Source organism: Bacillus sp. BP-3 (assembly GCF_028401955.1).
In the GTDB taxonomy this organism is placed as follows: Bacteria; Bacillota; Bacilli; order Bacillales; family Bacillaceae_G; genus Bacillus_A.
In genome coordinates this window covers 1-56,603 of the sequence record NZ_JAQOTJ010000022.1, presented here as the reverse complement: position 1 = coordinate 56,603, position 56,603 = coordinate 1, and the positions used below count along the sequence as shown (strand labels likewise).

Annotated in this window: 62 protein-coding genes, 2 pseudogenes and 1 riboswitch; of the genes and pseudogenes, 40 read left to right on the top strand and 24 right to left on the bottom strand. The window is 36.2% G+C overall.

The window, feature by feature from the left end; all coding sequences use genetic code 11:
* Positions 1-150: 150 nt before the first annotated feature.
* The gene (locus tag PLX19_RS22985) at positions 151-702 is read right to left on the bottom strand and encodes a GNAT family N-acetyltransferase (protein WP_272191178.1); all 552 of its coding nucleotides are present in this window, start codon (positions 700-702) and stop codon (positions 151-153) included.
* A gap of 124 nt (positions 703-826) precedes the next feature.
* Here PLX19_RS22985 and spoIIM point away from each other — a divergent pair, with 124 nt between their 5' ends.
* The 9 genes from spoIIM (at position 827) to corA (ending at position 9,145) form a co-directional block, all read left to right on the top strand.
* The gene (spoIIM, locus tag PLX19_RS22980) at positions 827-1,477 is read left to right on the top strand and encodes a stage II sporulation protein M (RefSeq protein WP_272191176.1); all 651 of its coding nucleotides are present in this window, start codon (positions 827-829) and stop codon (positions 1,475-1,477) included.
* A 107-nt stretch (positions 1,478-1,584) separates the two neighbouring features.
* Positions 1,585-2,040, top strand: coding sequence for a ferric iron uptake transcriptional regulator (gene fur, locus PLX19_RS22975; protein WP_272191175.1), 456 nt, complete (start codon positions 1,585-1,587; stop codon positions 2,038-2,040).
* 319 nt (positions 2,041-2,359) lie between these two features.
* Entirely contained in the window at positions 2,360-2,590 is a 231-nt protein-coding gene (locus PLX19_RS22970; RefSeq protein WP_272191173.1) for a YqzK family protein, read from the top strand.
* A 6-nt stretch (positions 2,591-2,596) separates the two neighbouring features.
* Positions 2,597-3,487: a site-specific tyrosine recombinase XerD gene (gene xerD, locus PLX19_RS22965; protein ID WP_272191172.1), complete on the top strand. Its 891-nt coding sequence runs from the start codon at positions 2,597-2,599 to the stop codon at positions 3,485-3,487.
* A 137-nt stretch (positions 3,488-3,624) separates the two neighbouring features.
* A complete protein-coding gene (locus tag PLX19_RS22960; protein WP_272191184.1) occupies positions 3,625-4,371 on the top strand; it encodes a FixH family protein in 747 nt (248 codons plus the stop codon).
* Positions 4,372-4,774: 403 nt separating this feature from the next.
* Positions 4,775-5,959 carry a phosphopentomutase gene (gene deoB / locus PLX19_RS22955; protein ID WP_272191171.1) on the top strand — a complete coding sequence of 395 codons (1,185 nt, stop codon included), beginning with the start codon at positions 4,775-4,777 and terminating at the stop codon, positions 5,957-5,959.
* A gap of 12 nt (positions 5,960-5,971) precedes the next feature.
* Complete coding sequence (locus PLX19_RS22950) at positions 5,972-6,793, top strand: purine-nucleoside phosphorylase (RefSeq protein ID WP_272191170.1); 822 nt, start codon at positions 5,972-5,974, stop codon at positions 6,791-6,793.
* Positions 6,794-6,800: 7 nt separating this feature from the next.
* Positions 6,801-8,105, top strand: coding sequence for a pyrimidine-nucleoside phosphorylase (locus tag PLX19_RS22945; protein WP_272191169.1), 1,305 nt, complete (start codon positions 6,801-6,803; stop codon positions 8,103-8,105).
* Positions 8,106-8,182: 77 nt separating this feature from the next.
* Positions 8,183-9,145: a magnesium/cobalt transporter CorA gene (corA, locus tag PLX19_RS22940; RefSeq protein WP_272191167.1), complete on the top strand. Its 963-nt coding sequence runs from the start codon at positions 8,183-8,185 to the stop codon at positions 9,143-9,145.
* 31 nt (positions 9,146-9,176) lie between these two features.
* On the opposite strand, the gene PLX19_RS22935 is transcribed toward corA, so the two are convergent.
* Complete coding sequence (locus PLX19_RS22935; RefSeq protein ID WP_272191165.1) at positions 9,177-10,466, bottom strand: NCS2 family permease; 1,290 nt, start codon at positions 10,464-10,466, stop codon at positions 9,177-9,179.
* A 134-nt stretch (positions 10,467-10,600) separates the two neighbouring features.
* Positions 10,601-11,260 carry an SIMPL domain-containing protein gene (locus PLX19_RS22930; protein WP_272191164.1) on the bottom strand — a complete coding sequence of 220 codons (660 nt, stop codon included), beginning with the start codon at positions 11,258-11,260 and terminating at the stop codon, positions 10,601-10,603.
* A 161-nt stretch (positions 11,261-11,421) separates the two neighbouring features.
* Between PLX19_RS22930 and PLX19_RS22925 the strand changes: the two genes are divergently transcribed.
* Together PLX19_RS22925 and PLX19_RS22920 are read left to right on the top strand one after the other, a co-directional pair.
* Complete coding sequence (locus PLX19_RS22925) at positions 11,422-11,841, top strand: MarR family winged helix-turn-helix transcriptional regulator (RefSeq protein WP_272191162.1); 420 nt, start codon at positions 11,422-11,424, stop codon at positions 11,839-11,841.
* Positions 11,842-12,057: 216 nt separating this feature from the next.
* Positions 12,058-12,603 (top strand): hypothetical protein, encoded by a 546-nt coding sequence (locus PLX19_RS22920; RefSeq protein ID WP_272191159.1) that lies wholly within the window; start codon positions 12,058-12,060, stop codon positions 12,601-12,603.
* 27 nt (positions 12,604-12,630) lie between these two features.
* Here the strand turns inward: PLX19_RS22920 and PLX19_RS22915 are convergent, their stop codons facing one another.
* The 8 genes from PLX19_RS22915 to PLX19_RS22880 all read right to left on the bottom strand — a co-directional run bounded on the left by PLX19_RS22915 (position 12,631) and on the right by PLX19_RS22880 (position 20,371).
* Entirely contained in the window at positions 12,631-14,241 is a 1,611-nt protein-coding gene (locus PLX19_RS22915) for an adenine deaminase C-terminal domain-containing protein (protein WP_272191158.1), read from the bottom strand.
* On the bottom strand, positions 14,202-14,405 hold the full coding sequence (locus PLX19_RS22910) for a hypothetical protein (protein ID WP_272191186.1): 204 nt from the start codon (positions 14,403-14,405) through the stop codon (positions 14,202-14,204). The genes PLX19_RS22915 and PLX19_RS22910 overlap by 40 nt, the downstream gene beginning before the upstream one ends.
* A 325-nt stretch (positions 14,406-14,730) precedes the next feature.
* Positions 14,731-15,798: an ABC transporter permease gene (locus PLX19_RS22905; RefSeq protein ID WP_272191157.1), complete on the bottom strand. Its 1,068-nt coding sequence runs from the start codon at positions 15,796-15,798 to the stop codon at positions 14,731-14,733.
* A 50-nt stretch (positions 15,799-15,848) separates the two neighbouring features.
* Entirely contained in the window at positions 15,849-16,919 is a 1,071-nt protein-coding gene (locus tag PLX19_RS22900; protein ID WP_272191155.1) for an ABC transporter permease, read from the bottom strand.
* Positions 16,920-16,931: 12 nt separating this feature from the next.
* Complete coding sequence (locus tag PLX19_RS22895) at positions 16,932-17,990, bottom strand: ABC transporter permease subunit (RefSeq protein WP_272191153.1); 1,059 nt, start codon at positions 17,988-17,990, stop codon at positions 16,932-16,934.
* A 42-nt stretch (positions 17,991-18,032) separates the two neighbouring features.
* Positions 18,033-19,115 carry an ABC transporter permease subunit gene (locus PLX19_RS22890; protein WP_272191152.1) on the bottom strand — a complete coding sequence of 361 codons (1,083 nt, stop codon included), beginning with the start codon at positions 19,113-19,115 and terminating at the stop codon, positions 18,033-18,035.
* A complete protein-coding gene (locus PLX19_RS22885) occupies positions 19,105-19,986 on the bottom strand; it encodes an ABC transporter ATP-binding protein (protein WP_272191151.1) in 882 nt (293 codons plus the stop codon). Before PLX19_RS22885 ends, PLX19_RS22890 begins: the two co-directional genes overlap by 11 nt.
* Positions 19,952-20,371, bottom strand: coding sequence for a GntR family transcriptional regulator (locus PLX19_RS22880; protein WP_272191150.1), 420 nt, complete (start codon positions 20,369-20,371; stop codon positions 19,952-19,954). Before PLX19_RS22880 ends, PLX19_RS22885 begins: the two co-directional genes overlap by 35 nt.
* A gap of 166 nt (positions 20,372-20,537) precedes the next feature.
* Here PLX19_RS22880 and PLX19_RS22875 point away from each other — a divergent pair, with 166 nt between their 5' ends.
* The 12 genes from PLX19_RS22875 to PLX19_RS22820 all read left to right on the top strand — a co-directional run bounded on the left by PLX19_RS22875 (position 20,538) and on the right by PLX19_RS22820 (position 29,559).
* On the top strand, positions 20,538-21,722 hold the full coding sequence (locus tag PLX19_RS22875) for a D-alanyl-D-alanine carboxypeptidase family protein (protein ID WP_272191149.1): 1,185 nt from the start codon (positions 20,538-20,540) through the stop codon (positions 21,720-21,722).
* A gap of 195 nt (positions 21,723-21,917) precedes the next feature.
* Positions 21,918-22,268 (top strand): anti-sigma F factor antagonist, encoded by a 351-nt coding sequence (gene spoIIAA, locus PLX19_RS22870; protein ID WP_098914605.1) that lies wholly within the window; start codon positions 21,918-21,920, stop codon positions 22,266-22,268.
* A complete protein-coding gene (gene spoIIAB, locus PLX19_RS22865; protein ID WP_272191148.1) occupies positions 22,269-22,709 on the top strand; it encodes an anti-sigma F factor in 441 nt (146 codons plus the stop codon).
* A gap of 12 nt (positions 22,710-22,721) precedes the next feature.
* Positions 22,722-23,486 (top strand): RNA polymerase sporulation sigma factor SigF, encoded by a 765-nt coding sequence (gene sigF / locus PLX19_RS22860; protein WP_272191147.1) that lies wholly within the window; start codon positions 22,722-22,724, stop codon positions 23,484-23,486.
* 90 nt (positions 23,487-23,576) lie between these two features.
* Complete coding sequence (locus PLX19_RS22855) at positions 23,577-24,197, top strand: stage V sporulation protein AA (protein WP_272191146.1); 621 nt, start codon at positions 23,577-23,579, stop codon at positions 24,195-24,197.
* Positions 24,190-24,606, top strand: a complete 417-nt coding sequence (locus PLX19_RS22850) for a stage V sporulation protein AB (RefSeq protein WP_272191145.1) — start codon at positions 24,190-24,192, stop codon at positions 24,604-24,606. Before PLX19_RS22855 ends, PLX19_RS22850 begins: the two co-directional genes overlap by 8 nt.
* 11 nt (positions 24,607-24,617) lie before the next feature.
* Complete coding sequence (spoVAC, locus tag PLX19_RS22845) at positions 24,618-25,073, top strand: stage V sporulation protein AC (protein WP_272191144.1); 456 nt, start codon at positions 24,618-24,620, stop codon at positions 25,071-25,073.
* A 37-nt stretch (positions 25,074-25,110) separates the two neighbouring features.
* The gene (gene spoVAD / locus PLX19_RS22840; protein WP_272191143.1) at positions 25,111-26,118 is read left to right on the top strand and encodes a stage V sporulation protein AD; all 1,008 of its coding nucleotides are present in this window, start codon (positions 25,111-25,113) and stop codon (positions 26,116-26,118) included.
* Positions 26,119-26,276: 158 nt separating this feature from the next.
* Complete coding sequence (gene spoVAE / locus PLX19_RS22835; RefSeq protein WP_272191142.1) at positions 26,277-26,627, top strand: stage V sporulation protein AE; 351 nt, start codon at positions 26,277-26,279, stop codon at positions 26,625-26,627.
* Positions 26,628-26,632: 5 nt separating this feature from the next.
* Positions 26,633-27,211 carry a stage V sporulation protein AE gene (locus PLX19_RS22830; RefSeq protein ID WP_272191141.1) on the top strand — a complete coding sequence of 193 codons (579 nt, stop codon included), beginning with the start codon at positions 26,633-26,635 and terminating at the stop codon, positions 27,209-27,211.
* Entirely contained in the window at positions 27,189-28,661 is a 1,473-nt protein-coding gene (locus PLX19_RS22825; RefSeq protein WP_272191140.1) for a spore germination protein, read from the top strand. The genes PLX19_RS22830 and PLX19_RS22825 overlap by 23 nt, the downstream gene beginning before the upstream one ends.
* Before the next feature lie 91 nt (positions 28,662-28,752).
* Positions 28,753-29,559 (top strand): Cof-type HAD-IIB family hydrolase, encoded by an 807-nt coding sequence (locus PLX19_RS22820; RefSeq protein ID WP_429754681.1) that lies wholly within the window; start codon positions 28,753-28,755, stop codon positions 29,557-29,559.
* 80 nt (positions 29,560-29,639) lie between these two features.
* Here PLX19_RS22820 and PLX19_RS22815 read toward each other — a convergent pair whose 3' ends face one another.
* Positions 29,640-30,506, bottom strand: coding sequence for a DUF1002 domain-containing protein (locus tag PLX19_RS22815; protein WP_272191138.1), 867 nt, complete (start codon positions 30,504-30,506; stop codon positions 29,640-29,642).
* A gap of 339 nt (positions 30,507-30,845) precedes the next feature.
* On the opposite strand from PLX19_RS22815, the gene PLX19_RS22810 reads away from it, so the two are divergent.
* Entirely contained in the window at positions 30,846-31,283 is a 438-nt protein-coding gene (locus PLX19_RS22810; protein WP_272191137.1) for a peptidylprolyl isomerase, read from the top strand.
* 442 nt (positions 31,284-31,725) lie between these two features.
* The gene (locus PLX19_RS22805; protein WP_272191136.1) at positions 31,726-32,091 is read left to right on the top strand and encodes a GNAT family N-acetyltransferase; all 366 of its coding nucleotides are present in this window, start codon (positions 31,726-31,728) and stop codon (positions 32,089-32,091) included.
* 17 nt (positions 32,092-32,108) lie between these two features.
* Here PLX19_RS22805 and PLX19_RS22800 read toward each other — a convergent pair whose 3' ends face one another.
* Together PLX19_RS22800 and PLX19_RS22795 are read right to left on the bottom strand one after the other, a co-directional pair.
* Positions 32,109-32,627, bottom strand: a complete 519-nt coding sequence (locus tag PLX19_RS22800; protein WP_272191135.1) for a DUF309 domain-containing protein — start codon at positions 32,625-32,627, stop codon at positions 32,109-32,111.
* A 126-nt stretch (positions 32,628-32,753) separates the two neighbouring features.
* Positions 32,754-32,849 carry a YjcZ family sporulation protein gene (locus PLX19_RS22795; protein ID WP_098914571.1) on the bottom strand — a complete coding sequence of 32 codons (96 nt, stop codon included), beginning with the start codon at positions 32,847-32,849 and terminating at the stop codon, positions 32,754-32,756.
* A 169-nt stretch (positions 32,850-33,018) separates the two neighbouring features.
* Here PLX19_RS22795 and PLX19_RS22790 point away from each other — a divergent pair, with 169 nt between their 5' ends.
* The 6 genes from PLX19_RS22790 (at position 33,019) to phnF (ending at position 38,409) form a co-directional block, all read left to right on the top strand.
* Positions 33,019-33,750: a segregation/condensation protein A gene (locus tag PLX19_RS22790; RefSeq protein ID WP_272191134.1), complete on the top strand. Its 732-nt coding sequence runs from the start codon at positions 33,019-33,021 to the stop codon at positions 33,748-33,750.
* An 88-nt stretch (positions 33,751-33,838) separates the two neighbouring features.
* On the top strand, positions 33,839-34,411 hold the full coding sequence (gene scpB, locus PLX19_RS22785; RefSeq protein WP_272191182.1) for an SMC-Scp complex subunit ScpB: 573 nt from the start codon (positions 33,839-33,841) through the stop codon (positions 34,409-34,411).
* Positions 34,412-34,490: 79 nt separating this feature from the next.
* Positions 34,491-35,393, top strand: a complete 903-nt coding sequence (locus PLX19_RS22780; protein WP_272191133.1) for a ComEC/Rec2 family competence protein — start codon at positions 34,491-34,493, stop codon at positions 35,391-35,393.
* A 423-nt stretch (positions 35,394-35,816) separates the two neighbouring features.
* Entirely contained in the window at positions 35,817-36,959 is a 1,143-nt protein-coding gene (nagA, locus tag PLX19_RS22775; RefSeq protein WP_272191180.1) for an N-acetylglucosamine-6-phosphate deacetylase, read from the top strand.
* Positions 36,960-37,748: a glucosamine-6-phosphate deaminase gene (locus PLX19_RS22770; protein WP_272191132.1), complete on the top strand. Its 789-nt coding sequence runs from the start codon at positions 36,960-36,962 to the stop codon at positions 37,746-37,748.
* On the top strand, positions 37,678-38,409 hold the full coding sequence (phnF, locus tag PLX19_RS22765) for a phosphonate metabolism transcriptional regulator PhnF (protein WP_334313781.1): 732 nt from the start codon (positions 37,678-37,680) through the stop codon (positions 38,407-38,409). The genes PLX19_RS22770 and phnF overlap by 71 nt, the downstream gene beginning before the upstream one ends.
* A 29-nt stretch (positions 38,410-38,438) precedes the next feature.
* Here the strand turns inward: phnF and PLX19_RS22760 are convergent, their stop codons facing one another.
* A complete protein-coding gene (locus PLX19_RS22760) occupies positions 38,439-39,254 on the bottom strand; it encodes an HAD family hydrolase (RefSeq protein ID WP_272191130.1) in 816 nt (271 codons plus the stop codon).
* Positions 39,255-39,417: 163 nt separating this feature from the next.
* On the opposite strand from PLX19_RS22760, the gene glcT reads away from it, so the two are divergent.
* The 4 genes from glcT (at position 39,418) to ptsP (ending at position 44,767) form a co-directional block, all read left to right on the top strand.
* Positions 39,418-40,266: a glucose PTS transporter transcription antiterminator GlcT gene (gene glcT, locus PLX19_RS22755; RefSeq protein ID WP_272191129.1), complete on the top strand. Its 849-nt coding sequence runs from the start codon at positions 39,418-39,420 to the stop codon at positions 40,264-40,266.
* Positions 40,267-40,592: 326 nt separating this feature from the next.
* On the top strand, positions 40,593-42,653 hold the full coding sequence (gene ptsG / locus PLX19_RS22750) for a glucose-specific PTS transporter subunit IIBC (protein ID WP_272191128.1): 2,061 nt from the start codon (positions 40,593-40,595) through the stop codon (positions 42,651-42,653).
* Positions 42,654-42,791: 138 nt separating this feature from the next.
* A complete protein-coding gene (gene ptsH / locus PLX19_RS22745; RefSeq protein ID WP_020059386.1) occupies positions 42,792-43,055 on the top strand; it encodes a phosphocarrier protein HPr in 264 nt (87 codons plus the stop codon).
* The gene (gene ptsP / locus PLX19_RS22740; RefSeq protein WP_272191127.1) at positions 43,055-44,767 is read left to right on the top strand and encodes a phosphoenolpyruvate--protein phosphotransferase; all 1,713 of its coding nucleotides are present in this window, start codon (positions 43,055-43,057) and stop codon (positions 44,765-44,767) included. Before ptsH ends, ptsP begins: the two co-directional genes overlap by 1 nt.
* A gap of 301 nt (positions 44,768-45,068) precedes the next feature.
* On the opposite strand, the gene PLX19_RS22735 is transcribed toward ptsP, so the two are convergent.
* The 3 genes from PLX19_RS22735 to PLX19_RS22725 form a co-directional block, all read right to left on the bottom strand.
* Positions 45,069-45,338 carry a DUF3915 family protein gene (locus PLX19_RS22735; protein WP_272191126.1) on the bottom strand — a complete coding sequence of 90 codons (270 nt, stop codon included), beginning with the start codon at positions 45,336-45,338 and terminating at the stop codon, positions 45,069-45,071.
* Between the two features lie 226 nt (positions 45,339-45,564).
* Positions 45,565-45,783 carry a hypothetical protein gene (locus PLX19_RS22730; protein WP_272191125.1) on the bottom strand — a complete coding sequence of 73 codons (219 nt, stop codon included), beginning with the start codon at positions 45,781-45,783 and terminating at the stop codon, positions 45,565-45,567.
* 332 nt (positions 45,784-46,115) lie between these two features.
* Positions 46,116-46,733, bottom strand: a complete 618-nt coding sequence (locus PLX19_RS22725) for a nitroreductase family protein (protein ID WP_272191124.1) — start codon at positions 46,731-46,733, stop codon at positions 46,116-46,118.
* 325 nt (positions 46,734-47,058) lie between these two features.
* Between PLX19_RS22725 and PLX19_RS22720 the strand changes: the two genes are divergently transcribed.
* From PLX19_RS22720 to PLX19_RS22705, 4 genes and pseudogenes are all read left to right on the top strand, one after another.
* Positions 47,059-48,354, top strand: a complete 1,296-nt coding sequence (locus PLX19_RS22720) for a sensor domain-containing diguanylate cyclase (protein WP_272191179.1) — start codon at positions 47,059-47,061, stop codon at positions 48,352-48,354.
* A gap of 98 nt (positions 48,355-48,452) precedes the next feature.
* Positions 48,453-49,586: a serine hydrolase domain-containing protein gene (locus PLX19_RS22715; RefSeq protein WP_272191123.1), complete on the top strand. Its 1,134-nt coding sequence runs from the start codon at positions 48,453-48,455 to the stop codon at positions 49,584-49,586.
* A pseudogene (locus tag PLX19_RS22710) lies at positions 49,583-50,393 on the top strand (NAD(P)-dependent oxidoreductase). Before PLX19_RS22715 ends, PLX19_RS22710 begins: the two are co-directional and overlap by 4 nt.
* Positions 50,394-50,397: 4 nt before the next feature.
* Entirely contained in the window at positions 50,398-50,730 is a 333-nt protein-coding gene (locus tag PLX19_RS22705) for a DUF3909 family protein (protein WP_272191122.1), read from the top strand.
* A gap of 28 nt (positions 50,731-50,758) precedes the next feature.
* On the opposite strand, the gene PLX19_RS22700 is transcribed toward PLX19_RS22705, so the two are convergent.
* From PLX19_RS22700 to PLX19_RS22675, 6 genes are all read right to left on the bottom strand, one after another.
* Positions 50,759-51,037 carry a hypothetical protein gene (locus PLX19_RS22700; protein ID WP_272191121.1) on the bottom strand — a complete coding sequence of 93 codons (279 nt, stop codon included), beginning with the start codon at positions 51,035-51,037 and terminating at the stop codon, positions 50,759-50,761.
* A 274-nt stretch (positions 51,038-51,311) separates the two neighbouring features.
* Positions 51,312-51,842, bottom strand: coding sequence for a 1,2-dihydroxy-3-keto-5-methylthiopentene dioxygenase (locus PLX19_RS22695; protein WP_272191120.1), 531 nt, complete (start codon positions 51,840-51,842; stop codon positions 51,312-51,314).
* Entirely contained in the window at positions 51,820-52,458 is a 639-nt protein-coding gene (locus tag PLX19_RS22690; protein WP_272191119.1) for a methylthioribulose 1-phosphate dehydratase, read from the bottom strand. The genes PLX19_RS22695 and PLX19_RS22690 overlap by 23 nt, the downstream gene beginning before the upstream one ends.
* Positions 52,455-53,114 (bottom strand): 2-hydroxy-3-keto-5-methylthiopentenyl-1-phosphate phosphatase, encoded by a 660-nt coding sequence (locus PLX19_RS22685; RefSeq protein WP_272191118.1) that lies wholly within the window; start codon positions 53,112-53,114, stop codon positions 52,455-52,457. The genes PLX19_RS22690 and PLX19_RS22685 overlap by 4 nt, the downstream gene beginning before the upstream one ends.
* Complete coding sequence (mtnW, locus tag PLX19_RS22680) at positions 53,111-54,355, bottom strand: 2,3-diketo-5-methylthiopentyl-1-phosphate enolase (protein WP_272191117.1); 1,245 nt, start codon at positions 54,353-54,355, stop codon at positions 53,111-53,113. The genes PLX19_RS22685 and mtnW overlap by 4 nt, the downstream gene beginning before the upstream one ends.
* Positions 54,356-54,420: 65 nt before the next feature.
* A riboswitch (SAM riboswitch) is annotated at positions 54,421-54,527 on the bottom strand.
* 51 nt (positions 54,528-54,578) lie between these two features.
* Complete coding sequence (locus PLX19_RS22675; protein ID WP_272191115.1) at positions 54,579-55,769, bottom strand: pyridoxal phosphate-dependent aminotransferase; 1,191 nt, start codon at positions 55,767-55,769, stop codon at positions 54,579-54,581.
* 14 nt (positions 55,770-55,783) lie between these two features.
* On the opposite strand from PLX19_RS22675, the pseudogene PLX19_RS22670 reads away from it, so the two are divergent.
* Positions 55,784-56,544 (top strand): annotated as a pseudogene (locus PLX19_RS22670) (carbon-nitrogen family hydrolase).
* Positions 56,545-56,603 lie beyond the last annotated feature (59 nt).

Genomic DNA, 56,603 nt, shown 5'->3' with positions numbered 1-56,603 from the left:
TTTTTTATCAGTGTTGACAGATAAAAAGAGGTTCAGACACAAAAACAGGCTGCGGAGAATACTTTCTCCACAGCCTGGAAAAAATAAACACTCGCTTTATGCGAGTGTTTATTTTTGTGAAATGTGAAGATGACTAGCTGTAACGTCTTTTTATTGTATTTTTGCATATACACACGTATCACGTAAACTGCCATCAGGAGCAAGGAAATCATTTTCGAGCGTACCTTCTAGAATAAACTCTAGGCGCTCTGCAACTAATCGTGCGTTTGTATTATTCGCATCACAACGAATTTCAAGGCGTTTTGCTCCAAGTTTATCGAAAGCGAATTGAACAGCTCCTTTTAATGCTTCTGTCATATATCCCTGTTTTGTATAAGAGCTATGAAGCCAAAAACTGATGGAAAACTTTGGGATTTCCCAATTTTCTGGATGAAGAGTGAGTGCACCGATGAAAGTACCCGATGTTTTCTCGTATAGATGGAATGGTAATGTCTCACGAAGTAAAAACTTTCCATGTGCTTCTCTAACTGCTGATTCTGCTGTTTCTTCAGTTTCGTGTGTAATAGCCATCCATGGCTGCAAGTCTTCTAAAGAAGCTTGAATAGCTTCGTAAACATCCGCTCCATCACCTGGGAACGGTTTCCGCACTTGTAAGCGCTCAGTCTGAAATAATGTTGGAAAATCCAATAATAGTTGTTTCAAACGAAATCCCTCCTATTCTCTTCTTTTAAGTTTAGCAAAGTGGCGTGGAATTTCAATGTTAATTCGTCATACTTTTTTCTTTCTTTCATACATTCTAGTAAGAGAAAGAACGGAGGGACAGAATATGCTAAGGAAATCATCTTGGCAAGATAGGGTAACATATCATGTACAAGAACACGCCTCACTATATGTATTTGTAGCAGTTCTTTTATTAATGGGAGTTATTTTTGGAGCAATTCTTGTGAATAGTTTACAAGTAAGTCAAAAGCAAGACTTGTACTTTTATTTGAGTCGTTTTTTTGGACAAGTTTCCAAAGGACAATTTGCAAATGCAGGTGAGATGTTTCGAGAAAGTTACTTATCGCAACTGAAATACATCGGCTTTATTTGGATTTTAGGTATTTCCATCATCGGTTTACCACTTATTTTTATTTTATTATTTTTAAAAGGAGTTGTTGTAGGGTTTACAGTAGGGTTTTTAGTGAGTCAACTCGGATGGAACGGACTATTATTAGCGTTTGTGGCTGTACTTCCACAGAATGTAATTATCATACCGACGTTTCTTATTATGACGACGATTGCAGCTAGCTTTTCATTGCGGATGATTCGTCATCAATTTATTCGGAAAGTAAATGAACCATTACTACCACTTTTTATGCGCTACACTTGCTTTTTTCTTACTATCGGTGTGGTGTTAGCAGTTGCTTCAGGAGTAGAAGCGTATGTATCACCAACTTTTATGAAACAAGTCATGGATACTATTAATAAAAAATAATTATACTTTGAGAATTATTATCAAGTAATCTTGATTATTTTTCTTTTGACAGTTGCCCTTCTTCTGATATAATGGGGTAAGAGTGGCGAGGGAGGGAGTAGTACCGAATGGAAGAAAGAATTGATCGAATTAAGAAGCAATTACATGCAGCGAGTTATAAATTAACACCACAACGTGAAGCAACAGTTCGCGTGCTGCTAGAAAATGAAGAAGACCATTTAAGCGCGGAAGATGTTTACCTCCTTGTAAAAGAAAAGTCGCCAGAGATCGGACTTGCAACCGTTTATCGGACTTTGGAGTTATTATCCGAGTTGAAAATTGTCGACAAGATTAATTTCGGTGACGGTGTTTCGCGCTATGACTTACGCCAAGAAGGAGCATCACGTTTTCATCATCATTTAATTTGTACGGAATGCGGTGCAGTAGAAGAAATTCAAGAGGATTTACTTGGCGAAGTAGAAAAAAGGATAGAACAAGAATGGCGCTTTAAAGTAAAAGACCATCGTTTAACGTTCCACGGTGTTTGTGAAAATTGTCAAGAAAAATTAACAGAAGAAAAATAACCTTTTCCTATTTAATTAGGAAGAGGTTTTTTATTTGTAATCAGGTATAAATGATGAAAAGCTTGGCATATGTTGTAATAACATATATTTTGGAGGTTCATCACTGTCACAAGGGTTTGACTTTTTGAAAACGAATCATTTTTAATACACGGAACGGAGAGTGGTGACTCCTGCGGGAATAGCGAGGGAAGTGAGACCCCGCAGGCTTGCCGAGAAGGCTCGCTCTCGCCCGCGGAAAGTGTCCACTCGGAGTGGAGTGTACATCTATCTATATGTCACCCCCGTCTTTTGGTGATGAACTATTTTGGAGGAATTTACAATGCGCCGAGCAATGAAAGTTATTTTTGATGGTATGAAAGTATTTTTATTGTTTACCAGTTGTACCATTTTGTTTTATTTCGCTATACTATGGATAAATGAAGAATATGAAAGCTATCATCGTTATGAAAAACCGAAAGAAGAAATGGTAGAAAAAGTATCTGGAACAGAAGAACCTGCGAAAGATGCTTTCGTAAACAGAATGATTTTTTTCTATGAAAATGGGGAGTAGAGAAGATTGAAAGATCAATTACAAGATTTTATTCATTATATGGTTGTTGAAAAAGGGTTAGCTAAAAATACAGTTGTATCATATGAACGTGATTTAAAAAGTTATATGAAGTATTTACAAAAAGTAGAGGGAATTATATCTTTTCATGATGTGACGCGAATGCATATTGTAAGCTTTTTGCATCATCTAAAAGAGAATGATAAATCTTCGAAAACGATGGCGCGTCACATTGCATCTATACGATCGTTTCATCAATTTTTATTACGTGAACGCGTTGTGGAACATGACCCATCTGTACATATTGAAACGCCTCAAGCTGAGCGTAAATTACCGAAAGTGTTATCTATTGATGAAGTAGAAGCATTATTACAAACGCCGAAAGCAACGAGTGCCTTCGGAATCCGTGATAGGGCTATGCTAGAGTTATTATATGCAACAGGATTACGTGTTTCTGAGTTAATTGAATTAAACATTGCTGATGTACATTTAACAATGGGTTTTGTTCGTTGCATAGGAAAGGGAAATAAAGAGAGAATTATCCCTCTTGGCAGCTTAGCGGCAGAGGCGATTCAGCATTATATTGAAAAAGGAAGACCGGAACTATTTGGAAAGCAGACGGCCGAAGCACTCTTTTTAAATCATCATGGAAATCGTTTATCACGCCAAGGATTTTGGAAAATTTTAAAGCGACTTGCAAAAGAAGCAAACATTCAAAAAGAACTTACACCGCATACGTTGCGTCATTCTTTTGCAACGCATTTATTAGAGAATGGGGCAGATTTAAGGGCGGTACAAGAAATGCTTGGTCATGCCGATATTTCAACAACACAAATTTATACACACGTTTCAAAAACTAGATTAAAAGATGTATATAAACAGTTCCATCCAAGGGCATGAGTTTTCATGTCCTTTTGCTATTATGGTGAAAAAAACTTCACAAAAACTTCACAAACATTTCGTACATTGTTTTCAGCAGAAGGCTAGAATATGAACGTATATTTCCTCTATACTAATATAGTACGAAGGAGGAAGTTATAATGAAGAAACTTTTAATTACATTATTTATCGCCATGCTAGCATTAGCTGGTTGCAATACGAAATCGGACGAAAAAGCGAAAAATGATAAGCCGCTTGAAGAAGTAAAAGTAGCAGTAAAAACAAACCCTGAAACAATAAAGCCAAATGAAAAAGTAGAAGTGCAAGCAAGTGTTACACAAGGGAAAGAAAAAGTAACAGATGCAGATGATGTGAAATTTGAAATTTGGAAAGATGGCGAAGAGAAAAAAGAAATGGCAAATGCGAAGCATAAAGGGAACGGTGTTTATACAATCGATAAAACATTCCCATCTGACGGTGTTTACCATATTATTGCACATACAAATGCACGTGATATGCATGTGATGCCAGAAGTAAAAGTAGCTGTTGGAAATGCAAAAGTAACAGAAGAAAAGAAAGCTCATGATAGTCATGAAGCGGGTCATGGTGATCATAAAAGTGAGACAATGATTCATCTTATGGCAGATGGTGTAAAAGCAAATACAGAATCTACAATGAAAGTACACTTAAAACAAAAAGAAGAAGCGTTAACTGGTGCGGAAGTTCAACTTGAAATTTGGAAAGATGGTGCAGAAAAGCACGAGTTTGTTCCAGCAAAAGAAGGTAACAAAGGTGAATATACAAGCACTCATACATTTAAAGAAGCAGGTACGTATAAAGTGAAGGTTCATGTACGAAAAGGTGATCTTCATGACCATAAAGAAGAAACAGTTGAAGTGAAGTAAGGAACAGCTCTTTGAAAGAGCTGTTTTTATTTATTATTGATATACATTCCAATAACAAAAGCTTTTCTTTTAGGCAGTAGAGAGCATCTAGCCACATGCAAGAATTAAAACAAAGAGACAAAACGAGTGCAGATCGCGTTTTGTCCTGCATAGATAGCAGCGACTGATATGTTAGAAAAAACAAAATAGATTTATATATTGGTTTTATTAGCGCTTCTCGGCAGAATAGATTACAATGAAAATGTGTAGAAAATATGAAATATGATAAAAATTTCTTAAAAAGAAAGCGCGAACATGTTATGATAGCTGTGAGAGATGTCTGACATCTGACTTAGAAGAAGAAGGAAGTTTTTAAAGCGATTTGAACATACTACATTAGTAGCATATATAGGAGGTTACAGTTGTGAGCAAATATAAACGTATTTTCCTTATCGTAATGGACTCCGTAGGAATTGGAGAGGCACCAGATGCCGAGAAATATGGCGATAAAGGTTCTGACACATTAGGTCATATTGCAGAGCATATGAATGGATTACAGATGCCAAACATGATGAATTTAGGTCTTGGTAACATCCGTGAAATGAAAGGGATTTCAAAAGTAGAGAAGCCGCTTGCATATTATACAAAAATGCAAGAAAAATCTACGGGTAAGGATACCATGACAGGACATTGGGAGATTATGGGTCTATACATTGATACGCCGTTCCAAGTGTTCCCAGAAGGATTCCCAAAAGAATTGCTGGATGAGTTAGAAGCGAGAACAGGGCGTAAAATCATTGGGAATAAACCAGCTTCTGGAACAGGGATTCTCGATGAACTTGGACAAGAGCATATGGAAACAGGCGCATTAATCGTGTATACATCTGCTGATAGCGTACTGCAAATTGCTGCTCATGAAGAAGTTGTACCACTTGAAGAATTATATAACATTTGTAAAATTGCACGTGAGTTAACACTTGATGAAAAATATATGGTTGGTCGTGTGATTGCCCGTCCATTCGTTGGAGAGCCAGGAAACTTTACACGTACACCGAATCGTCATGATTACGCTTTAAAACCATTCGGTCGCACAGTTATGAACGAATTAAAAGATGCTGACTATGATGTAATTGCAATTGGCAAAATTTCTGACATTTATGATGGAGAAGGTGTAACAGAGTCTCTTCGTACAAAATCAAACATGGATGGTATGGATAAACTTGTAGATACATTAAACATGGACTTTACTGGTTTAAGCTTTTTAAATCTAGTTGACTTTGATGCACTATTCGGTCATCGTCGTGATCCTCAAGGATATGGAGAAGCATTACAGGAATATGATGCACGCCTTCCTGAAGTGTTTGAAAAGTTACAAGAAGACGACTTATTACTTATTACAGCTGACCATGGTAATGACCCAATTCACTACGGTACAGACCATACGCGTGAATATGTACCATTATTAGCGTATAGCCCAAGTATGAAAAATGGTGGACAAGAATTATCACTTCGTCAAACATTTGCTGATATCGGTGCAACAGTTGCAGAAAACTTCAATGTAACAATGCCAAAATACGGAAAAAGTTTCTTAAACGAGCTAGGTAAATAGGAGGAATATAAAATGAATCGTGAATTAATTTCAAAATCTGCATCATATTTAAAAGGTAAATTTTCAGAAAGACCGACAGTAGGACTAATCCTTGGTTCAGGTTTAGGTGTATTAGCGGATGAAATCGAAAATGCAGTAGCTGTACCATATAATGAAATTCCTGAGTTTCCTGTATCAACAGTTGAAGGTCATGCTGGCCAACTAGTATTCGGTACACTTCAAGGAGTTACAGTTGTAGCAATGCAAGGTCGCTTCCATTACTATGAAGGATACGATATGCAAAAAGTAACATTCCCAGTTCGTGTTATGAAAGAATTAGGTGTAGAAACAGTTGTTGTTACAAACGCAGCTGGTGGTGTAAATACATCATATGAGCCAGGCGATTTAATGTTAATCTCAGATCATATTAACTTTATGGGATACAATCCATTAATCGGACCAAATGATTCTGAAATGGGTGTACGTTTCCCTGATATGTCTGAATCTTATAGTAAAGATCTTCGTGCAATGGCGAAACAAGTTGCAGCTGATTTAAATATTAAAGTACAAGAAGGTGTATATGCGGCGATGACAGGTCCTGTATACGAAACACCTGCAGAAATTCGTATGATCCGTACAGTTGGCGGAGATGCTGTCGGAATGTCAACTGTACCAGAAGTTATCGTAGCACGTCATGCTGGTATGAAAGTACTTGGTATTTCTTGTATTTCAAATATGGCAGCTGGTATTTTAGATCAGCCGCTTAATCATGAGGAAGTAATTGAAACAACAGAACGTGTAAAAGCAAACTTCTTAGCACTTGTAAAAGAAATTGTAAAACAAATGAAGGGATGAGTTTACAATGAGAATGGTGGACCTAATTGCGAAAAAGCGTGATGGCAAAGCATTAACGACAGAAGAAATTAATTTTATCATTGAAGGGTATACAAATGGTAATATTCCAGATTACCAAATGAGTTCACTGGCAATGGCAATTTTCTTCCAAGATATGAACGAGCAGGAACGTGCTGATTTAACGATGGCGATGGTAAATAGTGGAGATACAATTGATTTATCAGCGATTGAAGGCGTAAAAGTAGATAAGCATTCAACAGGTGGTGTTGGTGATACAACTACACTTGTATTAGGTCCATTAGTAGCTGCTCTAGGTGTACCAGTTGCGAAAATGTCTGGTCGTGGTCTTGGGCATACAGGTGGTACGATTGATAAACTAGAAGCAGTCCCAGGATTCCATGTAGAAATTGAAAACGAGGAATTTATTCGTCTTGTAAATGAAAACAAAATTGCTGTTATTGGGCAAAGTGGTAATCTAACACCTGCTGACAAAAAGTTATATGCACTTCGTGATGTGACGGCAACGGTAAACTCTATCCCGTTAATTGCCAGCTCTATTATGAGTAAAAAAATTGCAGCTGGTGCGGATGCAATCGTTCTTGATGTAAAAACAGGTGCGGGTGCATTTATGAAAACGGATGAGGATGCGAAGCGATTAGCAGAGGCGATGGTTCGTATTGGTAACAATGTTGGACGTAAAACAATGGCTGTTATCTCTGATATGAGTCAGCCGCTTGGTGAGGCAATCGGTAACGCTTTAGAAGTGAAGGAAGCGATTGATACATTGCAAGGAAAAGGACCAAAAGACCTAGAAGAGTTATGTTTAACACTTGGAAGTCAAATGGTATACTTAGCTGGACAAGCTTCTTCTTTAGAAGATGCACGTGAAAAGCTACTTGAAGTGATGAACAATGGCAAGGCATTAGAAGCGTTTAAAACCTTCCTAGCAGCACAAGGCGGCGATGCTTCTGTTGTTGATGATCCAATGAAACTTCCGCAAGCGCAATATAAGATTGAAGTGGAAGCAAAAGAAGATGGCTATATATCTGAAATTGTCGCAGATGAAATTGGTACAGCAGCGATGCTTCTTGGTGCAGGACGCGCAACGAAAGAATCTGAAATTGATTTAGCAGTTGGTCTTATGCTTCGTAAAAAAGTTGGCGATAGCGTAAAGAAAGGCGAATCACTTGTAACAATTTACGCAAATCGTGAAAATGTAGAAGATGTAAAACAAAAAATTTACGAAAACATGAAGGTATCTGCGGAACACGTCAATGTACCGAAGTTAGTACACGGTATCGTCGAGAAATAAAGTGACAATTTGTCCACGAATCATGAGATAAAAAAGCTAAGGAGTTTTCTCCTTGGCTTTTTTTGCATATAATAATAATGGGTGAAATTATGATAAGAATTTGTGCAGTAACAAAAGAAAATGAAGTATTATATGACGTGTCATTAGAAGAAACGAAGCGAGAAGATATCGTATGGTTTTGGCTGGATTTATGTAAACCGACGAAAGAAGAGTATACATATATTTTACAAGATTATTTTAAATTCCATCCCCTTGCGATTGAGGATTGTTTGGAGTACGTGCAGAGACCGAAAGTGGATTTTTATGAAGGATATAATTTTTTAGTACTTCATGCTTTTAGTGAAGAGGGACTCGAGCCTCATGAAATTGATATATTCGTTAGCGATCAGTTTGTTGTATCTTTTCACTTTTCGCATAATAAGGCGATTGAACGAGCTTGGAATAAACTTGGAGAAAAACAGCGTGTAAAGAGAAGTACTCTTCATGTGACTCATATGATTATTGACCAAATTGTCGATGATTATTTTGCTCCGGTATATTATATTGAAGATCATTTAAATGCTATTGATGACAATTTAACAGGAGATACAGCTGGTGCTGTATTAGAAGAGGTATTTGATATTCGTTCTGATTTATCAAAATTACGACGAACAATTGTACCGATGCGCGATTTATTATATCGTATTTTAAATTCAACGCGCTTTTATGGTGCAAGTGACCATGAAATTTATTTTAAAGATATTCACGATCATCTTTTAAAGCTTGCTGAAATGATTGAAGCAAGCCGAGAGTTGACAGCTGATATTCGCGATAGCTACTTCTCGCTTAACTCTCATCATATGAATAATATTATGAAGACATTAACGGTTTTTTCAACGATTTTCATGCCGTTAACATTTATAGTTGGTGTATATGGAATGAACTTTGATCATATGCCAGAGTTAAAGTGGGAGTATGGCTATTATATTTGTTTAGCCGTAATGGCGTTTATAGGTGGCGGAATGATGGTCTGGTTTTATAAGAAGGGCTGGTTTAAATAATAAAACGCCGGGAATTCCCGGCGTTTTTGCTTTAGCCAATGGCATGCAGTACAAACATGGCTAAGAAGAGACATGTGATAACATAAAGCGGTTTTGCAACTTCTTTATGTTTACCAAGTGCTACTTTTAAGATTGGATATGCAATGAATCCAAAAGCAATACCATCAGCAATGCTATATGTGAGCGGAATCATAACGATGATTAAAAATGCTGGAAATCCTTCTGAAAAATCGTTCAGAGGAATTTGTTGAATGTTTGTAATCATTAAACCGCCAATAATAATTAAGATCGGAGCGATTGCGCTATCTGGAATTAATTTTACAAATGGCAAAGCAAATAATGAGGCAAAGAATAATCCGCCAGTGACGATAGACGTCAGACCTGTTTTGCCGCCCGCTGTAATACCAGCAGCACTTTCTATTGTAGAAACAGTTGGACTTGTGCCAAATAGACCGCATGTCATCGCTGAAATTGCATTTGCTTGATACGCACGAGGGAATTTACGCTGATCTTCTAATAAACCGTGCAAAAGTCCCATGTTTTCAAAAATGAGTACCATACTTAATGAGAACGTTGCGATTAAAAACGGTAAAGAAGTTAGTTTCCCAAACGACATTGCGCCAAAAACATTCCCATAGTTTGCAAATGAAAATGAGCTATTACCAACTTGACTTGTATCAACAATACCAAACAACCAAGAGATTCCTGTTCCAATTGCAATCGTCCATAAAAAGTTTCCACGTACGTTACGAATAAATAAAACTAAAGCAACGATAAGAGTAAGCAGTGTTGCTAGAACAACTGGACTACTTAATTTCCCTAATGCAACAGCAGTATTCGAATTCGCAACAACAAGGCCGCCTTTTTGCAAGCCGATAAACGCTAAAAAGAGTCCGATACCAACAGTTATCGCTTCTTTTAACGATTGTGGAATTGCGGCTGAAAGTGTGCGAGCAATTGGTGTAAATGCGGCAACCATAAAAATAATACCAGCGACAAATACCGCTGCTAATGCTTCTTGCCAAGTTAAACCAAGCGTATGCACAGCTGTGTACGTAAAAAACGCATTTACTCCCATACCTGGTACAAGAATCGCCGGTGCATTTGCCCAAAATGCCATCAATAGACATCCGACAAATGAGCTGAATACTGTTGCTAAAATTCCTGCTTCAAGAGGAATGCCGGCATCTGATAAAATGGATGCATTCACAATCATAATATAAACAATCGTGAAAAATGATGTTACACCAGCAAGTATTTCTTGTTTTGGTGTTGTGTGATGTAAGTCTAATTTAAATGTTCTTTCGAGAATTCCTTTCATGTTAAACCTTCTTTTTCATATCCCTCTCCCACCCGTGATATCCCTATGTAAGGTTCACCGTCTATTATTATATCAAAACAAAAGTTTTTTACAACAATTAAATGAGAACGTTTTCTTTTTTGCTAGACATACAATTACATATAAGTAAAAACAGCACGTACAGTTGAAATAACTTCTATTTCACCTGATTGAATAGGGGGAGCACCGCTATGAACAGCAGAGTAAGCAACAAATTCCCGAGGCATATGAGAAGACTCTTCAACGAGAGAAAGAGGAATAGGATTTATATTTAGATTATATGTACTAGCAATTGTCCTTGCTTTTTCTTGAGCGTTTTGCACAGCGAGTACTAATGCTTGTTTGTAGTAAGCATTAGGTCCAGAAACGCGAAATACAAGTCCCCTGGCGACGTTAGCTCCGTTTGTTACAGCTGTTTCATATACTTCGCCTGCTTTTTGTACATTAAGCACAATAACTTCATATAAATGCTCAACTTGATAACCTCTCAATACAGGCTTTTCGTTTATGTATTCATATTGAGGTGTAATGGTGTAAGAAAGTGTCTTAATATTTTGCTCTGTAATTCCAAGTTGCTTTAAAGCAGCAAGTAAATTAGCAGAAAGAGCAGCATTTTCTGCTTGTGCTTGTTTTATATTTTGATCTTCAGTACGAACACCGATTGTTAAGACGACAACATCCGGTTTTGCTTTTACGACACCTTCACCTTGTACAGTAATCGTTGCTTCTTTGCCATTACGTAACTCATGTGGATAAGAGGGCATGCCCATTTGCATGATTGTTCACCTTCCTTTCTTTATTTATATGAGAGAAGGGTGTCCAATTTTTCCTTAAATTTAGAAATATAATAGAAAATCTAAGTAGAAAGAAAATATATACAATTTAGGTATTCATGCATTATAATATGTGTAAATATTATAAAAAAGGATCGAGAACAGTGAACGAAAAACGAGAAGCGCTTATTTTAAACTTATCTACTTCCTTTCGGAGAATGCTTCGTTTATTACAAAGTGATATTAATGAACTTTTTTCTGAACATATGCCATGGAATGAGTTTTCTGTACTGCGTGCGTTATATTGGAAAAGCCCGCAAATGGCATCGCAAATTGCAAGTGAAGTGGATGTTACATCCAGTCATATTACAGCGGTTACAGATCGTCTTGCTCGTAAGGGGCTCGTAATGAGAAAGCGATCTAATTCAGACAGACGCATTGTGTATTTAGAAATTACCGATAGCGGGCGAGAAGTTGCTGAAAAACTTGAAAATGTCCGAAAAGAATATTATAGAGAGAAGTTTCAGGGCTGGAGCGACCAGGAAATTGAAATGGCGTTAGATCTCTTCGATAGAGTCCTATGAAAATAGAAAAGCAAAGATTGCTTTTCTATTTTTTTATGTGTAAATACATATAAGTTGAAAAATAACATAACCCCTTTTTTTAGGGTGGACGAGAGCATCTGGTCGCGCATAGAAGTGACTTATATGTCAAAAAAATTAAATATTACAGAATAGACAATCTGCATAAAAATATCCTCCTATTCCTATACTTTACGTATATGGAATAGGAGGCAGACAATGAAGCGTATTGTTTTGTTTGGAATTATCAGTATATGTTTATTATGTTACGGCACTGAAATAAGTGCAGCGTCTCCCAATCAAATTGTCCAAAAAGAACTGGAATATATCTCAAGTCATAACCCTGTTTTATATTCAAAGTTATGGATGAGTTCGATGCAAACAACTGTATTATTTCATCATAATGATCGTATTCATCATCAAGATACTTTACATAATATAAAGCACTCATCTCTCGTCGGTATAAAACAAATGTCGCTAACGAAAGCTTCAATTTATATGCCGCGAGTTTCTCAATATGTATCAAAATTCGGAAAAGAAAATGTACAAGTATACTACTTAGCTGTGCAGTATGATGTAAAAAAAGAAAACACCTATCAAATGAATGGGACGAACTACTTCATACAAGTATTTGTACGAGAGTATGGAGATTGGAAAATTGCTGAAAGTATTGTCGCACCGACAGATCAAATTGTGACAAATGGTAATGGATTCGGGACAGATGAGGAGAAGAACTATAGTGAAAGAAGAAAGAATGTAAAATAGCCTCCTAAGAGGCTATTTTCACATTGTTTATCTTACAAAATAGTCACTCTTCACTCTCTTAACCGGAGAAACAACCACATTCTCTTTAATAGAATATACTCCTTCAGCTGTTAAGCGTACCGCTGGTAAATGGGTCGATGTCAAAAAGAACATCGTATATAATGGATCGATATGCTGATGTCCTCTCTCCTTCAGAAGTTGTACAAGTCTTATCGTTTTTGAAATCAGTTCATGCATGGATAACTTGCTCATTTTCCCTCCAAGCGGTAATTCCAAATTAAATAAGGTTTCTTCTCCCTCCATTAATATGGTACCACCGCCTTGAGCGAGTAGTTGATTTACAGCTTGTATCATAATCTCTTTCTTTTGCCCTATAACAACAATATCTTGAGAGGCTGTGTAGGTTGTCGCTAGAGCATCTAGGTGATCGGCAAACCCTTTTAATATGCCGTTAGTAACCCATTTCCCCTTTTGATCAATAAGACTGACATAACAATATCCTTCTCTCGCTTCCAAGTCAATAATACCTTTCTTTAATGGCAATGATTCTAGACTTGGTTTCGTAATGACTGCATTAAGCATTTCTATTACAGGGACTTCTGGATGCTCAGTGGTCATATCAAGCCATTCTGGTTGAACGCGCCATTCCATATGTATGGGCTCAAATTGCAATTGCTTCCAATCACATACAGGAAATGAGTTTAGGAGCTGTCTGTTTGTCACAACCAGCTGCCCGTTTGCGATTACCTTGATCGGAGAAGGCTTGCTAATATCCTCGAGAAATAGAATATCCGCGATTCGTCCTGGAGCGATTCCGCCGATTTGTTGATCCAATCCATAATACGTTGCAGGGTTTAAAGTGGCCATCCGATAAGCGACATGGAAAGGGACGCCATTATCAAGAGAAATCTTAATAAGATAGTCCATTAGCCCATGCTGAAGAAATGGGGGCATAGAGCCATCCGTTGTTAACATAAGTCTTGAAGCGGAAGAAAAATCAAAGTCGCGCTCTTGTAAATCTTTAATTAAGCCTGGCAAATCAGGACGTATGGAGGAGTGGCGCAAAGTTGCATACATGCCTAAACGAAGTCTTCTCATTACTTCTTCTCCATTGATAGCTTCATGACAGGCCGTAACACCGAGTGCTGCCAAAGCATTTAAGGTTTCACTAGAAGCTCCTGGGTTATGCCCTTCAATTCTTTTGCCGAGCCTCCGTGCTTCTGCTATTCCTTCTAGTATTGTTTCATCACCAGCCAGGGCAGCAGGCCAAGCTGTCAATTCACCAGCTTGTATAATCTGTTTGTGGCGAAGTAAATTGACCAAGCGCTCAGTCGTGAATTTCGCTAACATATCCGGGTGGTTGCTTTGCGGATCCATCCTTGCCCACCAATAATTTTTGACAGGCAAATGACTGCTATAGTCTAATAAATATTCAAAGCCTTTCTGATCTGCATTTAAATAAAATATTAGATTATCATTCACTAAAGTCGTTGTACCTAAGCTTAAAGCGAATTCTCCAAATGACGTAGGATTATAATACTGATACGGATGTGCGTGAGGTTCGATGTATCCTGGAACTAACGTAAAGTTGGATGCATCTATAATTTGTGTTTTCTCATCAACTTGCGGTTTCTGCATTCCAACATAAGCAATACGTTCTCCATACAAAACGATATCTTTTTTTCTAGCTCTCCTGTGTATACATTAAACACAATTCCTCCTGTAATCCAAACTGTTGCCGGATGTTTCCCCCTTGATACCTCTATCAGTTTCCACAATGTATTCCTTTCAATGTATCTCATGTAAGTTTCCCCCTGATCTGCTTTTTTCACGCTCAGAATTACTTTAGTTCAAACTGAAGTATCTAAAAATTCAGTCTTATCTATTTTTATATTTTACTATAAAGGGTGATCACATTGTAGACCGTCTTTTCTTCTTCTGTTTTTTGGTAGGTTAAATCTATGCCAGGCCCGCGCCGAAAACGAAGTGTAGCTCAATTTTTTAGATTCTGTTTTACATAGTGCATATGAAAACTCCTCTTTCAATTGTAAAGAGGAGGGAAGAGAGGGAAGTGTATAGAGACAAGTTTGTTCTTCGACATTCTGAAAATAGCCTCCTGACGGGGGGCTATTTTGCATATAAAGAAAGTTTATGTTTTAACATCCGTTGTAAAATGGCATATGTCAAAATGCCAAATCCTATAAAATACATATAGTGAAGTGGGATTGATTTACTGCCATCAGTGAAAACTTCGCTGCCAAGAAGTCCGAAACAAATGGAAGTACATATTGAAAAATAGATTTGAAGTTGTTGATATAGTAATATCTTTCCGTTATGCTCATTCGGTGAACGTATATATAAATAAGCTCCTAATGGAAGACAAATGAGTATATAAATTGTAGGGCTCAGTAGTGTCCAAGCAGACGGGATATGATGATAAGCAGGCCCCGCATGTACACCTCCGTATTCATCTTGTATAGCTTCTCTTTGCGGTTGATAGTCATAGTTAATGCTAAAATAGGTAAGAGGAGCTAATGTACTTGTATTTTCTATATACATGGAACCTTTACGATGGGCATTGTCATATTCTTTTTCTGATAAATCAACATGTAATACAAAGAAAGGGAACGCAAGCTGAAAAATGTAAATAGGTAAAACCATTAAAATATAACTTAGCGCACCTTGTGAAACAATATTTCCTGTAATGGTTCCGATAAAAAGAGCTAGTGTATAAACTGCAATTAATGTCAAGATTGTATAGACAAAGTATAGATGAAACGGTGTAAATGATTGATAATCGGCGTGTATCGTTGTGTTGTAGACAATATACATAAGAATCCAATTTACGCTTAGTGTACTGATAATATGAACGGTACCAAACACCCATTTTGATAAAAATATGTGTGACCGTTTAAATGGCATAGACCATAAAAAATCATTTGTTTGATTATGACGCTCCCAACCTATTAATATGACTGCTAATCCAATTAAAAGCAAGGTAGGGAAAAATGTAGGACTATCTCCGTTCAAATGATAGGAATAATAAGTATTCGTTGTTTCGCGTAAGTACTGAGCTCTGTGCAGTGCGTCTCTAAAATATCCATATGGTAAGAGATATAAGGTACTGAGCCAGAATAACGCAATGACATATTTCCCTTGCTTCCAGTTTCGCATCCATAATGCTTTATGGAACATATAATTCACCTCAATTAATAAGTATATTTGTATTGGTTAGAATAGTATCGCTATCTTCCTACGAAAGAAAATTTCCATTTTAACAGACGAGATAGAATGAGGTAAGTGATAACTCCTGTGCCTAAAAAACCGATGTAATAGCTTACCAACGAATTGATTCCTCCTAGTAAACGAGCACCAAGTAAGGCAAAGCACGTTACCGTACAAACGATAAAGAGCTTTTGTAGCTTTGGAAAAAGTAGTATTTTTCCGTTTTGTTCGTTAGGTGACCGAACATATAAATACGTACTTAATGGTAATAAGATCAGTGTATATACAATAGGGCTTATTAATGTCCAGAGAGACGGAATAGAACTAAAGTTAGGCTCAGTGATTCGTTTTCCTGTTGTATCAGTATAGGCAGACTGTGGATCGTAATTAAAATAAATTTGAAAATGTATCATAGGTGAAAAGACAGTAAGTTTTTCAGCTTTATTCATATATGCATTTTCTTGTTCATAAGTGTTAGTATACGAATTATTGGTATGAACAGAAATGAATCCAGTAATTAAAATAGGCAATACGAATGGTAAAAGAAGAGCAATTGCAGTTAAAAAGCCTTGTGATACGATATTTCCAGCAATTGTTCCGAGACATAGTGTGAACGTATAGATTGCAATGAGTACAATGGCTGCGTATAGAAAATAATAGTGAAATGGTGAAAATATTTGATACTTATTATGAAAAGTTGTTTTTTTCAAAATAGCGAAAATTCCCCAGTTCAATGCTAGAACACTAATAATATTACATACACCAAACAGCCATTTTGTAAGAAAGATATGTGTTCGCTTGAATGGCATCGACCAAAGGAGGTCGATTGATTGATTGTGACGATCCCAGCCAATGAGTACACAACCTAAAACAATAACAAGTGCACCCTGTATTACTATAGTTTCTTCAGGAAAAATATAGTGGTAATGAAAACGATAATTCCATTTCATATTATCGTGGAAATAGTTTAGTTGTTCTAAAGCTGCCAAATAATATCTGCACGATAGTAGATAGAAGTTAACGAGCCAAAATAACCATACGATATATTTACTTTGCTTATATGTTTGAAGCCACAATGCTTTTTGAAACATAGGATCGCTCCTTTAAAAAATTTTATATTTAGTAACACGAGATAGTATGAAATAAGTGATGCTTCCAAATAAAAAGAAGCCGGCGTAGTAATTCAATAATAAGCCAAAAGGATTATATAACCGTCCGCCTATTAAAGCAAAGTAAAGTGTAATTCCCCATATCCATAGCAAGCGGTGCTTTTGAAAAAGAAAGATTTTCATATTATTTTCATTTCGTGTCCGTGTAAAAAGGAATGTGCCAAGTAGAAAGCAACAAATTGTATAAAAGACAGGAACCAGCATTGCTTTGGCAGAATAATATTGATGAAATGCAGGACCTTTTAGCGTATTTTCAGTATCATCGGTACGACGATTTCTTGGATCATAATTGTAATCAATAGTAAATTTGTTTATAGGAGCGGAAATACTTGCTTTTTGATTGAATTCATAAATGACATCAAATCTTTTCTGGGAATTGCTATGATCTATTACATTCCAATGAGTAGTTAGAAAAGAGAATCCTAGTGAAAATACGCCACACCCCATAACTAGAAAAGTAGTGCTAAAAATACCTTGTGAAATAACGTTCCTTGTAGATGATCCAATACATAAGGTAGCTGTATAGATTGCAACATAAGAAACAACTGCATATGAAAAGTATCGATGAAATGGATAAAATGATTGATATTGAAAGTGAATGGTTGATTTATAAATGAGATACATAAGTATCCAACTTATGAAAAAAGAACCTACAATATGAATCACTCCAAAGAGCCATTTTGATAAGAAAATATCACGTCGCTTAAACGGCATTGCCATAAGCATATCTTCAGATTGATTTCTACGTTCCCATCCGATTAAAAGACATCCTAAAATAATTACAATAAAGGCTATCCAAAAACTATTAGAGGAATAAAAAGTATATTCATAATAAAAATTTCCTTCTGTGTGACGTTTATGATAAGAATTAAGTTGTTGCTCTGCTGCTTGATAATATTTATATGGGAAAAAGTAGAGACAACTAAGAAAGAATAGCAATATAATATATTTTCCTTGTTTCCAGTTTCGCATCCATAGTGCTTTATGGAACATGGCATTCACCTCGATTTATACGTATATTCTTAATAAATAGTATTATCTTCCGCCGAAAGAGAATTTCCATTTTAGCAAGCGTGTTAAAATTATATAACTAATAATTCCTGCTCCCAAAAAGGTTATATAGTAAATCCATAAAGCACTTATTCCAAATGTTCGCCCCGCGAGTAATGCAAAGCAAAGGACTGTACAGCCAATAAACCATTTCTGTAGCCGTGGAAACAATAGAATTTTTCCGTTTTGTTCATTAGGAGAGCGTGTATATAAAATGATCGCTAATGGTAAAAATAGAATGATATAAACGAATGGGTTCAGCAATTTCCAAACAGGTGGAATCGATATTTTCTCCATAGGGTCTACGGTAGGTGATTCCGAGATTTTATGACCGTCACGATCAAATGTCATTTCAGGATGGTAGCTGTAACTAATATGAAATTCATGGAACGGTGCAATGATGCTTACTTGTTCTAAGTAATATCTAGTTTTACTCTCAATTTTATATCGATCCTCGGTTGCCCCTCCAGTATGAACAAAAATAAATCCAGATACCAATAAAATTAAACCATAAGGAAGATATAAAATGACCGCAGTTAAAGTGCCTTGTGAAAAAATATTTCCAGTAATTGTTCCAATGAATAAGGAAAATGTATAGATAGCAATTAGCACAATTGTTAGGTAGATAAAATAAGTATGAAACGGACTAAAATCTTGATAAGCATTATGAAAAGATGCTTTTTTAATTCCCCACATACTAATCCAGCAAATAAAATTTACGGTTATAATATTGACAATGCCAAACAACCATTTTGTTAGAAAAATATCTTTTCGCTTAAAAGGCATAGAGAAAAGAAAATCCACTGATTGATTGTTGCGTTCCCATCCAATTAAAACACAAGCAAGTGCGATGAGCGCAATGCCTTGTATCAGGACAGGTTCATCTAATTGGAAATGATAGGAATAATAATATACATGATCATCCCATTTCATTTTTGATTGTCTAAACTCTGATTGTGCAGCACTATAATATTCATAAGGAAGTTTATACAAACTACTTAACCAAAAGAGTAGAAGTATATATTTCCCCTGTTTAAATGTCCGCATCCACAACCCTTTATGAAACATGTGACCCCTCCTCAAAAGCCGTAACAAATACATCCTCAAGTGACATTGGCAATTCTTCTAATAAGAGCGGCTGCTCTTTATGAAATTTTTCTAACGTAGTTGCTACATTGCCCTCGATTAAAACGGTGTATACTTTTCCGGTTTGTTGTAATACTTTCACATTACTTAAGTTTTCTAGTTTTTGTGGTAGTGAACGTTCATAAGCGACTTGAATTTTTGCATATCGCGATTTTGTATCGTCTAAAGCTGTAATTGATGCAATGGTATGATCTTTTAAAATGATGACTGTGTCTGCGATTTTTTCAATTTCATCTAAGTGATGTGTCGAAATGAGAATGGTAATTTCACGTTCTGCTACTTCTTCAATTAAAAATTGCAAGATTTGTCTTTTTACAATTGGATCAAGTCCGTTTGTTGGCTCATCTAAAATTATGTATTCTACGCCAGTAGAAAAGGCTAAGATCATTGCCAATAGTGCTTTCATTCCGCGGGAGTAGCTACGAATGCGTTTGTCTGGTAAGTTAAAACGCTCAAGTAACTCATAGAAATAGTCTGCATTGAAATTATGATAGACTGCTTTGTAAAATTTTACGATTTCTTTTACTGTGTATCCGCTTAATACATTTGTAGAGTCTGGAACGTATACAACTGTTTGTTTTACTTCAGGATGCTTGTGCACGTCAACGTCGTTATATGTAACGGTTCCTTCATCTGGAGTTAAAATCCCAACGAGTGTACGTAATAGTGTTGTTTTTCCGGCTCCATTTCTTCCGAGTAATCCGGCAATGCTCCCCTTTTTTAAAGTAAATGAAATATCTTCTAATATCGTTTGATTATCAATTGTTTTCTTTACGTTCGTCACTTTTAACATGCGTATTTCCTCCTAATTCTTTATAGTATGAATCAATCCAATCATGAATTTTTTCTTTTGAAATACCAAGATACGAAGCTTCTAGTAACAATTGATGGAATTGTTTTTCTACCATAGCAATTTTCCTTTCATCTTGTGCGGGAGTAATGGATTGCGAGACGAATGTCCCTTTACCACGCAGCGTTTCAATAATTCCTTGTCGCTCTAATTCTTGATAAGCCTTACTCACTGTGTTTGGATTAATTACAAGTGAAGAGGCAAGTTCACGAACGGAAGGGAGTTTATCGTTAGGTTCGAGCATCCCTTTTAGAATTAGCTCTTTAACATTATGAACAATTTGTTCCCATATCGGAGTGTTGCTTCTTGGATCTAGTTGAATGTGCAAGAGCAAAGTCTCCTTTCTGAATAAAAGTATGAGTGTACTAATAGTTGTAATACACTTAATACAATATATAGTACATGATAACTTGTCAACTGTATTTTTAGAAAATTATGGTATAAAAACCCTCCGTTTGGAAAAAATAGGTGTGATATAGAATGGAGGGTTAGTCATGAAGCGATTAATAGGAATACTTGTTTGTTTCATGTTATTGCTTTCCGCTGTTCCAGTTGGTTTTGCACAATCTGAGAAAAAAGAAGTGGAAGCGGAAACAAAACCGAAATTGGCGGAACAAGCATCGTCAGCAATTGTGATTGAGCAGGATACAGGGAAGGTTTTATTTGAAAAAAATCCAAATGAAAAGTTGCCGCCTGCTAGTATGACAAAAATTATGACCATGTTGCTCATTATGGAACAAATTGAAAAAGGAAAATTAAAACTGACAGATAAAGTAAGAGCGAGTGAACACGCAGCTTCTATGGGAGGTTCACAAATTTTCCTTGAGCCTGGTGAAGAAATGTCAGTTGATGAAATGTTAAAAGGAATTGCCATTGCATCTGGAAATGACGCATCAGTTGCCGTTGCTGAACACATCGCTGGATCAGAAGAAGGATTTGTAGATAGGATGAATAAAAAAGCAAAAGATTTAGGACTAAAAAATACTCATTTTCAAAATCCAACAGGTCTTCCGGCAAAAGATCATTATTCAACGGCATATGACATGGCAGTTATGGCAAAGGAATTGATGAAATATCCATTAATCCGTAAATATACAGGGAAATATGAAGATTATTTACGTGAAGATACGGATAAGAAATTTTGGCTTGTAAATACAAATAAGCTTGTTCGTTTCTATCCAGGTGTTGACGGTGTGAAAACAGGGTTTACAACAGAAGCAAAATATTGTTTAACAGCATCAGCAGAACGAAATGGGATGCGTGTTATTTCTGTCATTATGGGCTCTCCAACATCAAAGGAACGAAATGCAGAAGTAACAAAGCTTCTGGATTATGCATTTAGTCAATATATGACGAAAAAGATGTTTACAAGAGGGGAAAAAATTCAAACGGTAAAAGTAGGAAAAGGAAAAAAAGAAACAGTGGACTTAGTAGCTTCTGAAAATGTTTCTCTTCTAATGAAAAAAGGAGAAACAATGAAGAATATTAAAAAAGAGGTAGTTGCTGAGGAGAAGGTGAAAGCTCCAATTAAAAAAGGAGATGCCTTAGGTACACTTGTTATAAAAAAAGGTAATGAAGTGCTACTCAAACAAACCATTGTTGCCAAAGAAGATGTGGCAGCAGCGAGTTGGTGGGAGTTATTTAAACGAAGTTTTGGGATGTTTTCGACATCGAAATAGCGGCAATATAGTTGCCGCTTTCTCTTTTGTTCATTTTACTGTGATTTCGATAGTGAGAGATAGTTCTTGAAGGTTCTTTTTATGACGAAATAGTACTTCTTTTGTCAGGTGGAAGGATTCTACATTTATTTTAGAGAAAAACTTCTTATATATTTTGCGTGTATACGCGAATTTTGAATGTAAGGAGGAAATAGAGTGAGTCTTTCCATCCATTTAGAAGTAAAGCGTGACGTCTTATGTGTTCGTTTAGCAGGCGAACTAGATCATCATACTGCCGAAGAGTTGCGAGCGAAAGTAACTGATATGATTGAGACGCATCATGTTCATCATATTATTTTAAACCTAGAGCAATTAGCATTTATGGATAGTTCTGGCCTTGGTGTTGTATTAGGAAGATATAAACATGTCAAAAGCTTAGGCGGCGAAATGGTTGTTTGTGCAATTTCTCCTGCTGTAAAGCGCTTATTTGAGATGTCAGGGCTATTTAAAATTATTCGTTTAGAAGAAAATGAAGCGCATGCGCTCGCGACATTGGGGGTGGCATAGATGAGAAATGAAATGAACCTTCAATTTTCAGCGTTAAGTCAAAATGAATCGTTTGCTCGCGTTACAGTTGCTGCTTTTATCGCGCAGCTTGATCCAACGATGGAAGAGTTAACGGAAGTGAAAACTGTTGTGTCTGAGGCAGTAACGAATGCCATTATCCATGGATATGAAGGGAATCAAGATGGCGTGGTGTATATTACGGTTATTTTGGAAGATGGTATGGTAAAGTTAACAATTCGTGATGAAGGGATTGGAATTCTAGATTTAGATGAGGCAAGGCAACCCCTTTTTACAACAAAACCCGAATTAGAGCGTTCTGGAATGGGATTTACCATTATGGAAAATTTTATGGACGAAGTAGAGGTTATTTCTAATGAATCTTTCGGGACAACGATCCATTTGACGAAGTATCTATCAAAAAGCAACGCTCTATGCAATTAAGGAGAATTGCCTATGGACATAGAGATCAGAAACGAAAAAGGAAAAGGAAAAGGGCAGTTAAAGGATCAGGAATTAAAAGAATTAATTAAAAGAAGTCAACAGGGCGACCAAGGAGCGAGAGATTTAATTATACAAAATAATATGAGGCTTGTTTGGTCCGTTGTACAACGCTTTTTAAATCGCGGTTATGAGCCGGAAGACTTGTTTCAAATTGGCTGTATTGGGTTGCTAAAGTCTGTCGACAAATTTGATCTATCTTTTGATGTAAAGTTTTCAACATATGCAGTTCCAATGATTATTGGAGAAATTCAACGTTTTTTACGTGATGATGGAACAGTGAAGGTAAGTCGTTCTTTAAAAGAAACAGGAAATAAAATTCGTAAAGTGAAAGATGAATTATCAAAAGAATATGGCCGTGCACCGACAATTACCGAAATAGCAGACGCGTTACAATTAACACCAGAAGAAGTTGTAATGGCGCAAGAAGCAAGTCGAACACCGTCGTCGATACATGAAACGGTGTATGAAAATGATGGTGATCCTATTACTATTTTAGACCAAATTGCGGATCGTTCTGAAACAAAGTGGTTTGATAAGATTGCGTTAAAAGAAGCAATTCGTGAATTAGATGAGCGTGAACGATTGATTGTATATTTGCGGTATTATAAAGACCAGACACAATCGGAAGTAGCAGATCGTCTAGGGATCTCTCAAGTGCAAGTATCAAGGCTAGAAAAGAAAATATTAAAGCAAATGAAGGAACGAATAGGCGAATAGTCTATTCGTTTTTTATTTTAAAAAAGTTGTATTAGAAAAATTTCCAATATCCATACTACAACTACGAGGAATAGTTAAGAGGTGATTGGAATGGAGCAAACGATATATGTAAAGATGAGGAATCGTCTGCAAGTGTCGCCTGCTTATGAGATTAAAATTGGTGACGTTGCACAAGTAGTTGGAGAGTCACATATTGTAGATGAGATAAAACGACAGGTTATTTACAAAATTACAAAGAAAGATAAAACGCATGTTGTAATTGATGTGATGAAAGTGATTCAGAGTATTCGGCAGTATTCTAGCAGTTTAGAAATTAATTTGCTCGGTTCAGCACAAACGATTGTTGAAATTGTATATGAAAAAAAACAAGTAAATCCAGTTTTTTTTGGAATGGTGTGGTTATTACTGTTTGTAGGAGCGGCTCTTGCAATTATTTATTTTCATGAAGATGTTAGTATGCAGCAAGTGCATCAACGTTTGTATTACATGATTACAGGAGAAAGTAACAAAAAGCCGCTTTTATTTCAAATTCCATATTCGTTAGGACTTGGACTTGGAATGATTCTTTTTTTTAATCACGTATTTCAAAAGCGTATTAATGAGGAGCCAAGCCCATTAGAAGTTGAAATGTTCCAATACCAACAATCTCTCGATCAATATGTAATGATGAGTGAAAATAAAGAAATGATAAAGAACATCCAAAATGATTGAATATATTGGGGTAATCTTTATTGGATTTTCTGGTGGCATTGCTGTTGGAGGAGGATATGTTGCATTTTTAACTGTATTAGGTGTGATTCCAAGGCTTGCTCAGTTAACGAAAAGTAATCATCGTGTGCAATTTTATGAATGGGCTGTTGTGAGCGGTGCACTAGGCGGTACGTGGTGCAGTTTACGGGATGTTACATTGCTTGCTTCACCATATTGGCTTTTGCTTCTTGGCTTGTTATGCGGCACATTTATCGGAATGCTTGCTGCTGCTTTAACAGAAGTGCTGAATGTACTTCCAATATTGGCAAAACGTGTTGGGGTTGATGGGAAAATTGTTATTCTTCTTATCGCACTTGTTCTTGGTAAGGTAGTAGGATCTTTATTTCATTGGATTTACTTTGTGAAATAGGAGGTATGTCAGTGGCACTGCATAAATTAAAAGACGATTATACGAATAATGTGAAAGCGTATCATCCAAAACCTAACTATATGATGAATTGTATAAAGGCTTTTGTTGTGGGAGGACTTATTTGTACATTAGGAGAGGCTTTGATGAAGATGTATATACACTATTTTGATTTTACGGAGAAAAATGCGGGAAATCCCGCAATCACAACACTAATATTACTGTCGGCCATTTTAACAGGACTTGGTGTATATGATAAACTTGGACAATTTGCAGGAGCTGGGGCAGTAATTCCAGTAACTGGATTTGCAAATTCAATGGTGAGTGCAGCAATGGAACATCGTAGCGAAGGGATTGTTCTAGGGATTGCCACAAATATGTTCAAGATTGCTGGAAGTGTAATTGTATTTGGTGTTGTTGGGGCGTATGTTGTAGGTCTCATTCGGTATACATGGAAGCTCCTCCAATGAAGGAAGTTTCAGTTAATGTAAGTAAAGGAGAAGGTAGATGAGATTAACTGGGAAGCAAACGTGGCTATTTCAAAACGATGTATATGTGAATGCGACGGGGACGGCTGTTGGACCGGATGAGGCAAAGGGGCCGCTTGGAGATAGTTTTGATATTACATATGATGATTTGCATTGCGGAGAAAAGAGCTGGGAGTTAGCGGAAAGAAGGTTAATGAGAGAATCGATTCAACAAGCATTACGAAAAAAAAAGATGCAAGCATCTGATATTGATTTTTTTTTAGCTGGAGATTTATTAAATCAAACAGTTACGGCAAATTATGTTGCAAGAGAGCTTGCAATCCCATTTTTAGGCATGTTTGGAGCGTGTTCCACGTCGATGGAGACGTTAGCTGTTGGCGCAGCATTTATTGATGGTGGATTTGCAAATCGCGTGTTAGCAACAGTGAGTAGTCATAATGCCACCGCTGAACGGCAATTTCGTTATCCAACAGAGTATGGAGGACAAAAGCCAACTACAGCGACATTTACCGTTACAGGAGCTGGCACAGCTTTAATTAGTCGTGAAAGAAGTGCAATTAAAGTCACATCAGCAACTATTGGAAAAGTTCAAGATTTAGGTATAACAGATCCGTTTGATATGGGCTCTGCAATGGCTCCTGCTGCAGCTCATACAATTAGGCAGCATTTTGAAGATTTAAATCGAAGTGCTGCCGATTACGATTTGATTGTAACTGGTGATTTATCGGGAGTTGGAACACCAATTGCGCGGCAGCTTTTGTTAGATGAGGGTTATGATCTAGGGAATGTTTATAATGATTGCGGTTTAATGATTTATAGAGATGACCAGCAAGTATTTGCGGGAGGAAGTGGCTGTGCTTGTTCCGCAGTTGTAACATATGGACATTTAATGAAAGAAATGGAAAAGGGGAATTTCGAGCGAATTTTTGTCGTCGCAACAGGTGCTTTATTAAGTCCGATTATGATTCAACAAAAAGAATCGATTCCAACGATTGCACACGGTATCGTATTTGAAAGAATAAAGTGAAACTTCCATAATTTTTGGGGCTTCATCCCAAAATTATGGTTAGTTGAACCAATCGGGTTTTTACGGGCAGTTATCCCCCACCTATCTTCTTCGTTTTTCTCTCAATCTGGAGGTGGGTGCTTACTGCCCGTTAATGCGGGATAAAAGGGGTGTAATATGTGGAATTTATATATGCGTTTTTAGTTGGAGGAGCAATTTGTGTTGTCGGACAACTCCTGTTAGATTTTACGAAATTAACACCTGCACATGTTATGGCGATTTTTGTAGTAGTTGGTGCTGTTTTGGATGGTTTTGGTATTTATGACAGACTGATTCAGTTTGCAGGGGCGGGAGCGACTGTCCCGATTTCAGGTTTTGGTCATTCTTTATTGCACGGGGCAATGGAAGCGGCAGAAAAGTATGGTTATCTTGGGATTGGAATGGGAATGTTTAAGTTAACATCTGTTGGAATTTCAGCAGCGATTTTGTTTGCATTTTTAGCAGCACTTATTTTTAAACCGAAAGGATAAATAAGATGAGAAGAAGGGTTATTTTGGTGACAGATGGAGATGAATATGCGCAGCGAACAATCGAGTTACTGGCAAAGGAGTTTGGGGGACGATGTATTTCGGCATCGCAAAGTAATCCAACGAAATTAACAGGGAGAAAGATTGTTGAGCTTATCATGCAAACACCACATGACCCTGTTTTTGTTATGTTTGATGATAGTGGATTTATTGGGGAAGGATCAGGAGAAAAAGCATTAAAATATGTGGCAACGAACAAACAAATTGATGTGCTTGGCGTGTTAGCGGTTGCTTCGAATACGCATCATTGGGAATGGGCACGTGTTGATGTAAGCGTCGATCGAGAAGGACGATTAACTGAGTATGGCGTTGATAAATTTGGTTTGGCGGATGTTGAAATAGGAAGAATTAACGGTGATACTGTTTACTGTTTAGATGAATTACATGTTCCTATTATTGTTGGAATCGGTGATATTGGAAAAATGTACGGCAATGATGACTGGAAACGTGGGTCGCCAATTACAAAGCAAGCAATTCAATTAATTTTGGAAAGGAGTGGGTTTTATGACCAAAACAAAAAAGACTAATATACCAATTTCTTCATTTTTAAGTGACAATGAAAATTATTTGAAGCAAACAGTTGGACTTGGCGTTACCTTTGATGTGGGGATTCGTAAATTTCATATTCTAGATAAAGAAATTGGTGTTTTATTTGTGAATGGTTTATGTGACACAAACTATATCATACACATTCTCGAAGAGGCTATTGATACGAATGAAATACAAAGGTATGGAGAAGGTACAGTAAAGTTGTTAGAAAATCGTCTGATTCATCAGCAAGTAAGTAAAGTAAAGACGATGGATGATGTCATATTGCAAGTTTTATCAGGCTTAATCGTTATTTTTGTTGAGGGAGAGACAGAAGCGTTTGTAATCGATGTTCGTAGCTATCCAGGACGAACCCCAACAGAGCCGGATACGGAGAAAGTCGTTAGAGGTGCGCGCGATGGATTTGTTGAAAATATTATTGTAAACACAGCTCTTATTCGAAGACGCATTCGTGATCCTCGTTTGCGACATGAAATTATCCGAGTAGGAGAGCGGTCACACACAGATCTTTGTATCGCATATATACAAGATATTGCGAATCCTGATTTAGTAAAAATAATAAAGCAAGAGATAGAAAATATTCAAATCGATGGTGTCACAATGGCAGATAAAACAATTGAGGAGTTTCTTGTGAAACAAGGGTATAATCCTTTTCCGCTTATTCGCTATACAGAAAGACCAGATGTCGCAGCGAACCATTTGTTAGAAGGACATGTTTTACTCCTGACAGATACTTCTCCTAGTGCAATTATTACACCGACAACATATTTTCATCATGTACAGCATGCAGAGGAATTTCGGCAAAATCCTGCCGTTGGAACATTTTTGCGGTGGGTTCGTTTTGTAGGAGTTGTATTTTCGCTGTTCTTATTGCCACTTTGGCTTGCGTTTGTAATGGATCCTGCTTTATTACCAGACAAGCTAGCGTTTATTGGGCCGAATAAAGTGACCAATATACCAATCGCCTTGCAGATTATTTTATCAGAAGTAGGGCTGGAATTTCTGAGGATGGCATCGATCCATACACCAACGCCGCTGTCGTCAGCAGCAGGGTTAATTTCCGCTATATTAATTGGTCAAATTGCAATTAATGTCGGTCTGTTTGTACCAGAAGTCATTTTATATACTGCCATTTCTATGATTGGATCATATGCAACGCCAAGTTATGAATTGGGATTAGGAAATAAAATAGGTAAATTATTCCTTATCCTATGTACCGCTTTGTTTCAAGAAATAGGATTTGTTGTCGGAATGACATTGTTAATTTTATTTTTAACATCCATTAGAAGTTTACAAACACCATACCTTTGGCCGTTTCTTCCATTTGATTGGGAAGCATTGGTGAAAATTTTAATTCGCCCATCTATTTCTAGTTTGAAGGTACGTCCTAGTATCGTCCATCCTCAAAATATAAAGAGGCAAAAATGAGCAGAAGAATAAATTCTGCTCATTTTTGTTATAAATTTATCTGTTATTAACAAAAGCATAACATTTCTTTTGTACACTAGAAGTAAATATGATGTATGGAAGGGGAGATTACATGATTAAGTTATTTGTTAGCGATTTGGATGACACACTCGTTTATAATGTGAATCGGATTCATCGTGACGATGAAAAAGCATTATGCTGGTTAGCAGAGAAAGGCACAAATATTTGTTTTGCTTCTGGTCGTTTTACCCACCGTATTCACGCTGTTGTGAAACAATTCGCTTTCCCTTATTATACAACAGGATTAAATGGCGCCGTTTTATTTACGAAAGAAGGAGAAATGTTAAACGAATCAACGTTTGATGGAGAGGTTGCCCGGGAAATATATAAATATATACATGAAAAAAAGTTGGCGGATATTGTATGTGCGAAAGAGCATCGATATACAAAAAAGAAAAATGAACATCATCGTATGTTTGAGGAATACATTCAAGGAGAAATTACAGAAATAGAGACATTAGAGGAAGAGTTCGGACAAACTATTCATCCAGCAAAATTATTTGTTTATGGGGAAGAAGAGAAAATTACAATGTTAGATCAAGAGTTGCGAAAACAGTTTCAAGGCGAGGCGGAAGTCGTAATTTCAGGGAAAAAATACGTGGATATTATGCCAATTGGGATTAGTAAAGGAAGTGCACTGCAGCTTCTAATGGAACATTTACAAGTTGAAGCGCATGAAGTAGCGTGTATTGGGGATTCTTTTAATGATGTTTCCATGTTTTCAGTAACACCGCATTCTTTTACACTGCATCATGCTCATCCATATGTGAAAGAAAAAGCGAGTTATGTTGTTCGTTCAGTAGAAGAAGCGATTATGAAATTACCATTGTTAGCATAAAGTGAAACTTTTATCAGTGGGGGCTTACTGCCCACGAATAGCGGGATAAGAAAAAAGCTCGTTATTAACGAGCTTTTTTCTTACTTGAATAATGATTTTATAAAGTCTATAAAGCTAGAGAATACACCTTTTAACTTGTCTAAAAAGCCTTGACCTTCTTCAGAACCAAGAAACGCTGAAACGTGTTCTTTTGCTTTATTTAATTGGTTACTAACTTGATTCCAATCAATATTTAAGTTTTTCATTTTGTCAAAGAGCGCTACTAAATTATCAAGTTGTTCATCAGTTAATGTAATGCCAAGCTGATCTGCAATCTTTTTAATGAGTGAGCGTAAATCTTCTGTTGTTTTTGGTTGTTCTTTTGCGATTTCTTCTTTAACTTTTGCAACAAGTTGTACAGCTTTGTCATTTCCGATTTGGTCACCGAGTTTTGCAGTTTGAACCATTTCTTCATTAGCGACTTTTTTCACTTCTTCTGGAATTTCTTTTTTCGATGTTGTCTCGTAAGCTTTCATTAAGCCTGTCAAAGCGGCAGTTCCTGATACTTTAAATGGTGCTGTAATGTAAATATTCGCATCTTTTACACCCGCTGTAATTAATGCGTTTGTATACATTGCATCTGTTACCCAATTAATATTATGCGCTTGTACAACAAGACCAGATCCTTTTTTTGTATACGTAATCATAGAAGAAGAAATTGCTTTCGTACCAATTTGAGCGTTTGGTACAACTCCATCTAAATATTTATGTTCCTCCGCATTTGATACCTTAATAATTTGCGCATCTTTTGGCGCTTTCATTTCTTGGAGAAGCTGTTGTTTTTGCTGTTCTGTTAAATTTTCTCCTAATGTAACAATAGACTCTCCCTCAATCACGTCTGCATATGAAGCTGTTGGAACTAAAAAGACCATAACAGCTAATAGCAGTGCTAACAATTTCGTTTTCACGAAAAATCGCTCCCTTTCTCTTTCTGAAATTTTCGGGTAACAAAGTAATTATAGTATATTTTTTGTATTTGTCATCCGCCTTAAGAATGATTCTTAAAAGAAACAGTAGGATTGTCGGATTTTCTCCTACTATTCGTGTGCAATAGAGCGTTGCTGGCTAAGGTTTTAATTAATTAGAAGGTATTGGCGTTGAAATAGAGAAGTATATGTTTAGCATATTATTCATTTGAAAGAAAGAGAAGCATATTAAATTTAACACGGTTTTCACAATAATATTTTTGTTTATTTCAGTGATTGTGGTAATATAAGGCTGAGATTGTTGAAAGGAGCTTATTATACATGAAAACTTTAGGATACATATTAATGGAGAACGGTGAAAAAATCGAATTAGAATTTTTCGCAGAAGAAGCACCAAAAACAGTAGAAAATTTTAGAAAGTTAGCTAATGAAGGCTTTTATAATGGAGTTACTTTCCACAGAGTAATTCCTGGTTTTGTAAGTCAAGGTGGCGATCCAACAGGAACAGGAGCAGGCGGTCCTGGCTACTCTATTCCTTGTGAAACAGATGGAAATCCTCACAAACATAAAGTAGGGGCACTTTCTATGGCGCATGCTGGAAGAAATACTGGAGGAAGCCAGTTCTTTGTTGTACATGAACCACAACCACATTTAGACGGCGTTCATACTGTATTTGGTCAAGTAACAAGTGGTATTGAAACAGTGTTAAATATGCGTCAAGGCGATGTTATGAAAGAAGTTAAAGTTTGGGAAGAGTAAAATGTTAAGAGGGGGCAAAAGGCTCTCTCTTTTTTATTTTAAAGAGAATGTGTGTATTTTTTGTGCCATTTACATTTTTCGATATATAAGTTGCTACTATGCAGAAGTGTGATTGTCACTTGCTTTCTTCTTTTGTTTTAAACATTGCAAGTGGCAGAAACAGGTTCTGACTGTTTCTATCCATGGCCAGACGCTTTCGCTCACCTAAAAAAAGAGTTTTTTATATGATTTTTTTATTCACATAGGTTCGAACAGTACAATGCTATTAGCATAATGTAAACAGAATATCAACATTTGACTTCCTCTTTCCGTCTTTGTATGATTATAAAGTTGTTTTAGGCAAGCCTTCTCAGTGTGTTAGAAATGTTGTAAAATAGACATGATATGAACATGCTGATTAAGGGGATATGATTTGTAACTTTTGTAAGAAGGGATAAATTTCATGTTAATTCGTTTTAAAAAAAGTTATGAAAAAATTGCAATGGGACTTCTTTCTTTTATGCCAATGGAAAAAGATATAAAGCGATTGCAAGCGACGATGAAGGATTATGAACAAAATGATGATTGGCAGCTTTACTTATGGAAAGAAGATGAAGCGATTGTTGGAATTATTGGGACGGTAAAACAAGCAGAGGGCGTATTAGAAATTCAGCATATTAGTGTGAATCCTTCACATCGTCATGCTGGAATTGGAACAAAAATGGTACAAGAATTACAAATAATGATGTCGAATATTACGGTATACGGAAATGAACAAACATCTAGTTTTTGTGAGAAATGCAAAGAAATTGAGCAGAACGTGTATTAATAAAAGCAGAGATAACATTATCTCTGCTTTTTCTTTTTTAATTGCATATTTCGCTCGCTAATCACATCTTCACGATTGCGGCGGGAGTGTTTATGAATAATGTCCTCACTTGGCGTGAAAGAAGTGTCTTTCCAAGGCAGTCCTTTCGTTTTGCATAATTGTATACATATGTTTTCTAAATTCGAATCAGCAAAAGGAAGGAATAATGTTGTATAAGACTCATGATTTTGTATGATGTGCAATCGCTCTTTAAGAAGCAATAGCAGTTTTGAATAGTTTAAACCTAATGCCTCTACATGCAGCTTTTCGTTTTGTAAAATGAATAGCGCACTTTTCATCATTTTTTGTGCACCGTTCCAATTACAGCGCCTATGGTGATATAAAGCAACGGCAATTTGGATAAGTCCCACCCAATGTTGTTCTCGCTCTCCACGTGGTTTTGTTTTCCAATGTTCTTCTAAGACTTCGTGACATTCAAAGTAATCATAATCACTATGAAAATGAATTAAAAACTGTATGTATGCTTTGTGATACATGCTTTTCACTCCTATTCTAAGCAGCGTTTTATCTAGTGTAGCATAAAGTGAAACTTCCATCGCCCCACACTAATAGCGGGATAAAATATAAAGCGACTAGAGAGTGCTCTAGTCGCTTTATGTCAGTTAGCAAAAACAAGCTGCACCGACAATAATTAATAAAATAAACAACACAACCAGTAAAGCGAATCCGCCGTGGAAACCTCCAGTAACATGACCCATAGTTTGTGACCTCCTACAATGTACTCATTACACTGTCATCATATGAATGGGATGGGCATTGTGGCCTAGGTATACGTCTATTTTTAATTAATTTTTTGAAAAAGGTTGGATAGTCCATAAGTATACACTATACTTATGGTGTTACAGAAAAAATGTGGTGGGATGATTTGTGCAATATAATTTTAAAGTTGAGGCATTTGAAGGCCCTTTAGATTTACTATTACATTTAATTAATCGTTATGAAATTGATATTTATAACATTCCTGTAGCGGAAATTACAGAACAATATTTATCATATATCCATACGATGAAAGAATTACAGCTTGATGTTGCAAGTGAATATTTAGTTATGGCAGCGACGCTATTACAAATTAAAAGTAAAATGTTGCTTCCAAAGTATGAAGAGGATGTAGAGGATAGCAGCGAAGAGTTTATGGAAGATCCTCGGCAAGAGTTAATGGAACGCTTAATTGAGTATAAGAAATATAAGCAAGTTGCTACTCAATTAAAGGAGAAAGAACAAGAACGAGCGCAGTTATATACCCGGCCTCCTCTTGATTATATGATGTTTCAAAAAGAAGAGGCGGAAAGGCTGCCGATTGACGTTACATTATATGATATGTTAGCAGCGTTTCAAAAGCTCGTGCGCCGAAAGAAAATACAGCGGCCAGTAACAGCTACAGTTACTAGGCAGGAAATTCCCATTGAACAAAGAATGGACGATGTTTTAAAACAATTGGACCTTGCAGGCGGTCGCCAAAGTTTCTATGATTTATTTGTAGATGATAATCGAGATATGGTCGTTGTTACATTTTTAGCAATTTTGGAACTCATGAAACATCAGAAAATTGTTATTGAGCAAGAGCGTAATTTTGATGAAATCTTTTTAAAGAAACAATAGCTGTAATCTTTGACCGAACGCAATATATTGATGTTCGGTCTTTATGATGTATATGGAGACAAAGAATGTGAGAAAGGAGCTTTTAGCGTTGGATAGACAAGAACAAAAGGCAGTTATAGAGGGGCTGCTATTTGTAGCAGGAGATGAAGGAATCTACCCGGAACAAATTGCAAAAGTATTAGAGGTAGAAGTGAAAGCGGTAATAAAGCTTGTAGAAGAACTGCAAGAAGAATATGAACAAATGCACCGAGGTTTGCAAATTGTTCAATTTGCAAAAGTGTATCGCTTTACGACGAAAAAAGAGCATGCCCCGTATTATCAAAAATTGATGGATGCACCAACAGCTGCATCTTTATCGCAAGCAGCGTTAGAAACATTAGCGATTATCGCCTATCGTCAGCCAATTACAAGAACAGAAATTGAAGAGATACGCGGTGTGAAAACAGATCGAGCACTCCAAACGCTTGTATCTCATTTATTAATTAAAGAAGTAGGGCGTGCAGAAGGACCGGGACGTCCTATTTTATACGGCACAACAAAAGAGTTCTTAGATACATTTGCATTACAAACAGTAGATGAACTCCCACCTTTATCAGAAGACGGAGAGGGAATGAATGAAGCGGATTTATTCTTTGGTTCTCTACAAGAAATTTCGAAGTGAAAGCTTGGCATTTTGCCGAGCTTTTTTTTGTATATGAAATCTAAGCTGCGTCATACTAAATAGAAAAAGGAGACGGTGTATGAAAGATATGCGTATCGCTCTATTTCTATTTGCGGTAGTATTATGTATAACTTTAAATTGTGCATCCCCTACACGTCAGTATACTTCTATACATACGGCTTCCTCCTTTTCAAGTCAGCGTACACATTTAGGTAAGATGACAGTAAGTTTTTTAAGAGTCGGACAAGGAGATGCAACAATTATTTCTTTACCGAACGGGAAAACAATTTTAATTGATGGTGGACCGTATGAAGCGGGGGAGCCTATTATTGATAAATTAATGAGAAAAGGAATCAAACGTCTAGATGTTGTTATCGGTACACATCCTGACATGGATCATATCGGAGGGTTAATTCCAATTATTGAACAAATGCCAGTTGCTCTTGTGTTAGATAGCGGGAAATTATATAGTTCATTTACATATCATACGTATATCAGAAGTATTAAAAAAAGAGGAGTTCCATTTTTACGTGTAAAAGAAGGACAGTATATTCCCCTGGATCCCCATATTGCTATTCAAGTATTAAATGATGGTAAAGCAAAACGAGAAAATAATGAGTCATCTATCGTATTGAAAATTCGTTATGGTAAGGCTGATTTTTTATTTATGGGGGACGCTGATACACATACTGAGGAAGAAATTGTAAGAGAATATGATGTTCATGCAGATGTATTAAAAGTTGGCCATCACGGTTCATATACATCAACGAGTGAACAGTTTATAACGGCTGTTGCACCGCAATTTGCTATTATTTCATACGACAAAAAAAATTCGTACGGTCACCCGCATCGAAGTGTGATGAAACGTTTAAATCGGCATGGCGTCACTGTACATACTACTATAAAAAGTGATGTTGAAATTGAAACAGATGGTGAGAGTATTTCCATTCAGCATCAGTTACCTTTACCTCTGTTAAAATAATATAAGTATAATGCAGTGACGTTCTGCAATTTTTCTTGATATCCATGTAATAAAGTGCCTAAGTTATGTACTATACTATGTATTTTTCCGAGTGTAGTTGCTTTCTTTATTTCGTTGTATGAGGTGCCGTCTGTTACAAGTTTTTTATAAAGCACTTTTAACAGACGGTATATGCTGTTAAAACACTTCTGTAATTTAAATTTAGTTACAAAAATAATAAATAAAGTAATGAACGACTTTTTCATCAAGTGTGAATCTATCCTTTTAAATAAGTTATAATTATATAAGAAAAATAAATTATCTTTTTCTTATGCTACAAATTCGTCTTTAATGTATAGACAACTACTCGTGTATATATTATGATGGAAATAGAGAAATGGGTAATAATACAAGTAGGGATTACATGAGAAAGGATCGATGAAAATGAAAACGCAAGTCGTCATCAATGCCAAAATTTATACAGGCCGTGAAGTGTTAGAAAGAGGTTTTATTCGTTACACCGATCAAATTCAAGAACTGGGGTTGATGGCTCAATATGTATCACAAGAAAATGAAACGATTCATGATATAAAAGGGAATATTGTGATTCCAGGCATGATTGATGTTCATATTCACGGTGGATATGATATTGATGTAATGGATGCAAATAGCGACGGATTAGTAGCTCTCGGTAAACAGATGTTACAAGAAGGGGTTACAACTTTCTTTCCAACAACAATGACACAGTCTCCTGAAGCGATTGAATCGGCGTTGAATGCTGCAAAAGAAGCAAAGGAAAAAGGTGCACATTTCGAATATATTCATTTAGAAGGCCCTTATGTTTCAAAAAAGCGTGCAGGTGCACAACCGTTAGAATACATTGTCCCTGCAAATATTGAGCAATTTAAACAATGGCAAAAAGCAAGTGGGAATTTAATTAAACTCGTAACATATGCTCCTGAAGAAGAAGGTGCGCGTGCGTTTGAACAATACCTTGCAGAAGCTGGTGTTATCGGTACGATGGGACATACAGATGCAACGAATGAACAATTAACTGGTAGAAACATTACACATGCAACACATCTTTACAATCAAATGCGCGGTTTGCATCACCGTGAACCAGGTGTAGTTGGTTATGTGTTGTTAAATCCAGATGTAATGGTCGAAGTGATTACAGATGGCATTCACATTCATCCGGATATGGTGAAATTAGCCTATAAATTAAAAGGACCGAAAAAAATGAGTGTCATTACAGATGCGATGCGTGCAAAAGGTTTAGAAGATGGATTATATGAACTTGGCGGGCAACCGGTTATCGTAAAAGATGGTAGTGCACGATTAAAAGATGGCACATTAGCAGGTAGTATTTTGAAAATGGATGCAGCATTGCGCAACGTAATAGCGTTTACTGGATGCTCTGTTGAAGAAGCTGTTCTTATGACATCGGTTAACCAAGCGGAGGAATTTGGTTTAGTAAATAAGGGAGCATTAGAAACAGGAAAAGATGCGGATTTTGTTATTATGTCTGAAGAATTATATGTACAAGATACAGTTCGATTAGGAATTCATATGAAAGAGGGGAAATAAATGAATATCGTTGTTGTGAAAACTCTAGAAGAATTAGCAGAAGCAGGTTATAAAGCAATTGAAAAAATTGTAAAATTAAAAGAGAATCCAGTGTTAGGAATGGCTACAGGAAGCTCTCCATTAGGAGTTTATGCATTAATGAGAAAAAATAAACTTGATACAAGCCGTGTAACCACTGTAAACTTAGATGAGTACGTAAATTTATCATATGAAGACAAAAACAGCTATCATTATTTTATGCAAGAACAGTTGTTTAATCATCTTCCGTTTAAAGAAACTTATGTACCAAATGGAATGGCAGACGATCTACAAGAGGAATGTAAGCGTTATGAAAGTATTATTGATGCCAATCCAGTTGATTTACAAATTCTTGGAATCGGTGAAAACGGTCACATCGGATTTAATGAGCCTGGAACATCATTTGATTCTGTAACTAACATTGTGAAATTAACAGAATCTACCCGTCAAGCAAACCGTCGTTTCTTTGAAAAAGAAGAAGGTGTGCCAACACATGCTATTACAATGGGAATTGGTAGCATTATGAAAGCGAAGCAAATTTTACTTGTCGCTTCTGGAATGAAAAAAGCAGAAGCAGTTAAGGAAATGCTACAAGGGGAAGTAAGTGAAGTGTGTCCGGCTACAGTTTTACAACGTCATCCGAATGTAACCGTAATCGTAGATCAAGAAGCTCTATCTTTATGCAGTGAGGCGATTGCTGATGAACATCGACAAGTATTCACCATTTCCGATCTATTATCAGATTCAGGAGTGGGTGAAGCAACTAATTGAATCCGGTGAATGGAAGCCGGGATATAAAATTCCATCTGAAAATGAATTATGTGATAAGTTTGAAGTAAGTCGAATGACAATCAGACAGGCGATAAATAACTTAGTCGAACAAGGTTATTTATATCGAAAGCGTGGAATTGGCACTTTTGTACAACTTCCGAAGGTTGAACAAAAGTTGCAAGGCATGACAGGCTTTACAGAGGATATGCTCTCTCGTGGAATGAAACCAAGTAGTGCGTTATTAAGCTTTCGCCTTGTTCCAGCTACTGCTAAAATAGCAGATAGGCTTAGAATTCAAGAGGGAGAATCGGTTTACGAAGTAAGGCGTATCCGCTTAGCTGATGAAGAACCAATTGCGTTTGAGACAACGTATTTGTCACCATCTCTTGTGAAAGATATTAATGAAGAAATATTGCAGCAATCATTGTATGAGCACTTAGAAAAAAGACTAGGCTTTAAACTAGTTCGTGCTACGCAATCTATTGAAGCGTCTATTGCAACAGACGAAGAGGCAGAACATCTTCATATTCCGAAGAAAGCACCAGTGCTTGTAATGAGACAATGGTCATATGCAGAAGATGAGTTGCCGCTGGAATATGTGAAATGTATTTACAGAGGGGATCGTTATAAATTTATTACGAATATTTCACGCAATAAGTAAACGTGATGAAATAAAAATACGACTCAACCTTATAAGGAGGGAGTCGTATTTTTATGTTCTTCATTATAACGAAGGACATATTCAATTGCATCTTTGACAGAAGGAGCAATATGTGATGCATGCTGCTTAACTTCATCGTCTGCACCAGCCATTGCAAAGCTATGAGGTGTTAAAGCAAACATAGGAATATCATTATATGAATCACCAATGCAAGCTATTTCATTAGGTCCGATATTAAATTCGTTTAATAAAACAGAAATAGCAGAACCTTTGCTAATGTTAGGGGGCATTACATCTAAACATTGCTCGGCAGAAATAAAAGTACTTACTTTTTCTTTAAAGTTTTCCTCAATTTGTTTTTGAAGAATAATTAAATCTTCTTTTGTACCACCGACTGAAATTTTATTTGGGAAAATTACTGTATCAATTTTTTCGAGCAAGTTTGGTTCTTCAACGGAAGTCATTTTGACCTGCTTTTCGAGTTCATAAATAAATGGTGTTTTTTCCTCGATGTAATAATTATATTCATCACTTACATAACGAAAGAAAGGGTCTTTATTTGTTATAGACAATAATTCGGGTAAAATAGTAGAATCAAATGTTGCAGATAATAGTTGTTTATTTTCGTGTGTATATACAAATACTCCATTCACACTAATCCGATGAAAGTTGATATCAACTTTATTCATTAAATCGGCAATCTCATTATCAAGTCTTCCAGAGGCGAAACAAAGAACTATATTTTGGTCAGCAAGGCTACGGAGTGCATTTACATCTTGAGTATCAATTACACCTCCGTGTTGCATCATTGTGCCATCAATATCGCTTATAAACATTTTAATCATACTATTGCTCCTTTCGATTAGACGTATGCTATTACATTATACGCATCCCGTCCATTCATGTCTAAAAAATGACATTTCTAAAATGGCAGATGTTTGACATTGACGAAAAATAAGATTGTTCTGTAACATGAAAGTGACATTTTACGCGCGAGGGTGGTGTTGTATGGGGAATTGTCTCGAAATTAAAAAAGTTTTAAATAATAATGTTATTATTGCTGCTCATCCAGAACATGAAGAAGTTGTTGTTATTGGAAAGGGAATTGGATTTGGAAAAAAAGCAAAAGAGATGTTGCAAGTAGAACAAATTGAGAAAATGTTTGTGTTAACAAACGAACGTGAGCGCGAACAATACAAACTGCTTGTTCCGCATGTGAGCGAGAAATTGATTGAATTAATGAACGATCTTATGTTTTATATTCAAGATCGAGTAGAAACACCATTAAATGAGCATATTCATATTGCTTTAACAGATCATATTGCTTTTGCAATAAAGCGATTAAAGCAAGGATTTACAGTTGATAATCCATTTTTAGTGGAAACAAAAGTGTTATATCCAACAGAATATAAAATTGCAGAAGAAGTTGTAGAATTAATTAATTCCCGCTTAAATATTCATCTTCCTGAAGGAGAGATTGGATTTATTGCACTGCATATTTATAGCTCTGTGACAAACTCTGAATTATCTTCTGTTAATCAAAATTCTAAATTAATTGCCCACCTTGTTTCTTTAATTGAAACAAACTTACAAATCGAGTTAGATAAAGAGAGCATTCATTATTTACGTCTCGTTCGTCATCTACAATATGCAATTGAACGGGTAAAGAATGGTGAGAAAGTGGAAGAATCACAAAGTTTTGCAGATCTTTTAAAAGCTGAATTTCCAGAGTGTTATAATTTGGCTTGGAAACTTGTAAAAGTCATGCAAAAACAATTACAACTGCCTGTATATGATGCGGAAACGATTTATTTAACAATGCATTTACAGCGATTAATGAAGGTTGAACAAGCTTAAATATTGTCGAAAATGTAAACGTTAAAAAAAGTTGTTGAATCGCTTACAATTGTTATGTATAATCAACAGTACAAAGTTCTACTAAATTCGACAAATGAATAACAGTACACAAAGAAAACGTTTGCTTAAATTTGTGAACTTATTATGTATACCTATTTTTGACACGTGTTACTGATTCGATCAGGCATGAGTGGAGAAAAGTTAGGAATGTAAGCTAAAGAAAGGGATATACTACCCTTTGTATAGCTATCGTTCTATCTTTTTTTCCCTCATGCCTTTTGGCGTTTGTCGAAAGTATCAATTATATTAAGAGAGGAAGGATATTTATGTTTAAGAAGATCTTTGGTGTTCTTCAAAAAGTCGGTAAAGCGCTTATGTTACCAGTTGCAATCTTACCGGCTGCAGGGATTTTACTTGGATTTGGTAACGCTTTTCAAAATCCACAATTAACAAATCATATCCCTGCGTTAAAAGCAGATTGGTTTGTTCTAGTTGCAAAAATTATGGAACAATCTGGTGACATTATTTTCGCAAACCTTGCACTATTATTCGCAGTAGGGGTTGCCATCGGATTAGCAAATGGAGACGGAGTAGCTGGTTTAGCAGCATTCGTTGGATATTTGATTATGAACAAAACGATGAGCGTATTCTTAGGAGTAGACAAGCTAGTTCAAGTAACAAGCAAAGCTGGAGATCCAATTAAAACTGGATTTGCAGATCCATCGTATGCAAACGTTTTAGGAATTCCAACACTGCAAACTGGGGTCTTTGGTGGTATTTTAGTCGGTATATTAGCAGCATATTGTTATAATAAGTACTTTAATATTGAATTACCATCATACTTAGGATTCTTTGCTGGTAAACGTTTCGTGCCAATTGCAACAGCAACATTCTCTTTAATTTTAGGAATTGCAATGTGCTTTGTTTGGCCGACAATTCAAGGTGGTTTGAATTCATTCTCGCATCACATGATTGATACAAATAAAACATTAGCAGCATTTATATTCGGTTTAATCGAACGTTCTTTAATTCCATTTGGATTACATCATATTTTCTATGCACCATTCTGGTTTGAGTTTGGTCAATATACAAGTGCAGCGGGTGACGTTATTCACGGTGACCAGAAGATTTTCATGGCACAATTAAAAGATGGTGTTGAGTTAACAGCTGGTACATTTACAACTGGTAAATTCCCGTTCATGATGTTCGGTCTTCCAGCAGCAGCGTTAGCAATGTATCATGAAGCACGTCCAGAAAATAAAAAACTAGCAGCAGGTATTTTAGCTTCTGCAGCGTTAACATCTTTCTTAACTGGTATTACAGAACCGATTGAGTTCTCATTCTTATTCGTAGCACCTGTACTATTTGGAATCCACGCAGTATTTGCTGGGTTATCATTTATGACTATGCAAATTTTAAACGTTAAAATCGGGATGACATTCTCTGGTGGTTTAATTGACTTTATCTTATTCGGTGTATTACCAAACCGTACAGCATGGTGGTGGGTAATTATTGTTGGTCTTGTACTAGCAGTGATTTACTACTTCGGATTCCGCTTTGCAATTCGCAAATGGGATTTAAAAACACCAGGTCGTGAAGTAGTTGAAGAAAATGATGGAGCAGGAAAAGTAGAAGCAGGCGAGCTTCCAGGTGAGATTTTAGTAGCACTTGGTGGAAAAGAAAACATCGCTTCTTTAGATGCTTGTATTACACGTTTACGTGTGCAAGTAAAGGAACAAAAGGATGTAAATAAAGATCGTTTAAAAGAGCTTGGAGCAGCAGGTGTTCTTGAAGTTGGTAACAATATTCAAGCTATCTTCGGTCCAAAATCTGATACTTTAAAATCACAAATTCAAGATATTATGGCAGGTCGTGCAGTGCATGTTAAAAAAGAAGCACCTGCGAAAGTAGAAGCACCTGTACAAAAAGATACAAATGAAGTAATCGCGATTCCAATTGAAGGTAAAATCTTACCAATTACTGAAGTACCAGATCAAGTATTCTCTGGGAAAATGATGGGTGATGGTTTTGCAATCGAACCAACAGAAGGAACAGTAGTATCTCCTGTAAATGGTGAAATTGTGAACGTATTCCCTACAAAACATGCAATCGGTATTCAATCAGAAGGCGGAAAAGAAATTTTAATTCACTTCGGTATTGATACGGTAAAATTAAATGGTGAAGGCTTTGAAGCGTTAGTTTCTCAAGGAGATAAAGTAACACAAGGCCAACCGTTATTAAAAGTAGATATAGCGTTTGTAAAAGAAAATGCACCTTCTATTATTACGCCAATTGTTTTCACAAACTTACAAGAAGGCCAACAAGTTGAAATCAAAAAGCAAGATAATGTCAAAAAAGGTGAAACAAACGTTATTGATATTCACTAAAATTTAGACGTAAAATGTTTATAATTATAATAGGCGATGTGGTTGACCGAGCATCGCCTATTATATACAATATAGATAGTGTGATACTCACATCTATACAACTTCAAATATACTGTAGTTTAAAGGAGATAGATCATTATGGAAAAAATCTTTAAAGTAACTAGCGACTCTGGAATTCATGCTCGTCCAGCAACTTTACTTGTAAACACTGCAAGCAAATTTGGTGCGGATATTAACTTAGAGTATAATGGAAAAACTGTAAACTTAAAATCAATTATGGGTGTTATGTCTTTAGGTATTCAACAAGGCGCAGAAATCAAAATTACTGCAAACGGTGATGATGCAGCTCAAGCAGTAGCAGCTATCGAAGAAACTATGAAAAACGAAGGATTAGGAGAATAATGACTCTTAACATTAAAGGGATTGCTGCATCAAGTGGTATTGCCATTGCAAAGGCGTTCCGTTTAGAAAATCCTGAATTTAACCTTGTAAAGAAAACGATTTCGGATGAAGCTGCAGAAATCGTACGCTTAGAAGCTGCGCTTGAAAAATCAAAATCTGAATTAGAAGCAATTAAAAATCATGCTTTTGCTGAGCTTGGTGCTGATAAAGCTGCTATCTTTGAAGCGCATTTACTAGTATTAAATGATCCAGAACTAGTAAATCCAGTGAAAGATAAAGTGAATAACGAAAAAGTAAACGCTGAATTCGCGATGGATGAAGTTGCATCAATGTTCATTAGTATGTTTGAGAGCATGGATAATGAATATATGAAAGAACGAGCAGCGGATATTCGTGATGTGACAAAGCGTGTTATTGCACATCTACTTGGAATTAACTTCTCAAACCCTAGCACAATTTCTGAAGAAGTAATTATTATTGCAGAAGATTTAACGCCATCTGATACAGCTCAGTTAAATCGTAAATATGCAAAAGGTTTTACAACTGATATTGGTGGACGTACATCTCACTCTGCAATTATGGCTCGCTCTATGGAAATACCAGCTGTTGTTGGTACAAAAGTTGTTATGGAACAAATCCAAAACGGCGATATCGTAATTATTGACGGTTTAGACGGAGAAGTAATTGTAAACCCATCTGAAGAAACTCTTCGTGCTTATGAAGAAAAGAAAGCAAAATTTGAAGAACAAAAAGCAGAGTGGGCAAAATTAAAAAATGAAGCGACAGTTACAGCAGATCAACACCATGTTGAGCTTGTAGCAAACATCGGTACACCGAAAGATGTAAAAGGTATTATTGATAACGGTGGTGAAGGTGTTGGCTTATATCGTACAGAATTTTTATATATGGGCCGTGATAATCTTCCAACAGAAGAAGAACAATTTGAAGCATACAAATCTGTTCTTGAAGGTGTAGGAGAAGGTCAACCAGTTGTCGTTCGTACACTTGACATTGGTGGCGATAAAGAGCTTCCATACTTACATTTACCAAAAGAAATGAACCCGTTCTTAGGCTACCGTGCAATTCGCTTATGCTTAGAAGAACAGGATATCTTCCGTACACAACTTCGTGCTTTGCTTCGTGCGAGTGTATACGGCAACTTAAAAATTATGTTCCCGATGATTGCAACTCTTGATGAATTCCGTCAAGCAAAAGCAGTTTTATTAGAAGAGAAAGAGAAACTTGTACAAGCTAATGTAGCTGTTTCAGACGCTATTGAAGTAGGTATGATGGTTGAAATCCCTGCTTCTGCAGTATTAGCTGACCAATTTGCAAAAGAAGTAGATTTCTTCTCTATTGGAACGAATGACTTAATTCAATACACAATGGCAGCGGATCGTATGAATGAACGCGTATCTTATCTATATCAACCATATAATCCATCGATTTTACGTCTTGTAAAAATGGTTATTGATGCAGCTCATAAAGAAGGAAAATGGGCTGGTATGTGCGGTGAGATGGCAGGAGATGCTCTAGCAATTCCATTGTTAGTTGGATTAGGATTAGATGAGTTTAGTATGAGTGCAACATCTATTCTTCCAGCGAGAACACAAATTCGCAAGCTTTCAAAAGCGCAAATGGAAGAATTAGCACAAAAAGCTTTAAACATGTCAACTGCTGAAGAAGTAGTAGAACTTGTAAAAAGCATTTAATGAAAAAACCTGGGATTGATTTGAAATCGGTCCCAGGTTTTTTTATACAATTCATTTTTGGTGGATTTTGTATTCTCTATAAATACAAGATGAAAAGATGATATAAAACCTCTTTCTTTTGAGCAGAAGGCGAGAGCATCTGGTCGTGCGTGGAAGTGGTAATATTGTATTCTGCATAGCAGCGACTTATATGTCGAAAAATTAAAATAGACTTATAAATTTATTTGTTTTCGGGTCAATCAGCCTCCAAAATAAATAAAGCCAGGAAAGCTATTGCTTTCCTGGAAAGTACTAACTCTTATTAGAAAACGATAGCTACAACGTCATGTGGGCAAACACGTAATAAACCTGTACCTGGAATATTGCCTCCTGAGAAAAGTGCTGCGCCATTTGAGAAGCCTTCAAATACAACGTTATTAAAAGAACCGTTATCTCTAATTGTTAATAGTGAAATTGTAGTACCGATTGAAAGGTTTTTTAGAACGTTGCATAAAGGAGTTTTATGACCATCATCGTGTTTTTTGTGATGGTCATATCTGTGGCCGTCATCAAATCCAAAACATCCGAACATAATTCTCACCCCCTTCACATTAATAAGATATGCTCTAGGTACATGCTTTGCTTGGACGTAGTAAAGAATTTTTTAAGATTTTTTCCTGTTCTTCAGGAAAGGAATAAATGCTTTAGGTAGAATGTTGTTATTTCTCTTATAACATATGAGAATAGGGAAATGAGAGTTTGGACAAAAAGCGGATATATATAGAAAAAAGACTGCCTCTTTTTCATAAAGACAGTCTTTATATTTTTTTACTTTTATATAAAACAATGATATATACAGGAAGTGCTAATAGTAATGGTACAAAGGAGCGAGAGGTATGCTGACTAATTTCTGATTGAAGCGTTGTTTCTTTTGAAAACTGTAACATCGCAATATTTGTCATATCCCCAACGAAGTACAGAAGTAGTACTGTGACTATGTAGCACAATATGGCGATAAAGCTTCCATATAAATTCAACGAAAATCCCTCACTTGTTATCAATTTGTTACTATTGTATCACAATTGTAACAAAAAAGCACCTTTAGATTATATTCTGCTATTCCTAGGTAGTAATCCGCTCTTAATATTTAGAGAAAAGTGAAGCAGATAAATATGTGCAAATTAAAAAAATGACATAAAAATTCCTTTCTTTTAGAGGAGGACGAGAGCATCTGGGCGTGCATAGACGTGATTTAAATGTCGAAAAATTAAAATGGATTTATATAGGTGGATAATAGCGGCTGTCATATCCAAAGTTGGTGAGAGTTTCATTAGTGAAGGATGAAAAAAACCTCCACTGATGGAGGTTTTTATTTTGCCCATTCTGTTACTTGTTCTACGCTCATGCGTGGTGCTGGGTGCCCTGCTAATGTAGATTCACCGATTGTAATTAACATAATTGGAATGTAACGAGAAGAAACGTTAAACTCTTCCATTAATGATTGTGGATTAAATCCTCCAATTGCACATGTATCCCAACCAGTTGCTTTTGCTGCAAGCATAAGTTGCATTGCTGCTAAGGATGCGTTTGAGAACGCTGCATCACGCGGGTATTGTTCACGTTGATAAGCACTTTCAATATTTTGGGCTAAACGATTTTTTGCTTCTCCTTGCATAAGTCCTTGCTCTACAAGTGGGCCATATACAGAATCAACACTTTTATATGCTTCTAGGTCACCTAATATGGCAACAACTGCAGAGGCATCGAGAATTTGTTGTTGATTATATGCGATTGGATGTAAACGACGTTGTACATCTTCTCCTTGGAATACAAGGAATTTCCAATGTTGTAGATTCCATGCTGATGGTGCTTGGCCAGCAGCTTTTAAAATATCATTTAGTTCCTCTTTTGAAATTTCTTTTTCAGGGTTGAAAGCACGATTAGATGTACGTTCGTATAAAACAGTAAAGAAATCTTGCTTTGTCATTATAGTTCCTCCAAGCTTCGTTTCTAATTATAAATAATTCGAATGAAAAAAACGTTCTTTACTTACATTTTGTAAGTTGGTACTGTAAAAGGATATAATATATACATTTCTATTGTCAAGTCCTTTAAAAAAGATATGGATAATAGAAGATATTCGCACAGACGTCTTATTTATTGGTGACATACAATAAAAAGATGATACAGTGCTTTAATGGTTTTATATAATGTGAAACTGCTATACGATGGTTTGTTGAACAATTCAAGTTCTTAAGAGTAACTCTGTAGTAGAGTGTAAGAATGGGATAAATGAAGTGAGTGAAGGCCTAATGGTTCACATTCTACGTTTTTTGTTGGAACATACAGTTTTTCAAAACGTATTACATGATCTCGATATGAATGTATTATATATTGAAGAAGGACATAATGAGCAGCAGACAATTGCGATGTTAAAGCCAAAGTGCTTGTTTTTGGCACATAGTTTTAAGGAAGGAAAAATATTGTTTGAAAAAGTTCAACCGCAAATTGTTATTATATACATCTCTCAAGCTTCTCAGGTTGATTTTGTAAAAGAACTCTTCACTACAGATATTTCGTTTATCATTGTATGGAGTGAAGAAGTAACATCTCAATTTGTGGACCTTATTAAACTTGGTATACGAAATATTGTATTACCTCCAATTACATCGCAATCTGTACTTGCTGAAGTGCAAAAGAGTGTGTATGAGTTATCATTAGTAAAACAAGTCATGTTACAGCAAGAGTTACTTCAAATGATATTTGATTTTCAGAATGATTTATTCCTTATTTTAGAAGATGATGAAATTATAGATTGTAATACGAACTTTTTGCGCTTTTTCGGATATGAAGATCTTATGTCATATCATGAGCAGCATATGACATTTGCAGAATATTTTGCCCAAGAGAATGGGTATTATATTGCGGAGAATAATACAATGTGGATTGATGATTGCTTAACGCACGCAAGAAAAATTAAAATGTATAATGAGGTAGGCGAAGGGAGAGTATTCTTGTTACGTATTGCTCCGCTACCTAATGATGTATCGAGATTCATCGCGACATGTACAGATATTACAGAGCTAGAAGAAGAATATAAAGAGCAAGAGCGTTTAGCAACAACTGATTCTCTGACAAATATTTTTAATAGGATGAAGTTTCAAAGACTATTTTCAGAAGGCTGGGAAACTGCTTTAAGAATGAACCAATCATTTGCTCTCGTTTTATTTGATCTGGATAACTTCAAACAAGTAAATGACACGTATGGGCATGATTTTGGAGATTTAGCATTGATACAATTGACGGAACTTGTAACAGCAAAATTACAGCCGCATCATGTTTTTGCGCGGTGGGGCGGAGAAGAATTTGTTCTTTTTCTGTCTCAAACAACAGAAAAAGAAGCATTTCAAATCGCAGAATCGCTTCGTTTTTTTATTGAAACAAAAAAATTTTCTGGAATTTCAAAGATAACCGCAAGTTTTGGTGTCGCTGCATTTGAAAATGGAATTACAAAAGAAATGTTAATGCATCGAGCAGATGTTGCATTATATGAAGCAAAGAAGAAGGGGAAAAATCAAGTTTGCTTATATCGAAAAGAAAAAATGTAATGTTTTTTCGCAACAAATTGTTGCGATTTTTTTTTATTAACGGATAATGGTGAAGAGGGGGGAGTAAATATTTAAGCTGCGATGGAGGATTTTTAGAAATGAAGACGTTATGGAGTACAATTATTTTTTTACTTTCTGTTTTATTAGTAGGAAGCTATTTCTTTTTTAAAGTACCTGCTAAAAAAGAAGCGCAATCAATAAAAACTGCTGTCCCTGCTAATACAACGAAAGAAAAAGAAAAAGAAAAAGAGAAAGAAATTGATTATACTGCTGTTACCCAAAACCTGGATCAGTATCTAAAAGATAAACAATTTAATGGATCAGTCCTTGTTTCCTATCAAGGTCGTACAATATTAAATAAAGGGTATGGCTATGCGGATATACAAAAACAAATTGAAAATACACCACAAACAAAATATCGAATTGGTTCTATTACAAAAATGGCCGTTTCTGTATCAATTTTACAGTTACAAGAACAAGGGAAGTTAAATATACAGGAAAATGTACATACGTATATTCCGTCTTTTCCTGCTAATAAAAATATTACATTATATCATTTATTAACGCATACATCGGGACTTCCTGAACACGGGAAAGGGAAAGTTAATGCGGCATCCCGACTTAATTTAGTAACGTGGCTTGGACAACAACCAACTGCTTTTCAACCGGGACATGGCTGGTTATATACAGATTATAATTATATGTTGCTAGCTTATATTGTAGAAAAAATTACGGGACAATCTATAGCACAATACGTTAAAGAGCATATCTTTATTCCAGCCGGAATGACAGAGTCTGGCATGGGAGAGACACCGGAAGGCGATGCGAATTTTTCAAAAGGATATAAAAAGAAAGAGAATGAACTTGTATTAGCTCCGAAATTAATCATGAATTGGTTATATGGATGCGGTGAGATGTATACAACGGTGAATGATATGAAAAAGTTAGACGAAGCAATTATGACAAGTAAGCTTATTTCACCTGAAAGTTTAAAATTAATGTTAACACCACCCGCAGACAGAAAATACGCATTTAGCTTATATATATATCCAGATTATTATCACAATCATGGTGTACTTTCAGGATGGAATACATTTAATAACTTTAATTGGGATAAAAAACTATTTGTCACTGTATTTTCAAATGTGCAAAATGGAATTAATGATGATTTTAATACTGAATTTCGCAAACTTGTGAGTGATTTGTTAGAAAAAGAGGAGATGAAAAAATGAAGCAGTTATTACCACCAGCTTCTATTGGTTTTGTTGGTACCGGTGTTATGGGGAAAAGTATGGTGCGTCATTTACTAAAGGCAGGCTATACGGTGCATGTATATAATCGTACAAAAGAAAAAACTGCAGATTTAATTGAAGAAGGTGCACAGTGGTGTGATTCTCCAAAGGAAATTGCAAGAACAGTAGATGTCGTGATGACTATGGTCGGGTATCCGCATGATGTAGAGGAAGTATACTTTGGCGAAACGTATTTACGAAGAAGGAAAGAGTAAAGGGATTTATGTATTAGATGCTCCTGTATCGGGCGGAGATATTGGAGCAAAAGAAGGGCGTCTTGCAATCATGGTTGGTGGAGACGAAGAAGCATATAAAGCATGTCTGCCATTATTTGAACTGTTAGGTAAGAATATTATGCTGCAAGGAAAAGCAGGCAGTGGTCAGCATACAAAAATGTGCAATCAAATTGCGATTGCATCTAATATGCTTGGTGTATGTGAAGCACTTGCTTATGCTAAAAAGGCAGGATTAGATCCAGAAAAAGTGTTACAAAGTATTTCTACTGGTGCAGCAGGCAGCTGGTCATTAAGTAATTTAGCACCTCGTATGTTACAAGGCGATTTTGAACCAGGGTTTTACGTGAAACATTTTATGAAAGATATGAACATTGCTTTAGCAGAAGCAGAGCAACTTGGATTATCTGCACCTGGCTTAACTCTTACGAGAGAATTATATGAGCAATTGATACAAGATGGTGAAGAAAATAGCGGAACACAAGCATTATATAAACAGTACATAAAGGAGTGATTGAATGAGTTTAGAAAAGTTCGATAATATTATTCGTACAGTACAGTGTTCAGAAACGACTTTTATTAATGACAAACAACTAGCTGCGTTTAAAAAGAAATATAACTTTGAACCAGTATTTGAATATGGCAGAGATGCAACAGGTCGTTATGTTATTCGAACAACGAAAGAAATGCTAGAAGAGATGGAATTTTATTTAGCATTAAAATATGAGCGTGATCTTATTGATTTATATATGAATGCCGAGGTAGACGGGAAATTTTATGTTTCGGTTAGCTACGGTGACGATGCACTTCATTTACAAGAGCTATTTCAATTTTTAGAAGAGAATAAATAAAAAAGTCCTCATATGAGGACTTTTTTATTTATGAAAGACTTGTTGCTCGGCGTACTTTTTCAATTGGAAAGGGAATCACTTCAGCCATTCTGTTTCGAGTAAATCGTTTTGTGCGAGCGTGACGTAATATATATAATGCAAACAGTAACCCAACAGGAACAGCACCATATAAACTAAAAAATAAAGCGCTTACAGTGGATGCGACGAAACCAATCATACCAATTTCTAACTCATCCATAATAGCCCCCACAACAGCAGGTATAGACCCACAAACGACACCAAAAAGAATTGCTATTATTAACTCCATATATTCCCTTCCTCCTTTTTACAATTTCGTTCTTTTCTTCTATTATTTGTATTATAACACATTTTAAACAGAATATTCAGAAAAAATTCATAAAATGTTCATAAATTTGTAAAAAATATTCAACAAAAAAGAAGGTTTATCTCATAAAAGGAGATAAACCTGTCCAAAGGAGGATGTATATATGTAGAGTGAATAAAGGAAAGGAAAAGGGGAAACCAATTCTCTTTATTCAACATGCTACCTTAATAAAGTGAAACTTCCATCAGTGGGGGTCTTACTGTCCACGAATAGTGGGATAAATAGGAACCCAGCCTTCAGTTGTTACAAAAATACGAATTGCCACAATTTGACGATCGTTTTGAAGGGAAAAATAATGTCTCGTGTTTTCAGGAACCGAAATTAAATCTCCTGGTTCAAGTTCAACGTCAAAGAACCGATCATTTTTTCCTTGGATGGTAAAAATGCCATGTCCGCTAACGATAAATCGGACTTCATCATCAGTATGGTGGTGTTCTTGTTTAAAGTTTACTAACAATTCATCTAGATTAGGTGTTGCACTAGAAAGTGAAATAACATCGCTCGCTTGATAGCCGCGGCGCTTAGAAATCTCAGTAACTTCTGGCGCAAACACTTCTAAAATTTCATTTTTATTTTCATCAGTTAATGCGTAGTTTTCTAGTAAATGACCAGGAAGTTTTGTAATATCCCATTTTTCATATAAAACACCTTCATTTTGTAAGAACTGCTGCACTTCTATTGTATTTTCAATACGTGTGTTCATTTCATGAATACGTATTTGCACCATGTTGAACACCTCCTTTAATTGATAAAAGTTTAATGTGGAACTGGAATAGAAACTCGTATGCTTCTAATCTTTTTTTTGTATCAAACCCATCTTTTCCCCAAACGGTAATACCGTGATTACGAATTAAAACAGCACCTGCATCTTCATGAATATGCTTACGGAATTGCTCACCTAAAGTTGGAATATGTGCATAATTTTCGATAATTGGAATTCGAATAGAAGCTCCTTCTTCCCAAATGTTGAGCGCTTTAATAATTTCTTGATTGCAGAGTACAACTTCTTGATCGTATACGTTCGTAATGACATTATTATCAGTCGTATGAATGTGTAAGACACATGCAGCATTTGTCAGGTTATAAATGTGAGTGTGCAGCAGTGTTTCGGCAGAAGGGCGTAAATTAGTTTCTAAAACAGGATTGCCGTGTTGATCAACTAACAAAAAGTCATCCGGTGTTGTTTTTGTTTTATCTCTTCCACTTGCTGTAACGAGAAAGGTAAGAGGATTATCACTCACTTTTATTGAAATGTTACCGCTTGTTGCTGGAAACCAATTTCGGTCAGTTAATTCTTTTTTCAGTTCACTCAGTTCTTGCCACTGACGAAGGAGCTGCCTCACTTTATCACCCCTAACAATTTTTCTACTTCGTTTTGTATATTATGAAATGTTTCAAATGGTATATAAGGAATATGGTGTTCTATACATTTAGTAATCAAAAAGTCACGAGCAAATACTTTGTCAGCAAGTTTTGCTGCTTGAAAATCTGTAATAGAATCACCAATTACAATTTTAAAATCGCTTTGTGAGCTTAAATTACGAATAAGCGTTGATTTACAGAGACCACATTTATTTTCACAATGTTCATCGCACGAATGCGGCCAATTTACTTGAATTGTGTCATTGGAAAAATCAGTTGTATTACAGTAAATGTTGTCAAAATCAACAAGTCCTTCGAGAAGAGGATAAACAAAAAAGTCCATTCCCCCTGATATGATATAAAGTGAGATATTATTTTTTTGTAAATAATGTACAAATTCTGTAAAGCCAGTACGAATGCCTGCGGTTTCTTTTATAAAAGTTGTAATTTTAGCCTGTAAACTTGAAGGTAATAGAGAAAAAAGTTTTCCTACACCTTCTTGAATAGAAAGTTCTTGCGATAAAATTTGTTGTTTAATAGTTTCGGCCTCTGGTGGAGCAAATTGTTGCATAATGGAAACAATATTATCGTTATTTGTAATTGTGCCATCGAAATCACAAAAAATTTGAATTCTCATGGTTTTACCTCTTTAGCTGGATTGCCCCATAGGCGCAAGGCAGCTTGTAAATAAGAGTCATCACTCTTATGAAGCGGCGTGTTTGTTAATGCTGCATCGATAGCAGCTCGAAATGCTTTTCCGCCCCCCTGTGCGCCGGATGGGTGGCCGTGAATACCGCCGCCAGCATTAATGACACATTGCTCACCGAAGTCACGAATGAGAAGTGGAACAAGTCCTGGATGAATGCCAGCAGATGGAACAGGAAAGCTACGCTTAAAGGGTTCGTTTTCATCTGTAAGTGCTTTAGCTAAATAAAGTGCTTCTTCTTGTTGTAAAGCGACATTTCCATATGGTGATGGAAACAATGAGAGATCTGCACCAGCATAGCGAAGAAGCTTGCCAAGTAATAAAGATGGAGAAAATCCGTATAATTTAGATGCTATGTAAGTTCCGCTTACTGCTGGATGTGCCATAATTGGGATAGAAATATCATTGTCTTCCGCTAAAGCTTGCAACACATCAAGTCCATATGCAAATACGTTGAAAAGTAATAGATCAGCTCCAGCAGCAACGGCTTGTTTTGCCTTTTCTTTTAAATCATAAGTCCGTCCTGAAAGATTAACAGCATATAACGTTTTATGACCATATGTTTCATAAACAGATTGTAATACTTCTTTTCCGGCGTGAATCCGTTCTGACAGTGGTGTTAACGGATTATCAAATAAAATTTCATCATCTTTTACAATGTCAACACCGCCGCTTGCTTGATCGCGAAGCTGTGTTTTTAAATAACCGATATTCCGGCCGATCATTCCTTTGAAAATACTCATGAGAAGAGGTCGATTGTGAACATTTAAATTGTTTCGTATTTCATCGATGCCAAATTTAGGACCAGGGAAGCTCCTTTTGATTTCATCAGAAAATGTTAAATCAATTAATTTAATTTCTCCGTCCAAGGATAATTTCCCGAAAACAGTTGTAAAAATGGCTGGTAAGTCGGTTGTGAAGTTAGCAGCTGGATAGTGAATTTTAATCAGTCCACGTGCTACTTTTTTATCAAGATATATGTTTGTTTTTTCATCATCTTCTAATTTTTCTACGCTAACGACTGAACCTTTATGTTGTTTTAATTGTTCTTGTAGCAAATGGGGTAAGTGTGTCCACGAACCAACTGTTAAACCGAGAGCAATTTGCTCTGCTTTTTTGATTAAATTATGAGAATCATCGTGAATGAAGTAAGTTGCTGTTATTCCGCTCATTTTCATAACCTCCTAGTTGAATAAAAAAAACCTCTCAGCTAAGGAGAGGTTTTTTTACAACCAGCTCCTTATCTGTCAGCGTAACGCTGCGAGAATTAGCACCGTGCCTACATAAAGTAGATCGGTTGCCGGGTTTCATCGGGCTCGTCCCTCCACCAGCTCTTGATAAGAAGTATTTGGAAATGTTTAGAAATTTCAATAACTGAATTTTGACAGAGAATTTTTACGTTGTCAATGATTTTTTGAAAATTTTTAATTTAGCAATTCTATGAACTGCTTCTTGAAGGCGCTCCTCTGAATGTAATAAACCGACGCGAATATAACCTTCCCCGTGTTTTCCGAAGCCGATGCCTGGGGCGACAGCAACGTGCGCTTGTTTTAATAGTACATCAGCAAATTCCTCTGACGTATACCCATCTGGAACGGGGAGCCAGGCAAAGAAAGAACCTTTCGGTGAAGTGACATTCCAGCCGATAGAACGACAAGCAGTAATAAAAGCATTTTTTCGAGATTCATAGCACTCTACGAGTTCATCGACACAAGTTTGCGGGCTTAATAATGCTTCGCGAGCAGCTTCTTGTACAGCACCAAAAATACTAACATACATATGATCTTGTAATAAGTTAATCGTTTCAATAACACTTTCATTCCCAACGGCAAACGCGATGCGCCATCCTGCCATATTATATGTTTTTGATAACGTATAAATTTCAATACCAATATTTTTTGCCCCATCGATTTGTAAGAAACTCATCGGCTTTTTAGTATCAAAACCGATGGCGCCATACGCGAAATCATGGCAGACTAAAATGTCATGTTTGTTTGCAAACGATACAGTTTCCTCAAAGAATTTTGTTGTTGCAACGGCTCCGGTTGGATTGTTTGGATAGTTTAAAAACATTAATTTTGCTGCATCGGCAGTTTGTATATTAATCTTTGTATAATCAGGTAAAAATTTATTTTCTGCTAGTAGTGGCATTGTAGCAATCTTTGCCTTTGCTAAGGATATCCCTGATAAATAGTCTGGATAACCTGGATCAGGAACAAGGATTGTATCATTTGGATTCGTAAAACAAAGTGGTAATTCAACTAAGCCAGCTTTCCCGCCAAATAGAATAGCTACTTCTGTTTTCGGGTTTAATTGTACACCGTATTCACGCTCATAAAATGTAGCGACAGCCTCTTTTAAACTTTCATGTCCTCGAAATGGAGGATATTTATGATGAATCGGGTGTTCTGCTGCACGTTGTAATGCTGATACGATGTGTGCTGGTGTTGGTTGATCTGGATTTCCTTGTCCTAAGTTAATAACATCATGACCAGCCTGCATTACTCTATTTACTTTGGCGACAAGAGAAGCAAAAAATTGTGTTGGTAATGATGTTAATATCTCAGAATGTTGAAAATATTTCATACTTTCCACCTCTTTTGAAAGTTGTTGCAATTATAGTGACAAATGATATAATCTTTCCAACTTTTTGTAAAGAAAAAAATAAAAAGGAAGAAGGAAGAGCGTAATGAAAATTGCTTGTGTACAAATGAATATCAGTTTTGGTGATGTTGCAAAAAATATAGAACATGCTGAAACAAAAATAAACGAAGCGATGAAGGAAAATCCAGATGTTATTGTATTACCAGAGTTATGGGCAACAGGTTATGATTTAGAGCGTCTTCCTGATATTGCTGATCAAGATGGCAATTATACGAAATGGTTATTAGCAAAGTGGAGTAAGCAAAATGGTATAAATATTGTTGGGGGTTCGATCGCAAAGCAGACAGAGAATGGTGTTACAAATACGATGTATATTAGTGATCGAACCGGAAACATTGTGGCCGAATATAGTAAAGTGCACTTATTTCAGCTGATGGATGAGCATAAATATTTGATTGCTGGAAATGAAACGGGGCATTTTCTATTGGAGGGTATACCATGTGCAGGAACAATTTGCTATGATATTCGTTTTCCAGAGTGGGTGCGCGTTCATACTGCGCATGGGGCAACCGTGTTATTTGTTGTAGCGGAGTGGCCGCTTGTTCGTTTAGCGCATTGGCGAGTATTGCTTCAAGCAAGGGCGATTGAAAATCAATGTTATGTTGTGGCTTGCAATCGTGCTGGGAGTGATTCTAATAATGTTTTTGCAGGACATTCTCTTATTATTGATCCTTGGGGAGGTGCGACACGTTCCTAAGTGAAAAGCTTAGGCGCTGTCGAACTTACAGTTCAACAGTGAACTGTCATTCTGAGAAG

Excerpts from the sequence above, each read along its gene's own strand:
- spoIIM (WP_272191176.1), top strand. The coding sequence starts at position 827 with ATGCTAAGGAAATCATCTTGGCAAGATAGGGTAACATATCATGTACAA.
- fur (WP_272191175.1), top strand. The coding sequence starts at position 1,585 with ATGGAAGAAAGAATTGATCGAATTAAGAAGCAATTACATGCAGCGAGT.
- PLX19_RS22970 (WP_272191173.1), top strand. The coding sequence starts at position 2,360 with ATGCGCCGAGCAATGAAAGTTATTTTTGATGGTATGAAAGTATTTTTA.
- PLX19_RS22950 (WP_272191170.1), top strand. The coding sequence starts at position 5,972 with ATGAATCGTGAATTAATTTCAAAATCTGCATCATATTTAAAAGGTAAA.
- PLX19_RS22945 (WP_272191169.1), top strand. The coding sequence starts at position 6,801 with ATGAGAATGGTGGACCTAATTGCGAAAAAGCGTGATGGCAAAGCATTA.
- corA (WP_272191167.1), top strand. The coding sequence starts at position 8,183 with ATGGGTGAAATTATGATAAGAATTTGTGCAGTAACAAAAGAAAATGAA.
- PLX19_RS22935 (WP_272191165.1), bottom strand. The coding sequence starts at position 10,466 with ATGAAAGGAATTCTCGAAAGAACATTTAAATTAGACTTACATCACACA.
- PLX19_RS22930 (WP_272191164.1), bottom strand. The coding sequence starts at position 11,260 with ATGCAAATGGGCATGCCCTCTTATCCACATGAGTTACGTAATGGCAAA.
- PLX19_RS22920 (WP_272191159.1), top strand. The coding sequence starts at position 12,058 with ATGAAGCGTATTGTTTTGTTTGGAATTATCAGTATATGTTTATTATGT.
- PLX19_RS22915 (WP_272191158.1), bottom strand. The coding sequence starts at position 14,241 with ATGCAGAAACCGCAAGTTGATGAGAAAACACAAATTATAGATGCATCC.
- PLX19_RS22910 (WP_272191186.1), bottom strand. The coding sequence starts at position 14,405 with ATGAGATACATTGAAAGGAATACATTGTGGAAACTGATAGAGGTATCA.
- PLX19_RS22905 (WP_272191157.1), bottom strand. The coding sequence starts at position 15,798 with ATGTTCCATAAAGCATTATGGATGCGAAACTGGAAGCAAGGGAAATAT.
- PLX19_RS22900 (WP_272191155.1), bottom strand. The coding sequence starts at position 16,919 with ATGTTTCAAAAAGCATTGTGGCTTCAAACATATAAGCAAAGTAAATAT.
- PLX19_RS22895 (WP_272191153.1), bottom strand. The coding sequence starts at position 17,990 with ATGTTCCATAAAGCACTATGGATGCGAAACTGGAAACAAGGAAAATAT.
- PLX19_RS22890 (WP_272191152.1), bottom strand. The coding sequence starts at position 19,115 with ATGTTTCATAAAGGGTTGTGGATGCGGACATTTAAACAGGGGAAATAT.
- PLX19_RS22885 (WP_272191151.1), bottom strand. The coding sequence starts at position 19,986 with ATGTTAAAAGTGACGAACGTAAAGAAAACAATTGATAATCAAACGATA.
- PLX19_RS22875 (WP_272191149.1), top strand. The coding sequence starts at position 20,538 with ATGAAGCGATTAATAGGAATACTTGTTTGTTTCATGTTATTGCTTTCC.
- spoIIAB (WP_272191148.1), top strand. The coding sequence starts at position 22,269 with ATGAGAAATGAAATGAACCTTCAATTTTCAGCGTTAAGTCAAAATGAA.
- sigF (WP_272191147.1), top strand. The coding sequence starts at position 22,722 with ATGGACATAGAGATCAGAAACGAAAAAGGAAAAGGAAAAGGGCAGTTA.
- PLX19_RS22855 (WP_272191146.1), top strand. The coding sequence starts at position 23,577 with ATGGAGCAAACGATATATGTAAAGATGAGGAATCGTCTGCAAGTGTCG.
- PLX19_RS22850 (WP_272191145.1), top strand. The coding sequence starts at position 24,190 with ATGATTGAATATATTGGGGTAATCTTTATTGGATTTTCTGGTGGCATT.
- spoVAD (WP_272191143.1), top strand. The coding sequence starts at position 25,111 with ATGAGATTAACTGGGAAGCAAACGTGGCTATTTCAAAACGATGTATAT.
- PLX19_RS22830 (WP_272191141.1), top strand. The coding sequence starts at position 26,633 with ATGAGAAGAAGGGTTATTTTGGTGACAGATGGAGATGAATATGCGCAG.
- PLX19_RS22825 (WP_272191140.1), top strand. The coding sequence starts at position 27,189 with ATGACCAAAACAAAAAAGACTAATATACCAATTTCTTCATTTTTAAGT.
- PLX19_RS22820 (WP_429754681.1), top strand. The coding sequence starts at position 28,753 with ATGTATGGAAGGGGAGATTACATGATTAAGTTATTTGTTAGCGATTTG.
- PLX19_RS22810 (WP_272191137.1), top strand. The coding sequence starts at position 30,846 with ATGAAAACTTTAGGATACATATTAATGGAGAACGGTGAAAAAATCGAA.
- PLX19_RS22805 (WP_272191136.1), top strand. The coding sequence starts at position 31,726 with ATGTTAATTCGTTTTAAAAAAAGTTATGAAAAAATTGCAATGGGACTT.
- PLX19_RS22800 (WP_272191135.1), bottom strand. The coding sequence starts at position 32,627 with ATGTATCACAAAGCATACATACAGTTTTTAATTCATTTTCATAGTGAT.
- PLX19_RS22795 (WP_098914571.1), bottom strand. The coding sequence starts at position 32,849 with ATGGGTCATGTTACTGGAGGTTTCCACGGCGGATTCGCTTTACTGGTT.
- PLX19_RS22780 (WP_272191133.1), top strand. The coding sequence starts at position 34,491 with ATGAAAGATATGCGTATCGCTCTATTTCTATTTGCGGTAGTATTATGT.
- nagA (WP_272191180.1), top strand. The coding sequence starts at position 35,817 with ATGAAAACGCAAGTCGTCATCAATGCCAAAATTTATACAGGCCGTGAA.
- PLX19_RS22770 (WP_272191132.1), top strand. The coding sequence starts at position 36,960 with ATGAATATCGTTGTTGTGAAAACTCTAGAAGAATTAGCAGAAGCAGGT.
- phnF (WP_334313781.1), top strand. The coding sequence starts at position 37,678 with ATGAACATCGACAAGTATTCACCATTTCCGATCTATTATCAGATTCAG.
- PLX19_RS22760 (WP_272191130.1), bottom strand. The coding sequence starts at position 39,254 with ATGATTAAAATGTTTATAAGCGATATTGATGGCACAATGATGCAACAC.
- glcT (WP_272191129.1), top strand. The coding sequence starts at position 39,418 with ATGGGGAATTGTCTCGAAATTAAAAAAGTTTTAAATAATAATGTTATT.
- ptsG (WP_272191128.1), top strand. The coding sequence starts at position 40,593 with ATGTTTAAGAAGATCTTTGGTGTTCTTCAAAAAGTCGGTAAAGCGCTT.
- ptsH (WP_020059386.1), top strand. The coding sequence starts at position 42,792 with ATGGAAAAAATCTTTAAAGTAACTAGCGACTCTGGAATTCATGCTCGT.
- ptsP (WP_272191127.1), top strand. The coding sequence starts at position 43,055 with ATGACTCTTAACATTAAAGGGATTGCTGCATCAAGTGGTATTGCCATT.
- PLX19_RS22735 (WP_272191126.1), bottom strand. The coding sequence starts at position 45,338 with ATGTTCGGATGTTTTGGATTTGATGACGGCCACAGATATGACCATCAC.
- PLX19_RS22725 (WP_272191124.1), bottom strand. The coding sequence starts at position 46,733 with ATGACAAAGCAAGATTTCTTTACTGTTTTATACGAACGTACATCTAAT.
- PLX19_RS22720 (WP_272191179.1), top strand. The coding sequence starts at position 47,059 with ATGGTTCACATTCTACGTTTTTTGTTGGAACATACAGTTTTTCAAAAC.
- PLX19_RS22715 (WP_272191123.1), top strand. The coding sequence starts at position 48,453 with ATGAAGACGTTATGGAGTACAATTATTTTTTTACTTTCTGTTTTATTA.
- PLX19_RS22705 (WP_272191122.1), top strand. The coding sequence starts at position 50,398 with ATGAGTTTAGAAAAGTTCGATAATATTATTCGTACAGTACAGTGTTCA.
- PLX19_RS22700 (WP_272191121.1), bottom strand. The coding sequence starts at position 51,037 with ATGGAGTTAATAATAGCAATTCTTTTTGGTGTCGTTTGTGGGTCTATA.
- PLX19_RS22695 (WP_272191120.1), bottom strand. The coding sequence starts at position 51,842 with ATGGTGCAAATACGTATTCATGAAATGAACACACGTATTGAAAATACA.
- PLX19_RS22685 (WP_272191118.1), bottom strand. The coding sequence starts at position 53,114 with ATGAGAATTCAAATTTTTTGTGATTTCGATGGCACAATTACAAATAAC.
- mtnW (WP_272191117.1), bottom strand. The coding sequence starts at position 54,355 with ATGAGCGGAATAACAGCAACTTACTTCATTCACGATGATTCTCATAAT.
- PLX19_RS22675 (WP_272191115.1), bottom strand. The coding sequence starts at position 55,769 with ATGAAATATTTTCAACATTCTGAGATATTAACATCATTACCAACACAA.